54 protein-coding genes and 1 pseudogene (2 of these 55 only partly in view) are annotated in these 57,671 nt (G+C 38.1%); 29 read left to right on the top strand and 26 right to left on the bottom strand.

All coding sequences use genetic code 11. The features are described from left to right. The 5 genes from D9780_RS16875 to D9780_RS16855 all read right to left on the bottom strand — a co-directional run. Positions 1-1,028, bottom strand: the 5' portion of a protein-coding gene (locus D9780_RS16875; RefSeq protein ID WP_121640897.1) for a sodium/glutamate symporter. 328 nt of this gene lie to the left of the window's left edge; only the first 1,028 of its 1,356 coding nucleotides appear in the window; its start codon is at positions 1,026-1,028; its stop codon lies beyond the left edge, outside the window. A gap of 362 nt (positions 1,029-1,390) precedes the next feature. Continuing rightward, entirely contained in the window at positions 1,391-2,743 is a 1,353-nt protein-coding gene (locus D9780_RS16870) for a glycosyltransferase (RefSeq protein ID WP_121640896.1), read from the bottom strand. 324 nt (positions 2,744-3,067) lie between these two features. Then, positions 3,068-3,778, bottom strand: coding sequence for a GntR family transcriptional regulator (locus D9780_RS16865; RefSeq protein WP_121640895.1), 711 nt, complete (start codon positions 3,776-3,778; stop codon positions 3,068-3,070). A gap of 71 nt (positions 3,779-3,849) precedes the next feature. Then, positions 3,850-4,590: an SIS domain-containing protein gene (locus tag D9780_RS16860; protein WP_121640894.1), complete on the bottom strand. Its 741-nt coding sequence runs from the start codon at positions 4,588-4,590 to the stop codon at positions 3,850-3,852. Positions 4,591-4,920: 330 nt separating this feature from the next. After that, on the bottom strand, positions 4,921-5,691 hold the full coding sequence (locus tag D9780_RS16855; RefSeq protein ID WP_121640893.1) for a sporulation protein: 771 nt from the start codon (positions 5,689-5,691) through the stop codon (positions 4,921-4,923). Positions 5,692-5,848: 157 nt separating this feature from the next. Between D9780_RS16855 and D9780_RS16850 the strand changes: the two genes are divergently transcribed. Further along, positions 5,849-6,460: a glycosyltransferase gene (locus D9780_RS16850; RefSeq protein ID WP_121640892.1), complete on the top strand. Its 612-nt coding sequence runs from the start codon at positions 5,849-5,851 to the stop codon at positions 6,458-6,460. Between the two features lie 83 nt (positions 6,461-6,543). Here the strand turns inward: D9780_RS16850 and D9780_RS16845 are convergent, their stop codons facing one another. From D9780_RS16845 to D9780_RS16810, 8 genes are all read right to left on the bottom strand, one after another. Continuing rightward, positions 6,544-7,356 (bottom strand): PRD domain-containing protein, encoded by an 813-nt coding sequence (locus tag D9780_RS16845; protein ID WP_121641534.1) that lies wholly within the window; start codon positions 7,354-7,356, stop codon positions 6,544-6,546. Positions 7,357-7,476: 120 nt separating this feature from the next. After that, a complete protein-coding gene (locus D9780_RS16840; RefSeq protein WP_121640891.1) occupies positions 7,477-7,965 on the bottom strand; it encodes a PTS sugar transporter subunit IIA in 489 nt (162 codons plus the stop codon). 389 nt (positions 7,966-8,354) lie between these two features. Continuing rightward, positions 8,355-9,308 carry an ABC transporter permease gene (locus D9780_RS16835; RefSeq protein WP_121640890.1) on the bottom strand — a complete coding sequence of 318 codons (954 nt, stop codon included), beginning with the start codon at positions 9,306-9,308 and terminating at the stop codon, positions 8,355-8,357. Next, entirely contained in the window at positions 9,301-10,215 is a 915-nt protein-coding gene (locus D9780_RS16830) for an ABC transporter ATP-binding protein (RefSeq protein WP_121640889.1), read from the bottom strand. The genes D9780_RS16835 and D9780_RS16830 overlap by 8 nt, the downstream gene beginning before the upstream one ends. Before the next feature lie 545 nt (positions 10,216-10,760). Then, positions 10,761-11,705, bottom strand: a complete 945-nt coding sequence (locus tag D9780_RS16825) for an ABC transporter permease (protein ID WP_371413752.1) — start codon at positions 11,703-11,705, stop codon at positions 10,761-10,763. Position 11,706: 1 nt separating this feature from the next. Then, complete coding sequence (locus tag D9780_RS16820) at positions 11,707-12,621, bottom strand: ABC transporter ATP-binding protein (protein ID WP_121640887.1); 915 nt, start codon at positions 12,619-12,621, stop codon at positions 11,707-11,709. An 807-nt stretch (positions 12,622-13,428) separates the two neighbouring features. Then, positions 13,429-14,082, bottom strand: a complete 654-nt coding sequence (locus D9780_RS16815; protein ID WP_073007941.1) for a lysoplasmalogenase — start codon at positions 14,080-14,082, stop codon at positions 13,429-13,431. 383 nt (positions 14,083-14,465) lie between these two features. Further along, the gene (locus tag D9780_RS16810) at positions 14,466-14,858 is read right to left on the bottom strand and encodes a hypothetical protein (protein WP_073007939.1); all 393 of its coding nucleotides are present in this window, start codon (positions 14,856-14,858) and stop codon (positions 14,466-14,468) included. Positions 14,859-15,096: 238 nt separating this feature from the next. Between D9780_RS16810 and D9780_RS16805 the strand changes: the two genes are divergently transcribed. The 7 genes from D9780_RS16805 to D9780_RS16775 all read left to right on the top strand — a co-directional run bounded on the left by D9780_RS16805 (position 15,097) and on the right by D9780_RS16775 (position 21,419). Next, positions 15,097-16,116 (top strand): LacI family DNA-binding transcriptional regulator, encoded by a 1,020-nt coding sequence (locus D9780_RS16805; protein WP_116277896.1) that lies wholly within the window; start codon positions 15,097-15,099, stop codon positions 16,114-16,116. A 2-nt stretch (positions 16,117-16,118) separates the two neighbouring features. After that, positions 16,119-16,676, top strand: coding sequence for a 6-phospho-3-hexuloisomerase (hxlB, locus tag D9780_RS16800; RefSeq protein ID WP_121640886.1), 558 nt, complete (start codon positions 16,119-16,121; stop codon positions 16,674-16,676). An 18-nt stretch (positions 16,677-16,694) separates the two neighbouring features. Continuing rightward, on the top strand, positions 16,695-17,321 hold the full coding sequence (locus D9780_RS16795) for a bifunctional 4-hydroxy-2-oxoglutarate aldolase/2-dehydro-3-deoxy-phosphogluconate aldolase (protein ID WP_121640885.1): 627 nt from the start codon (positions 16,695-16,697) through the stop codon (positions 17,319-17,321). A 61-nt stretch (positions 17,322-17,382) separates the two neighbouring features. Next, positions 17,383-18,060, top strand: coding sequence for a ribose-5-phosphate isomerase RpiA (rpiA, locus tag D9780_RS16790; RefSeq protein WP_121640884.1), 678 nt, complete (start codon positions 17,383-17,385; stop codon positions 18,058-18,060). Between the two features lie 174 nt (positions 18,061-18,234). Beyond that, positions 18,235-19,185 (top strand): sugar kinase, encoded by a 951-nt coding sequence (locus D9780_RS16785; protein ID WP_121641533.1) that lies wholly within the window; start codon positions 18,235-18,237, stop codon positions 19,183-19,185. A gap of 358 nt (positions 19,186-19,543) precedes the next feature. Beyond that, the gene (locus D9780_RS16780) at positions 19,544-20,920 is read left to right on the top strand and encodes a DUF2254 domain-containing protein (protein ID WP_121640883.1); all 1,377 of its coding nucleotides are present in this window, start codon (positions 19,544-19,546) and stop codon (positions 20,918-20,920) included. A 73-nt stretch (positions 20,921-20,993) separates the two neighbouring features. Then, positions 20,994-21,419, top strand: coding sequence for a pyridoxamine 5'-phosphate oxidase family protein (locus D9780_RS16775; protein ID WP_077702224.1), 426 nt, complete (start codon positions 20,994-20,996; stop codon positions 21,417-21,419). 488 nt (positions 21,420-21,907) lie between these two features. Here D9780_RS16775 and D9780_RS16770 read toward each other — a convergent pair whose 3' ends face one another. Next, entirely contained in the window at positions 21,908-22,594 is a 687-nt protein-coding gene (locus tag D9780_RS16770) for an ABC transporter ATP-binding protein (protein ID WP_121640882.1), read from the bottom strand. Positions 22,595-22,597: 3 nt separating this feature from the next. After that, entirely contained in the window at positions 22,598-23,665 is a 1,068-nt protein-coding gene (locus D9780_RS16765) for an ABC transporter permease (protein ID WP_121640881.1), read from the bottom strand. A 249-nt stretch (positions 23,666-23,914) separates the two neighbouring features. On the opposite strand from D9780_RS16765, the gene D9780_RS16760 reads away from it, so the two are divergent. The 9 genes from D9780_RS16760 (at position 23,915) to D9780_RS21230 (ending at position 33,783) form a co-directional block, all read left to right on the top strand. Then, positions 23,915-24,613, top strand: a complete 699-nt coding sequence (locus D9780_RS16760; protein WP_121640880.1) for an HAD family hydrolase — start codon at positions 23,915-23,917, stop codon at positions 24,611-24,613. A 510-nt stretch (positions 24,614-25,123) separates the two neighbouring features. Then, on the top strand, positions 25,124-26,092 hold the full coding sequence (locus tag D9780_RS16755) for a ring-cleaving dioxygenase (RefSeq protein WP_121640879.1): 969 nt from the start codon (positions 25,124-25,126) through the stop codon (positions 26,090-26,092). Between the two features lie 374 nt (positions 26,093-26,466). Further along, positions 26,467-27,246 (top strand): MurR/RpiR family transcriptional regulator, encoded by a 780-nt coding sequence (locus tag D9780_RS16750; RefSeq protein WP_073007904.1) that lies wholly within the window; start codon positions 26,467-26,469, stop codon positions 27,244-27,246. A gap of 234 nt (positions 27,247-27,480) precedes the next feature. Further along, positions 27,481-28,398: a 1-phosphofructokinase gene (pfkB, locus tag D9780_RS16745; RefSeq protein ID WP_121640878.1), complete on the top strand. Its 918-nt coding sequence runs from the start codon at positions 27,481-27,483 to the stop codon at positions 28,396-28,398. Positions 28,399-28,405: 7 nt separating this feature from the next. Then, complete coding sequence (locus tag D9780_RS16740) at positions 28,406-29,809, top strand: PTS fructose transporter subunit IIC (RefSeq protein ID WP_121640877.1); 1,404 nt, start codon at positions 28,406-28,408, stop codon at positions 29,807-29,809. A gap of 20 nt (positions 29,810-29,829) precedes the next feature. After that, positions 29,830-30,294, top strand: coding sequence for a PTS sugar transporter subunit IIA (locus D9780_RS16735; protein ID WP_240458718.1), 465 nt, complete (start codon positions 29,830-29,832; stop codon positions 30,292-30,294). 1 nt (position 30,295) lies between these two features. Next, positions 30,296-31,168, top strand: a complete 873-nt coding sequence (locus tag D9780_RS16730) for a class II fructose-bisphosphate aldolase (RefSeq protein ID WP_116277907.1) — start codon at positions 30,296-30,298, stop codon at positions 31,166-31,168. A gap of 147 nt (positions 31,169-31,315) precedes the next feature. Continuing rightward, positions 31,316-32,173, top strand: a complete 858-nt coding sequence (locus D9780_RS16725) for a Cof-type HAD-IIB family hydrolase (RefSeq protein ID WP_121640876.1) — start codon at positions 31,316-31,318, stop codon at positions 32,171-32,173. A gap of 299 nt (positions 32,174-32,472) precedes the next feature. Then, complete coding sequence (locus D9780_RS21230; protein WP_162985913.1) at positions 32,473-33,783, top strand: hypothetical protein; 1,311 nt, start codon at positions 32,473-32,475, stop codon at positions 33,781-33,783. Here the strand turns inward: D9780_RS21230 and D9780_RS21705 are convergent. Next, on the bottom strand, positions 33,727-33,999 hold the full coding sequence (locus tag D9780_RS21705) for a YesK family protein (protein WP_121640874.1): 273 nt from the start codon (positions 33,997-33,999) through the stop codon (positions 33,727-33,729). The two genes, D9780_RS21230 and D9780_RS21705, sit on opposite strands and share 57 nt — an antisense overlap. A gap of 482 nt (positions 34,000-34,481) precedes the next feature. On the opposite strand from D9780_RS21705, the pseudogene D9780_RS21700 reads away from it, so the two are divergent. Next, positions 34,482-34,705 (top strand): annotated as a pseudogene (locus D9780_RS21700) (DUF3916 domain-containing protein). 32 nt (positions 34,706-34,737) lie between these two features. Here the strand turns inward: D9780_RS21700 and D9780_RS16700 are convergent. Beyond that, positions 34,738-36,231, bottom strand: coding sequence for a potassium/proton antiporter (locus D9780_RS16700; protein WP_121640872.1), 1,494 nt, complete (start codon positions 36,229-36,231; stop codon positions 34,738-34,740). 236 nt (positions 36,232-36,467) lie between these two features. Here D9780_RS16700 and D9780_RS21225 point away from each other — a divergent pair, with 236 nt between their 5' ends. The 3 genes from D9780_RS21225 (at position 36,468) to D9780_RS16690 (ending at position 40,280) form a co-directional block, all read left to right on the top strand. Further along, positions 36,468-36,605 (top strand): hypothetical protein, encoded by a 138-nt coding sequence (locus D9780_RS21225; protein WP_162985912.1) that lies wholly within the window; start codon positions 36,468-36,470, stop codon positions 36,603-36,605. 329 nt (positions 36,606-36,934) lie between these two features. Continuing rightward, positions 36,935-37,975: a zinc-dependent alcohol dehydrogenase family protein gene (locus D9780_RS16695; RefSeq protein WP_121640871.1), complete on the top strand. Its 1,041-nt coding sequence runs from the start codon at positions 36,935-36,937 to the stop codon at positions 37,973-37,975. Positions 37,976-38,561: 586 nt separating this feature from the next. After that, positions 38,562-40,280, top strand: coding sequence for a methyl-accepting chemotaxis protein (locus D9780_RS16690; RefSeq protein ID WP_121640870.1), 1,719 nt, complete (start codon positions 38,562-38,564; stop codon positions 40,278-40,280). 155 nt (positions 40,281-40,435) lie between these two features. On the opposite strand, the gene pstB is transcribed toward D9780_RS16690, so the two are convergent. From pstB to D9780_RS16670, 4 genes are all read right to left on the bottom strand, one after another. Next, on the bottom strand, positions 40,436-41,293 hold the full coding sequence (gene pstB, locus D9780_RS16685; protein WP_121640869.1) for a phosphate ABC transporter ATP-binding protein PstB: 858 nt from the start codon (positions 41,291-41,293) through the stop codon (positions 40,436-40,438). A 142-nt stretch (positions 41,294-41,435) separates the two neighbouring features. Further along, a complete protein-coding gene (gene pstA / locus D9780_RS16680; RefSeq protein ID WP_073006730.1) occupies positions 41,436-42,320 on the bottom strand; it encodes a phosphate ABC transporter permease PstA in 885 nt (294 codons plus the stop codon). Beyond that, a complete protein-coding gene (pstC, locus tag D9780_RS16675) occupies positions 42,321-43,226 on the bottom strand; it encodes a phosphate ABC transporter permease subunit PstC (protein WP_371413751.1) in 906 nt (301 codons plus the stop codon). It abuts the gene before it with no gap. A gap of 227 nt (positions 43,227-43,453) precedes the next feature. After that, entirely contained in the window at positions 43,454-44,449 is a 996-nt protein-coding gene (locus D9780_RS16670) for a PstS family phosphate ABC transporter substrate-binding protein (RefSeq protein ID WP_121640867.1), read from the bottom strand. A 313-nt stretch (positions 44,450-44,762) separates the two neighbouring features. On the opposite strand from D9780_RS16670, the gene D9780_RS16665 reads away from it, so the two are divergent. Then, complete coding sequence (locus tag D9780_RS16665) at positions 44,763-45,401, top strand: endonuclease III domain-containing protein (protein ID WP_073006735.1); 639 nt, start codon at positions 44,763-44,765, stop codon at positions 45,399-45,401. Between the two features lie 162 nt (positions 45,402-45,563). Here the strand turns inward: D9780_RS16665 and D9780_RS16660 are convergent, their stop codons facing one another. The 3 genes from D9780_RS16660 to D9780_RS16650 are packed head-to-tail and all read right to left on the bottom strand — an operon-like array spanning position 45,564 to position 47,708. Further along, complete coding sequence (locus D9780_RS16660) at positions 45,564-46,289, bottom strand: P-II family nitrogen regulator (RefSeq protein WP_240458717.1); 726 nt, start codon at positions 46,287-46,289, stop codon at positions 45,564-45,566. Continuing rightward, positions 46,249-47,019: a DUF1538 domain-containing protein gene (locus D9780_RS16655; RefSeq protein ID WP_073006738.1), complete on the bottom strand. Its 771-nt coding sequence runs from the start codon at positions 47,017-47,019 to the stop codon at positions 46,249-46,251. The genes D9780_RS16660 and D9780_RS16655 overlap by 41 nt, the downstream gene beginning before the upstream one ends. Further along, the gene (locus tag D9780_RS16650; protein WP_121640865.1) at positions 47,016-47,708 is read right to left on the bottom strand and encodes a DUF1538 domain-containing protein; all 693 of its coding nucleotides are present in this window, start codon (positions 47,706-47,708) and stop codon (positions 47,016-47,018) included. Before D9780_RS16650 ends, D9780_RS16655 begins: the two co-directional genes overlap by 4 nt. A 589-nt stretch (positions 47,709-48,297) precedes the next feature. On the opposite strand from D9780_RS16650, the gene D9780_RS16645 reads away from it, so the two are divergent. From D9780_RS16645 to D9780_RS16635, 3 genes are all read left to right on the top strand, one after another. Next, a complete protein-coding gene (locus D9780_RS16645; protein WP_073006742.1) occupies positions 48,298-49,563 on the top strand; it encodes an argininosuccinate synthase in 1,266 nt (421 codons plus the stop codon). Between the two features lie 534 nt (positions 49,564-50,097). Continuing rightward, on the top strand, positions 50,098-50,469 hold the full coding sequence (locus D9780_RS16640; protein WP_240458716.1) for a CidA/LrgA family protein: 372 nt from the start codon (positions 50,098-50,100) through the stop codon (positions 50,467-50,469). Then, on the top strand, positions 50,462-51,151 hold the full coding sequence (locus tag D9780_RS16635; protein WP_116277919.1) for an LrgB family protein: 690 nt from the start codon (positions 50,462-50,464) through the stop codon (positions 51,149-51,151). The genes D9780_RS16640 and D9780_RS16635 overlap by 8 nt, the downstream gene beginning before the upstream one ends. A gap of 490 nt (positions 51,152-51,641) precedes the next feature. Here the strand turns inward: D9780_RS16635 and D9780_RS16630 are convergent, their stop codons facing one another. Continuing rightward, on the bottom strand, positions 51,642-52,703 hold the full coding sequence (locus D9780_RS16630; protein WP_073006745.1) for an NAD(P)/FAD-dependent oxidoreductase: 1,062 nt from the start codon (positions 52,701-52,703) through the stop codon (positions 51,642-51,644). A gap of 247 nt (positions 52,704-52,950) precedes the next feature. Between D9780_RS16630 and D9780_RS16625 the strand changes: the two genes are divergently transcribed. The 4 genes from D9780_RS16625 to D9780_RS16610 all read left to right on the top strand — a co-directional run bounded on the left by D9780_RS16625 (position 52,951) and on the right by D9780_RS16610 (position 56,735). Beyond that, positions 52,951-53,418: a PaaI family thioesterase gene (locus D9780_RS16625; RefSeq protein WP_073006747.1), complete on the top strand. Its 468-nt coding sequence runs from the start codon at positions 52,951-52,953 to the stop codon at positions 53,416-53,418. Between the two features lie 154 nt (positions 53,419-53,572). Further along, complete coding sequence (locus D9780_RS16620) at positions 53,573-54,217, top strand: LytTR family DNA-binding domain-containing protein (protein WP_073006749.1); 645 nt, start codon at positions 53,573-53,575, stop codon at positions 54,215-54,217. 131 nt (positions 54,218-54,348) lie between these two features. Beyond that, positions 54,349-55,863 carry a succinyl-CoA:acetate CoA-transferase ScpC gene (locus D9780_RS16615; RefSeq protein WP_121640864.1) on the top strand — a complete coding sequence of 505 codons (1,515 nt, stop codon included), beginning with the start codon at positions 54,349-54,351 and terminating at the stop codon, positions 55,861-55,863. Positions 55,864-56,150: 287 nt separating this feature from the next. Further along, positions 56,151-56,735, top strand: coding sequence for a D-glycero-alpha-D-manno-heptose-1,7-bisphosphate 7-phosphatase (locus D9780_RS16610; protein WP_116277923.1), 585 nt, complete (start codon positions 56,151-56,153; stop codon positions 56,733-56,735). A gap of 137 nt (positions 56,736-56,872) precedes the next feature. Here D9780_RS16610 and htpX read toward each other — a convergent pair whose 3' ends face one another. Then, positions 56,873-57,671: the 3' portion of a protease HtpX gene (gene htpX, locus D9780_RS16605; RefSeq protein WP_121640863.1), read on the bottom strand. The gene runs 77 nt beyond the window's last position; the window shows 799 of its 876 coding nt (coding positions 78-876); the start codon falls outside the window, past its right edge; the stop codon is at positions 56,873-56,875.

Below are 57,671 nucleotides of genomic sequence, written 5' to 3'. Positions count from 1 at the left end.
AAATGGAATAATACATATGCCCAAATTGTTCCGAAGGCGAATAAGAAAAGTAGCGGTAAAGCGTAATCGATAACGACAGTGATGTTAATCGATGCAATACCGAAAGCGACGAGAAAATCTGTAGCTGTTCCGCCAATTCGTTCCATTACACGTTGATCAATATACTCATCTGATTTTATTCTCCGGCTAATCGCTTGAAACAATAAACCAAGAACAAAAGCAACACTGAATAGTGGCACGGAAACAGATGGTATTAAGTCTGACAGACTATTTGTAATCCAATAGGATACACCAATGACAAAGGCGATAATCGCCAAGTGTAGTACAAGGGGATCAATAGAACTGGATGATACAGTCTCTTGTCCCATGTAGAAACGTTTGGATTTAGGCATAAGCCCAGATTTTAACTCAGTAGGAAGGTCCTTAAAATTCGTAATAAATTTCGTTTTTCCTTTTTCAGTACTATGCTTAATAAGAAATAGTCCACCTAATACTGCAATGAGAATGCCTACGGTTGCAGAGGTCATCGCTAAATCCATTGCTTCTTTCCAACCAGCATGAGCTAACCCTTCGCCAATTGCTGCTGCTGTACCGTGTCCACCTAAAAACCCTGCACCTAAGACGAGACCGAACCCGCTAGGTAAGTCTGAGAAGATGGGATTTAAAATAAGCAATGCAAAAAGAACACCAATCCCCCACATGGATAGGGTAAGAATCATAGAATAAGAGAACATATTGCGAACGCGGTGAAACACTTCAGATAAGTGTACTTTTGCTGCGCCAATAGGAATAGCCGCAAAAATGACAGCAATAAGTAACCCAGGATAAGCGCTAAATTGATTGGAGAAAGGTAATATACCAAAGCCACTCGGGCCAAATGCAAGTCCGAGAAATCCTGCAATCATACTAGCAGGTAGAAATAAAGCTTGAATCCATTTTACTTTTGCTCGTAAAATCGTTCCGACCAAAAGTAATCCAGAAATAATGCTAAGATCAATCATTAAAGACCAAATTGTGAAATTTTCCAATAAAATTCCCCCTTATCAAAATTTTTGTAAAATAACAATTAGAGTTTGTTGCGAAATGTGTACAAAATTAATGATGACTTACTTATAATGCGAGGTTTTCAAGCGTGCAGGCAACTCATTATATCACAAAATGACATGTTATGGGCCTTTTCGATAAATGATGTAATGTTGTTAATAATAGGGGAAATTTGATAAAAGCATCGGTTTTTGTAAAATGCTGTATAAGGAGCACTTTCCTGTCGGTACATGAATCCTGGAGATAAGGTGCGGACTTCCATAAAATAATCGAGAGAATTTTACAAGCCGTTTAGGGGAAAGTGCCCTTAACGGCTTCTTGAAAATGCACTTGTTAATGGTGGATTCTACCAGCCGTATCTCTTTGCACCCCATCTACTTTCAATGGTTTCTTGTTTCTTTATGACTAAGGTTTCATGGGCGACATCGTTTTCTACATTAAGCCCAGGATATAAAGCGGAATTACTGCCAATTTTAACACCTGGAAAGAAAACGTTATTAATGCCTGTCCGCGTATAATCTCCTATAAAAATAGCATTTGAATGCTCCGGCGTGTAAGTCCGACCTGTCATGTTGTGCGGCTGTTTTGTATCATTAAATCTTAAAATCCCAGCTACGCACGCTGCTGCAATGTCGACATACCGTCCGATGACACCAAACATCTCGCTATAATGAACAGCAGAAACGCCTTTCATAGAAACCCCTTTAAACTCTGCATTGTGTCCAAATTTATTTTCTTTGCCGATGACAGTTGACCCTTCCACTTTTGCGTAGTCCTTCACATAGGAATGGTCGCCAATGAGTATGTTTCCATTTAAAATGGCTCCATTATCAATGACCACATGATCGCCTACGATGAGGTTTCCATTTACGACCACATTTTTTCCTACATACGAGTGATCGCCAATTTTTATAACGCCATGAATAGAAGCTGTTTTATCTATTTTTGCACTTGGGCTAATATCATTTTCTGTCAATTGCTTAACCAGTAAATCCAAATGATACACATTAGCATTTAAAATGTCCCAAGGAAACCTCAGTTGAAAAACTTTATTATCGGCAAGCTTACATTTTATTTGTGATCCATCATCCAAATACTGATTCAATCCGTTTTCAATGAAAAACGAATCTGGAATCATGGAACCTGAAATTCTTTTTTCGAAGCCATCTGAACTATGAATGATATATTGTAATGCCGCTTTACTTAAACAATACACTCCTGCTACTTGATGGGTAACATAATGATCCCTAGGATGTCCTAAAAAATATTGAATGGCATCATTTTCTACGTTGGCGCAGATGGCTTCTGTGCTTTCTTTCTTCTCTGTTAATAATACGGAATCTTCGGCATGATGATGTAATATTTTCTTGAGATCTTCGTTAACAAAGACATAGTCTGATTTTACGATGACCGTTTTTTCATCTAAGCTTGGATAAATTTCAGCTAAAAAGCTTCGGAAATCGTTAAAATTACCATGCAGTTGAATACTCGAATATTTCCACAATAGATGGGTGACTTGCTTTGGTTGATGCCCTAAAAAAACATGTATATCCTTAGGGTTTATGCCATTTTTTATAAAAAAATCAACCTGATGAATAATATTAGAAACATTTAAAACCTCTAAACAAGCGGGTTGCCATTCTTTATCGTAAGGGAATAGTTTTTCCTCATAATCGCTACATAACAGTATCACTTTCATATGGAACTCTCCTTTGGAATTAGGCTTGATACTCAAAATGCGTGATTCGCTTTCACTCACTAGGAAAATATAAAATAAGATGCTTGTGTATAACAACATAACGGAATAGCCACGTCCGGCTTCTAGCGCTCAGCAACTAGGCGATTTCATGAATAACTCTAAGCGAAGTTATCATAAGGTTCATGACTAAGAGGAAGGCTGACTAAAAACGGGCTTGCCGCCTGACGTACGCGTACCCCTGCCTTAGTGGCATAATTCCTAAATCTTTCGTTGATACTTCCACTCGCTATGTTACTAAGCGCGCGCTCCAAGCTTTTGCTTTTACTAGCGATACACGGTATGCATGAGATGGAATGAATTTGTTTGGTACAATGCGAAGCCAAGATTAAAAGGCTTTCCATTTTTTAAATACGCAATGTTTTTTATGTTAATAAGCGGTGAGCCAATCGGAACGTTTAAATGGTGCGCAGAGGCTTCATCAGGTAATAGAGCTGAAATCCTTTGGTCGACATATTCGTATTCGATCCCTTTTTCTTTTAAATGTTCATAAATGGATTGTTTACAAATGCCTTCGGTCAATTCTCCGACTAAGTGGTAATCAAAATACTCTAACTCGTAAGACACTGCTACATTATTCGCATAGCGAATCCGTTCGACAAGCCACAATGGATCACCTACATGGATTTGCATATCTGTAGCTTGATTTTCCTCCGCCGCTACTTTAGCAAGCCGCAACAAGTTAGTTGAAGGAGTTAGCCCTCTGTTTTTTGCTTCAGAAGTAAAGCCTATTCCTGGCTTAAAACCTAAATATTTAGGAAGAGGGTTTACAAATGTTCCAACTCCTTTTTTCTTCGACAACACTTTTTCACTCACTAATTCTTCCAATGCTTTTCTTACCGTTATTCTAGAAACGCCTAGCTTTTCTGTTAATTCTAATTCCGATTCAATTAATTGATGTGGCTGATAAATTCTTTTTTCAATTTGATCTAAAATATACTGTTTCACGATTTGGTATTTCGCTACATTCGATTTCATAGCATTGCATTCCTTTTCTATAATCTAATAGCTTCATTGTATCATGCGTAAGAAATGGATTATAAAATGTACTATTTCCAATATCCGTAGTAGGTATCAAAGATTTTGTCATTGTATTTATCGGCGCCATCTACGTTGGAGCTTTTAAAGACAGGTACTTCTAAACCAGCTTCTTTTAACTTGTGGATAACGCCTATAATGATTGCTTGGGCTATCCCGATACTTGTAAAATCAGATGTTGGTCCTAATCCCGTATCAACACCTTCCATCATGTACGCTGCATCCCCTTTAGGAGCGTGATTATCGATGGTTACATCTGCAATGTCGTACATTTTTTTATTGGAAGCATGTCTGGAGGATACATTGGTGGAATGATCCATGGATGTTAGCGCAACTACACTGGCGCCTAGTTTTTTTGCTTCCAAACACATTTCTACAGGAACATTATTTCTGCCAGAATTTGAGACGACCATTAACGTATCTTTGTCATCCACCTTGTATAAGTTCAACATACTTTTTGCATATCCATCTAGTCTTTCTAAATACGTACTTTTATTTGGCATCTCATGTAACATAAGTTCTGGGGGTAACATACCCTTTACATATGCTAATCCACCAGCTCGAATATATATTTCTTCAGCTACCATATGGGAATGACCTGAACCAAATACATAAAATCGACCACCTTGTTGACAGCTTTGAAAGATCAGGTCGGCTGCTTTCTCGATAGGCTCAACCTCATTTTCCACTACAGTTTTCCAAGTGTCTGTTAAATAATTTAGATAGCGAACGATTTCTTCTTTTGTTTGCATGCCTATTCCTCCTTTAATATTATGTGTACATGTTATAACATGTTGTTAATACATGTCAAGTTAATATGTGATTTTCTTAATATCACCGTGTCTAGCTTTAAGAAAGCAGTATTGTGTTTATCCCGCACATGCTGTACTGTAAGAATTGCCATTGATTGTAAAATTATGGGTCTAACCTAGAAGTTACAGGTGGTTATAGCAGCGGAGAAACAAAGCTAATTTAAAAAAGAGCTTTAAATCCTTTGTCCAAGAGGATTTAAAGCTCTCTAATACCTTTATTTAAGGTGTCCATTGTTTATTTCGATATAAGTTGCTGTAGAATTAGCATTACTAGAGGTTTTCCTCAATGAGAGTCTCTAGTTTCTCTGGCAAATCATCCACATCATCAAATCCATAGCGTAGTACAACGTTGCTTTCATCTAAATCAAAATTTTCTGCGAGCGGATAATCATCGTTTCTCATTTTCCGATCAACTTCGATAACAGCTACAACCTCTGATTCGTAGACAAAAAATAAAGCTTCTAGTTCATCAAGTTTCCGTTTATATTTCCCTTCCTCTGGCTTAAATTCAAATTCTTGAACTATCGGAAACTCCTTTCTTAATCCAAAGAAAAGGGGGGTGAACTCACATTCTACTTCTTTTAATTCCAAACCTAAGCTGTCTGCGGCATCAAGAAAAGCGTCAACTAATGGATGCGGATCAACGTGGATGTGGTCTTTATCTCTTGGATCAAGCGCTTTTTTAATATCCATGCCTGTTTCCAACCAAACCCTTGTTTTTCCTAAAGTTGCTGGTGTACGTACAGGTAGTTGGAAGCTAAAAGGGATCGACTTCTTTTCGCCTTCTTGAATAACAAATTCGTCTGTAAGCTTAAAGCGTCCTAATACATGCCGCACATTATCATCTTCATGATCCCCTATTTCTGACGTATAATTTGTTGCAACGGTTACATAAACTTGGTCAATTCGCTGTTCCGAATTGCCTCCTTCTATGTCTAAAACACCTTCCACCGTCCCCCCGGGTTTGAAGTCTTCTGTGTCTACTTTAGCGTCAACTTGTGCAGAGCCGATGCCAATAGAATGAAACAATTTTTTAAACATATGTATGCTCCTCTCTGTTCTTTTGTAGAATAAGACATATGGCTTGTCGCCATCAAGACTTGGCGATAAGTCGATATTATATTAAAAACACTGGATTTTTTATCCTTTCCTACAGTATAAATGAAAAAACGGTATATTTATAGGAAAGTTTACAAATTTGCGTTTTAAATTTATTTCCGTCAAGAAAAATGAGATGCTAATCATATCGACTGTTGCAAGAATTGATTACTTTAAGAATTTGGAGTTTTTAATTACGTCTTTGGTAAAATCTCTAGATAGTGGTATACCTCTTAAGGTTTTGATAGCTGGTGATCCAAAAGATAAGGGAGAGAGAAGAGTAGCATTAATAAATTTAATACCTGAACACTTAAAACAACATTTTCTTATCATTCAAACTTTGCCACAAAATGAATTGTACAGTTTGTTTAAATTAGTCCGTAATAAAGCAACTTTTTTGTGTACTTCTAGATATGAAACTCTAGGAATAACGCCATTAGAAGCTGCTATGATGGGTGTTTATACAATTACTCCTAATTCTAGCTTAGTAGAAGCCTCGATGTATTTTTCTGATGAGGATAAATTTGATTACACGCCAAGCCAATTAGAAAGTATTTTAAGAAGAATCTATAAGGAAAAACGATATGTCCGTCATTTACAAGCTGATTATCTGAAAAAGATATTTTCAAATGAAAATTTTGTGGAATCACTGCTAAGTTCATTCCAATTAATTGAACAAAGATTTACTACGAAGCAAGAACTGATCAATTAATAAATAAAGTATAAAAGTTTGATGGAAAATTCACATAGGTCAGAACGCAAAACCATAGAAGGTTCCCTAAAAGCAAAGTTTTCTTATTGGAATTTTTTCAACCGCTCGATGTGTAATGTAATGTAGCCAAGTTCTTCCTCGGGTAATTCAATTCCATAGTTTGCGGCTACTTTTTTCGCTACGTTCATCGCACTACGATAAGAGCGTTTGAATTTCTTTTTAATCATCGCGAGCATCTCTTCATCTAATGAGTGGGCTTCATAATGATGGACTCGATTTAAAGCAAAACGTAAATGCGTCATTAACCGTTCAAATGCGAGGCTGTTTTCGTTAAAGGTAATATTTAAGTTGTGTTGAATGCTATCAACCATATCTTTGACAATTGCCGTTTGTTTTACTGTTTCATGTAAATCACCTCCTTGAATCTTCATTGTGTGGACATGGAGTGCTATAAATGCGGCTTCATCCATTGGTAGCTCCATTTGCAACTTCTCTTTTACATGGTTAATGGCCCAAATTCCAATATTAAATTCTTCCCGATACATCATCTTGATTTCTTGCAATAGTTTATTTTGTAAGTATATTCCCTCTCTCGTACGTTCAATGGCAAAAGAAAGATGATCTGTTAAAGCTAACAAAATATGCTCATTTAGACTTGTTCCTAATTGTTGTTCAGCATAAGCGATAATTTCTTCAGAGATAAGTAGATGTTCTTCCGGTATACGCATAATTAATTCTTGTAATTTTTCATTTTCTTTAAGAACAAACAGTTTTTCAATCTTGGCTGGATTAACAATATCTTTCTTTTGTTTATTAAAAGCGACCCCAGCGCCAATTGCTATTTTCTCTTGATTGCCATCTGTTACTATTACAGCATTATTATTAAGTATTTTCATGATTTTCACCGGAAGACATCTCCTTTAAAAAACAAGTCATTTTTCTTACACTAATTTTCCCCATACAGGAACATAGAGAGCGAAAATAAACTGTAGAATCTAAGCGCTATGTTTTGTATGTTAGGAAGTAACCGTTATTAGAGCGGTTTCTTGTGCTATACTTTTCGTTTCATCTGTATAGCTAAGCTGTTTACTTCCATCCGTATTATTTGTAATGATAATAGGTGTCACTGTGCTGGATGCATGTTCTTTAATATAAGCTAAATCAATATCCATTAGCAGATCGCCTAGTTTTACTGTATCATCTGCTTGAACTTTAACATCAAATCCTTTTCCTTTCAGTGCTACAGTTTCTAAACCGACATGGATTAAAATTTCAGTACCATCGTCGGCAACAAGGCCAATGGCGTGCTTTGTATCTGGAATTTGTACCACTTTTCCATTTATTGGAGAGACAAGTTTGCCATCGCTTGGCATGATAGCGATACCTTCCCCCATCATTTTTTGACTAAAGACAGGATCGGGAACTTCTTCGAGTGGAAGAATATCACCATTTAATGGGGCATAAATAATTTGTTCTTTAGATTTTTTAAACAGTTTTTTTAACATAAGCTTAACTCCTCTTCTATAAGTTGTTATGGTGCAAGGTTGCATCTATAGTAAAAAGTATAAAACGTTTCGCAAAAAATTGGAAACAGGGTTCACGTATTATGTTAACTGAATCACAAAGCAAGTCATTTTCGAATGCACGATACGTTATATTATTCGTAAAAAAGACATGGCAGTATAAAGAGCCCTGAATGGTAGGTTACTCTATCATACCACCATGCCTAATCGTGTTAGTAACATGTGATCCGAATGTTTATTTGATAACGCAATCATATCACTAAATGCGATAAATATCAACTTTCTTTAGATATACTTTCAACTTCTTATAAAACCTTACATTCGAAAGAACAAATCTTCCTACGAATGTAAGGTTAGGTTATTGTGAGCTATTATTGTCCAGCTACATCGCGTTTTGTAAATATAATCCAGGACATTGCTAAGAAGACGACGTAATAAATAGCTAACATCGTAATGGAAAATTCTAAGGTCAGTCCTTTCACCATAGGTGTCCTACCGTCCGCAAATTGACTTAAATCGAGATTAGCAAACAGAATGTATTTGGCCCATTCTTTCTCTGCTAGGAAACCAATAAATGTGTTTCCACCCATCATTAAGAAAATGGAAATACCGATTGCTAGAGAGCTGTTACGAAATACAGCTGAAATCATAAACGCTAGAGTTGTCATCATGATAAGTGGCACTAATTGATACCCATATTGCGTGAAAGTCTCTTCTAATAGTGACACAGAAGTAAATCCATTTGCTGTTTGTTTAACAATTTCAGGGTTCATATCTCCAACACCAAAGAAGATAGCCCCAACAATCCAAGATGTAATAAATAAAAAGATGGTTGTATATAAGCCAAATAAGAGTGTTGCTAAATACTTGGATAATAATATTCCGCTTCTACTAATAGGGCGAATGAGTAGTAATTTAATTGAACCCCAGCGGAATTCATTGGCGATAATGCCACCTGCTACAATAATAGTTAATAAACTAACTAACATCATTAATCCTGCATTTTCCGTTACAAAATTCCATGCACCATAAGGAGCGGGCTGTATATCGTTTTCTAAATAATAATTGTTTTTGGCAATTGTTTCTGGGTTTATAGATGCTGCATATTCATCTTTTTCCATTTCTTTTTGCAGATCTTTGTTTTCTTCTTGAAGCACTTCACGCCAGTCGTCACCTTGGTAATCCTCATTTAAATCAGAGAATTTATCGGTTAAAAAAGCACCAGCAATGATAATTGCAAATAATATAATATACATAATCCAAGTTGATTTTCGAATATATATTTTTGCTTGTTCATTTTGGATTAATTTAAATAGTCTACTCAATGGTGTTCTCTCCAATCAGTTCAAAGAATTGGTCCTCTAAGGTTCCATTTACAACATTCGCCTCATAAATGGAGCAGTTGTTTTCTACTAAGCTTTTAATAACTGCTGGCATTTGCTCTTTTTTACAATGAAAAGATAGTATTCCATCTTGTTCTACTACTTGCAAAGCGAATTCTTCTTGAATGAATTGTTTTGCTTTCGTAATTGGTGTAACCGTTAATTGGTGAACGAGATTATCATTATCTTGAGCGCCTACTTGTTGTAAAGTAACCATTTCGCCATTTTTAATTACGCCAATGCGGTCACACATTTGTTCAATTTCGGAAAGTAAGTGACTAGATACAATAACAGCTACATTTTCTTCTTGGGCAAGATGGCGAATATGCGCACGCATTTCTCTAATTCCAGCAGGGTCTAAGCCATTTGTCGGTTCATCTAAAATTAAAATAGACGGCTTGTGTAAGAGAGCTTGCGCAATTCCAAGACGTTGGCGCATTCCCAAAGAATACTTACCAACCTTTTCTTTGATTGCTTTTTCCATGCCCATTAACTTAACTACTTCAAGCATACGTTCTTCCGTTACACCTGGCATCATACGTGCATAGTGTTTTAAATTTTGCCACCCTGTCATAAATGGATACATTTCTGGGTTTTCAACGATAGCACCGACTTCACGTACAGCTTGTTTAAAATCTTTTTTTATACTATGTCCTTGAATGAGTACATCGCCTTCAGATATATTAATCAACCCAACCATCATACGAATGGTCGTTGTTTTTCCAGCTCCGTTTGGTCCAATAAATCCAAATACTTCACCTCGATTTATTGAAAAAGATAGGCCCTTAATGATGTCTTTGTTGCCAATTGATTTTTTCAGATTGACTAACTCCATTGCTGCTACAGTCATTTCTTTTTAACCTCCGTTAATTCATGTATAATAGAAAAACTTAGCCTGTGTTACCAAGTCTTTATGGCGAAAGGAATTGTTTTTCCTATATTTTCAAACAAGTTATTGCTTTTTACTTGTTACGTTTGTCCATTTTTTAGCGATAAAAACAATCATCATAATTGCTAAACCTGCGAAAAATACAAAAGGGGTCATCATCAATTTCTTCATCTGCTTATCATCCTTTCAGAAGAATGTCGTATCAACTAGTGAGTAAGCTAATAGTACCATAAGTACCAGGGAATTTTTACATGTTTTTTCTTACATCTACCTTTCATTATTGTCATGTAAACGGTTCATTTGTTTGTGACCCGTAGATTTATCCAAAAAAAGAGGGATAGAACGGATAGTGTACACAATATCTACTTTTAAAAAATAAGGAAGGGGAAGCCCATGGGGCATCCCCGTCGTTTTACATGTACTATAGGAAAGCATAAAGTTGTCAGGTTTATAAGATAAAAAAACTACAACCTTCGCTATAAGATTGGCGACAAGCCAATAAAAAATTATTGACCTGCAACATCGCGTTTCTTAAATACGATCCATGAAGTTACTATGAAAATAACATAATAGACGATTAAAACGATAAGGGAAAAGCCCAGTGTCATACCTTCTGCAAAAGGGGTGTTTCCAGCAGTGTATTGTCTTAGATTTGTGTTGGCAAATAAAATGTATTTTACCCAATCTTTATCTGCAAACATCTGTACAAATGAAGAACCGCCCATCAATAAAAACAATGAAACCCCAATAGCTAATGAACTATTACGAAATACAGTTGAAATCATAAATGCTAACGTAGTCATCATAAGCAAATCAACTAGTGGAAAGCTATAATTCGTCAAAATATCCTTGAACAGTGGGACTGATCTAAACCCATCTGTCGCATCTTTAACGATAGTAGCGTCCACTTCACTAATTCCAAAAAAGATTGCTCCAGTGATCCAGGCCGTAATAAAGAGAAATAGAAGTGTATATATTGCAAATAACAGGACGGCTACATATTTAGAAAACAAAATCTTACTTCTTTCAATGGGGCGAATAAGTAGTAGTTTAATCGTTCCCCAGCGGAATTCGTTGGCAACGATGCCTCCAGCGACAATGATGGATAATAATCCGACAACTATGATTATCTCTGATGTTTCTCCTGTAAAGTTCCAAGCATCGTAAGCAGCTGGCTGAATATCATGTTCTAAATAATAATTGTTTTTTTCAATGATGTAAGAATGATACTCTGTTTTAAACTTATCTTTTTTCATTTCCTGTTCTAAGTTTTGATTTTCTTCTTGCAAGACTTGTTGCCAGTTGTCAACTTGGTATTCTTTGTTTGGAACACCATAATAATTTATACTAAATGCGAAAGTGAAAATTAACCCCGCTAAGATAAGATACATAAGCCAGGTTGATTTTTTTGTAAATATTTTTAGTTGTTCATTATGAATAAGTTTTAACATGCTACTCAATGGTATTCTCTCCAATCAGTTCAAAGAATTGATCCTCTAATGAATCATGTGCTGTTGTAAGTTCATAGATAGCGCAATGGTTTTCAACCAGCTTGCTAATGATGTTTGGAACGAATTCTTTTTGGCAATGAAATGATAGACGCCCATCCAATGCTGTCGCCTCTAATTGAAGATGTTCATGTAATATTTGTTTTGCTCGGTTCATAGGAGTTACTTGCAAATGATGGAGCGGATTATCATTTTCTGTTTCTCCAACTTGTTGAAGCGTTATAAGCTCTCCATTTTTAATAATTCCAATGCGATCACACATTTGTTCAATTTCGGAAAGTAAATGACTGGAAATAATAATTGCGACGTTTTGTTCTTTAGCTAAATGGCGAATATGGTCACGCATTTCGCGGATTCCAGCAGGGTCTAAACCGTTCGTAGGTTCATCCAGTATTAAAACGGATGGTTTATGTAAGAGAGCTTGAGCGATCCCTAAACGTTGGCGCATTCCTAATGAATACTTCCCTACTTTTTCGTGAATCGCTTTTTCAAGCCCCATTAATGCGACGACTTCTTGCATACGTTCTTTTGTTACTCCTGACATCATACGGGCATAATGCTTTACGTTTTGCCATCCACTCATGAATGGGTACATTTCTGGATTTTCCACAATAGCTCCAACTTCTTGAATCGCTTCTTTGAAACTTGTTTTGGAGCTTTTCTCTTGAATGAGTACGTCACCTTCTGTGATGCTAATTAAACCGACAATCATACGTATTGTTGTCGTTTTCCCAGCGCCATTTGGTCCAATGAAACCAAACACTTCTCCAGGTTCAATCGATAAGGAAAGATCTTTAATAATTTCCTTTTTGCCGATTGTTTTTTTCAAATGAACTAATTCTAATGCTGCGCTTGTCATTATGTTACCTCCATAGTTGTTAGGTTGTGCAAATAAGATTCTTATGTTGCCGTTTTTGTTTTGGAAATAGTGAGTACTATCGCCGATAAGCATGCTGCAACGATACCAGATGTAATAAGCGCTTTTTTCATAGTTTCACCTCCTTGGCTTACATATTTCTAGCGTAAGACTTTTTGACTGTCTACAGCGGTGGAAAAATTTACTAAGTTATTTAGCCACGTTCGGCTCCAGCGCCCAGCAACTAGGCGACTTCACTTCATTGACCTACGCGAAGTCATCATTGGTTCGTACTAAATAGGAAGGCCGACTAAAGACGGGCTTGCCGGAGGGCGCCAGCATACTCCTGTTGCAGGAGCATGATCCTAAAACTTTCGTTGGTTCGTTCCAGTCGTTACGTTGCTGAACGGGGGCCCCGAGCCTTTGTTCCTTCATCATTCACGACTAGGAGCTATAGTTATGATTGTATACTTGTTACACATAGGAAGTAACAGGCTAAAGAAATAATATGGAGTACGACTTCAGGCGTATTTATGCCTAAACAATTTGTTGTTTGTCTAAAATAAGGAATTAAAAAACTTGGCGACAAGCCAAGTTTTATGGCGAAAGCCTTTGTTTTTCTTCTACTATTGAAAAAGCTTGCAGGAAAACAAATCGTGTTTTCTGCAAGCTTGAACAAATTACGCTTGTTTATAAAGCGAATCGTCAATCAGTGGATTTTTTTCATTTCCCACTAATAGGTAGTACATATCTAAGGGGCAGCTTCAAAGGGGGGGTTAAATGATTGTGATGTATAAGGCAACCCTTTGTTTACCAGACAGTTCGTGAATGCTTTTTACCAAAGTTCCTCAGACTGTGAGCAATGAAAAATTGGGCGGTGTAATACGTAATCATAACGAATATATGTTCATTGTTAATTGGCGAAACAAACATGTTCCATGCCAAAATAGAGTCAGAAATAACGAATAGAATACTGCCAATACTAGCAAAAACATTTCCTGACATAATGGCAAACCATGCCATGCTAGCGATCGCCGTCATGTAAATGATTACAGGTATTACGAGGTAGGTGTCTTCTGAGCGAGCCACGGCCTGAACGAAGTCACTTCCAATAATCCAAGCATAAACCCCTATAGGAATAATAGAGGCAGCGCGCCAAATGGAAAATTTCCATTGATAGATAAAGCCAGATAGATAGAATAAGTGTCCAATCAAAAAGGATGTGAGACCAACGATGAACCAGTGTATGGTTCCGTCCCCAATAGAGCAAAAAAATAGACCAATAAGAATGAGCCAATGTGATTTGGTTTTCTGCTTAGGCAGGGAGTAAAAAGCATAAAAAATAATGAGTGCCATTGGGATTAACTTGAAAAACAGTTTGAAAACAAGAGGTTCCTCCGGGATGATAAAAATATATAAAACACCCATTACTAGAATAAGGATAGGTAAACGATTTATTTGCATCAAAATCACCTTCTTTCAAATTAAGATAGCTTTCAATGTAGATCGAGTATGATTCGTTTCATATGCAGGCTGATTAGCTTATTGTCTATGCAGTATAAGTTGTATGGGAAGCATCTAAACTTGCTTATGATTCTATCATACAACAGAATTTTAGTGGAGCAAATGAAATGAAAGGATATGTCATATATATTGCGTATAGACTGGTGTAAGGTTGCGATGCGATCAAAATTTATTAAAAAGCTTTCCTTTTGAGCGTAGGAATAAAAGAGGGAAATAACCACCTAAAGAGTTAACGTATAAACCAAGCTTTTCTAATGATAAAACAGTGAAACCACGGGCATTTTTCCGTTTGGTTTCACTGTTCATGTTATTGAAGCTCTCTTTTAACGAAGCTTTTTAACAGTGATAGCTTGGTTTACCTTTGTATGTTTACAATCTGCAAATGCTTCGCCATCTACTAATCCTAGTTTGATAGCAGCTTCTAGCTTATCGGTATCTGGTCGTTTTTCTATAATAATAAAATCAGCTAACTGCATATCCTCTAATTTACTTACGGTACAAACTCGTTCGTATTGTGTTGAAGTACGAATTTGCCGTTGCGCTAAATAGTCCCCTCGCTTCATTTCTCCCTTTTGATTTTCTCCAACAGAAGCATCAAGAGCTTGATGGAAATACTTTTTCAACTCTTTCATCTCATACTCTATTTCCTTTTTTTCCTGTTGAAGCACATAATAACGTCTGATTTCCTCTTCTGTAATTCCCATTGAATCTTGCATACCAACAGCTCCCTTATTAAAGAGTAATTTAAAATGGACATACGGTTTATGCTAAAACGAATAAGTTGAGCCTGTTCCCTCGCAGTAGGAGTTTATTACTTATATCTATGAGCTTGCTCGTGCAAATATGTATTTTTGCAGGTTCATCATAACGCCACTTGTAAACGATTTAAAATTCATATATAATGCAACTAAATCGGTTTAGTAAATCGATTTAGTTTAAAAGGAGAGGTGCTTTATGAAAAAAGTAACTATTACCGATGTAGCTACTTATGCAGGTGTTTCAAAAAGCACTGTGTCGCAATTCTTGAATCAACGTTTTGATTATATGAGTGTAGAAACGAAAGAGCGTGTAGACGCTGCCATTAAAGAATTAGGATATCAACCTAATATTATTGCTCGGAGTTTAAAGCAGAGATCTACGAAAACAATTGGTGTAATTGTTGCAAATATATTACATGATTTTTCTACGCGTGTTATTAGAGCGATTGAAGATTACTGTCATACAGAAGATTACCACGTCATTGTTTGTAATGCGGATGATAACTCAGAAAAAGAAAAGCGGTATATTGACATGCTTCGAGCTAAACAAGTGGACGGCATTATTTTATTTCCGACTAGTAAAAATAAGACGTTCTACCAAGATTTAATGAAAGATGAGTACCCGTTCGTATTTATAGATCGTCTCGTTCCAGGTGTTGAAGCAGATGCGGTTTTACTAAACAATCATCAGGCTGCTCAATTAGCTGTGGATCAATTTGTTGCTAATGGTTATCAAAAAATAGCTGTTCTGGCACCACCACTGTTTGATCCGATAACGCCTCGATTAGAGCGAATAGAAGGGTATCAACATAGCCTTGAAAAGAACCATATTCGTCCAAATCCTTTATATACAATTAACAGTGCATTGGAAAAAGTGGAAGAACAAATGAAAAAACTGCTCTTGTTGTCCGATCCGCCTGAAGCAATACTTGCTTTAAACGATCGCCTGCTGTATCAATTGTTGCAATATGTAAAAGATCAGCAAATTCAAGTGCCCCAGCAATTAGCCATTATTGGCATTGATGATGTCACATTTGCTTCGCTCTACACGCCCTCATTAACTACGGTTGCACAGCCAGCATTTGATATGGGAAAGAAGGCTGCGGAGTTACTATTTAAACAATTTGATCATGGAGCAAGCAAAAAACAGGTGTATCGCTTTGCTCCTGAAATCATAATCAGAGAATCTTGTGAGAGGAAGGGGAATGAAATATAGCAATGAGAAAAACACTAGATACGATTGTCATGGAGGTAAGTAAAGTAATACAAGCAGTTGATTCAGATGAGGTAGTTGCGTTAGCAGAACAATTGAAACGAGCAAATTCCATTTTTGTAGCCGGTACGGGTCGATCAGGGTTGATTGGCAAAGCCTTTGCCATTCGTATGATGCACAGTGGATATTCTGTTTATGTCGTTGGAGAAACAATTACACCAAACATGGAAGCGGATGATGTGTTGTTAATCATTTCTGGCTCAGGAAACACAGGAACATTAGCATACTTTGCAGAAAAAGCTACTGCCATTGGCGCTACTATAGCATTAGTAACAACAAATAAGCAATCTGTCATTGCCCAATACAGTAATTGTGTCGTAGAAATTCCTGCTGCCACCAAAAAGCGATTACAGAATGAGCCTGCTACAATCCAACCATTAGGAAGCCAATTTGATCAATCAGCACATGTAGTGTTAGATGCTGTTATTGCTCATGTGCTTCAACAAGAGCAATGGAATAAGTCAAACCAAGTGTTATCCCAGAAACACGCAAATTTAGAATGAGAATAGGAGTGTTCTTTCATGAAGCCGATAGATATTATTAAAGCGACAAAAGTAGTAGCCGTAATCAGAAAAGCGGATGAAGAAAATATGGTTCCTATATTAAAAGCGCTATCAGCAGGGGGTGTGAAGGCTGTTGAAATTACAGCGGAAACACCAAATGTTGCAAACATTATTGCGGTAGCAAAGGAAGCAATGGGTGAGGAAAGTTGTATTGGTGCTGGTACGGTTCTAGATTCAGAAACAGCTAGAGCAGTTATGCTAGCAGGAGCAGATTTTATCGTCTCTCCATCGTTGAGTATAGAAACGCTTAAGCTCACCAACCGTTACGGTATGCTATATATTCCAGGAGTGTTAACGCCTACCGAAATCGTAACTGCTTATGAGTATGGAGCAAGTATGGTGAAAATTTTCCCTGCATCAACAGTTGGGCCTTCCTATTTGAAAAATATGTTAGGGCCACTTCCATATGTGGAGGCAATGGTTACAGGAGGGATAACGTTAGAGAATATGAATGATTATATACAGCAAGGTGCGAAAGCTGTAGGTATTGGCAGTAACTTAGTGAATGTTACCAAGTTAAAAACAGATGCTGATTATGAGAAATTAGAGGAAGAAGCGAGATCGTATATTCGAGCCATAGTTTAAAGTTTTGTTTAAATAGATAAAGGTATGCAATAAAAACAATACTTTAAAGGAGTGTCTGCACATGACTCATCATAATAGAGATAAACAGGTAGTGGCACATGCAGCTCTTTCATATGTGCAATCTGGTATGGCGTTAGGGCTTGGAACGGGTTCAACGATTCATTACTTTTTAGAAGAACTAAAAAGATGTGTGCGTGAAGGGTTGCATATTCAGGGTATTCCGACATCCAAACAGACAGAAAAGCTAGCCGAAGCATATGGAATTCCATTAACTGATTTTTCAAAGGTGACAAAAATAGATGTAGCTATTGATGGTGCGGATGAAGTCGATCCTGACTTTCAATTAATGAAAGGTGGCGGAGGTTCTTTAGTTCGAGAAAAAATTGTCGCTGAAGCAGCGGATAAACGAATAATCATTGTTGACAATACAAAAAGTGTGGACAAATTAGGCAGATTCCCTCTACCTGTTGAAGTGGTGCCATTTGGTTGGCAAAAAACAGCGTCTTATTTAGAGCGTTTTGGTTGTACGCCTGTATTACGAAAAGTGAACCAACAGCCATTTGTATCTGATAATGGAAATTATATTCTAGATTGTGCTTTCGGCTCCATAGAGCACCCTAAGACATTACATGGACAATTAAAACAGTTGGTTGGGGTGGTGGAGACGGGTTTATTTATTGATATGACCGATATAGTTTTAACGGCTAATAACGGCGTCGTTGAAAGACAGATAAAGTGATAGCTGTTGTACAAACTTTTTTTTACACTAGTATAAGAAAAACTACAGCTTCCGCCATCTTGTTTTTCTAATGTCATTTCCATGTAACGCACTTTTTGTACAACTTCTAAAACGAACGAAAGATGTGGGAAACATGTTGAAAAAATAGGACAACTAGACATGGAGGGAAAAGATGTGCTCGATATTATTACATTAGGAGAAGCAATGATTGTTTTTAACCCGGGAAGTACAGGGCCATTACAATTTGTTCATACATTTGAAAAGAGAGTTGGCGGTGCAGAGTTGAACCTTGCTATTGGCTGCTCGCGATTGGGGATGAAGACTGGGTATATAAGCAGGCTAGGTAACGATGAATTCGGGCGTTACATACATCACTTTATTCGTGGAGAGGGGATAGATACATCCCAATTGAAGCTTGTTGATGGTTACCCTACGTCCTTAAATTTTAACGAGAGAATGGAAGACGGCAATGTACGTACATTTTACTATCGTAATCAATCACCAATGAAAACATTAACGGTGGCTGATTTAGATGAGAACTATTTTAAACATGCGAAAGTGCTTCACTTAACAGGTATTTACCCAGCTATTGAGGACAGTAATATTCCAGTAATGGAAAAAGCAATTGAACTGGCAAAAAAGCATGATGTAAAAGTATCGTTTGATCCCAACATTCGGCTTCGTATGTGGACAAAGGAAAAGGCACGCGTTGTTCTTGAGAAAATCTTGCCAAAAGTAGATATTTTACTAACTGGTGATGATGAAATGGAAATCATTATGGGAGAAAAAAACCCACAAAAAATTATACATCAAGCAAGAGAGTTAGGAATTTCATTTGTCGCGGTAAAGCTAGGCGAAAAAGGATCTGTTGGTTATTATCAAGGTAAAACCGTCGAAGCAGCACCTGTAAAAGCTTCGAAAGTTGTAGATACAGTTGGCGCCGGTGATGGTTTTAATGCCGGTGTACTTTACGGACTTTCGCAGAATTGGGATTTAAACAAAATGATGCAAGTGGCGAATACGGTCGGCTCCATGGTAGTTCGTGTTGTAGGTGACAATGAAGGGCTGCCATATTATGAACAAGTGCAGCAATGTCTTGGTGAAATAGAACGAATTGAAAGGTAAAAGGAAGGGAGACTTGTGGTACTTTTAGCGTAAAAGAATAAAGGTTTTTTCTCTCTGTTGTTTTATTGCTTGATGTAGAGGAAAAAATGTGAATAATAACAACATAAAGATAAGGCGCTTCATAAGCCCTTCCAAGGAGATACCCATAAAACTAACTCATGGGTGTCTTTTTTACATAATGAAAAGTTAGAATTTTTGAAGTTTATTTGAGTAAAGTGATGGCGTTTTAACGCCATCACAACTTGCGATAGCCAACTTTATTCTAATGATAGGAAACAGATATAAGTGTAATTGGTAAAAAAATGGGGTAGTAAAACGAATATACACTTTGAAATTTAATTCATAGGGGAGAAGTTGTATGTTAGTGAAATGGCTACCACCATCATTAAGTAAGTATTTAAAAATGTCGAAACAAGAAAGAAAATATGAACTTCGCCTAACTTTATGGCGAACACCGTTGTTGTATATTTTATGGACGTTTTTTCTAGTTGCTATCACTGTTTATATGGATGTAGGGATAGGCATAGCTAAATATACTTTTGACGGTTTTCAAGCTACTTTTGAAACGACGAGGGCATTAATAAGCGCATTAATTGGTGGCGTTCTAACACTTAGTGCGTTTACGCTAAACTCGTTACTCGTTGTACTCACCACATTTAGTGGTCAGTTTTCTCCAAGGATGTTGCAAAATTTTGTCAAAGATAAGCAGACGCAGCATATTCTAGGAATCTTTAATGGCAGTTTTGTTTACGTGTTAATCATGTTTCTAGCAATTAGTAGTAATCCCGTTGACTATTATGTAGCTGTACCGTTTGCTACTGTAGCAATTGCTTTTTTTGCAGCAGTAACATTTATATATTTTATAAATCATGCTACTACATGGATGCAAGTGCATAATATTACCGACACGATGAAGCAAGTTACAGTAGAAATGTTAGAAGGAGATTTTACGAAAGACTTACAGCAAATGCGAACGGAAAATCCTGGTGACTTATTGCAAGGGTGGCAAAAAGAAAAATGTAGTGTATTAGCGCCTATATCTGGCTATATACAGCTGATTCTCTTTAAAGACTTACTACAAAAAGCGAAACAAGACAATATTATTGTGAAAATGGAAGTAGGTATTGGAAACTATGCTTTACAAGGAAATCAGCTTTTTACTTATTGGGGGCCAGGCGCTCATCAAGTGAACGAGCAAGAATACTTAGATTTTATTCGTTTAGGCCATAAGGAAACAGAAATTCAAGACTTAAAATACGGTCTAAATAAGCTAGCAGAAATTGCGATTAAAGCAATGGGAAATGATGATCCTAAAACAGCTGCGAATACGATTTATCAAGTGGCCGACTTGCTGTTAGCTTTGGAGAATAAAGCTACCTTTTCCCCCTATTTAGTCGATGAAGAAGGTCAAGTGCGCTTCATATTAGGTGTGGATGATTTCGAATACCACCTCTATCAGGGGTTGGGATTAATTAGACATTATGCACAAAAGAACTATCCGATTATTACAAACATCATTGAAGCGTTAACGAGATTGGCTGGCGCGGTGGATCAAAAATATCATAAGGTGATTTGGAATTTTGCTACGAATACGATTGATCATATTTATACAGAGTTTATTTTTGATCTTGATCGTAAATTATTGCTACGCAATCTTCAAGAGCTTGCACGTATTACGGGCCATGCGTCTAACTATAACTACATCGAACGTCACTTAAAAGGCGATAAGCAATGATTTGCGATGTTTAAGAAGGCAATATAAAGGAATAATACGTATAAATCATGTTATAAGAAAGGAGCATGTTTACGTGAAGCAAGAACATGTACGAGCACAAGTTGAACAAATTTTGGAAAGTGATCTTGTTGGTCCGATGGCTACAGTAAAAGGGAAAATGCCGCACTCTAGGTATATGACGTTTTATCATGATAACTTAACATTGTATACACTAACTAGCAAGCAAACGGACAAAGTAGATGATATTGAACAAAACCCGTATACCCATATTATTCTTGGTTATGAAGGAGAAGGGTTTGGTGACGCTTATGTGGAGTATGAAGGCAAGGTAAATGTCAACGATTCTCCTGAACTAAAGAAGAAATTATGGAGTGACCATGCAAATATATATTTTGATGGACCAGATGACCCAAATTTAACGGTGCTGGAAATAAAGCCATTGCATATCCGTCTCATGAATAAAAAAGGGCAAGAAACGCCACAGGAATTAGAGATATAGGAGTAATCAAGCCAGCTGTATGGGAATAAGCAGCTGGCTTTTTATCAATCAGAGATAGTACAAGGAAAAGCTACAGTTTAGGCCACGTTTTTTTGGCATAGGCTGTAGCTTTTCTATGGTCTAGGATATTATAAAATTTTGCAGCTGTAGATAAACTTACTAAGTTATTTAGCCACGTCCGGCTCCAGCGCCCAGCAACTAGGCGACTTCACGTAATCGCCCTAAGCTAAGTCATCATCGGTTCGTTCTAAATAGGAAGGCCAACTAAAGACAGCCTTGCTGGAGGGCGACGGCATACTCCTGTTGCAGGAGCATGGATTCCTAAAACTTTCGTTGCTTCGTTCCACTCGCTACGTTGCTAACCGGGCGACCCGAGCCTTTGTTCTACTATAGGAATTTATAAAAGTTTAAAGGTTTATAGTATAAGAAAAACGATGCCATTCGCCATAAGACTTGGCGACAAGCCACGTTTTTCTAATAATGAAGTCCTATGATTGTGCTTGCTCGGTTTGTAAAGAAAGCCTTCCATCTGTAATTTGATACACTTTATCACAATAATCAATTAATCGTGTATCATGCGTAACAACGATAGTAGTTTTGTTGCTCTTCGTCGTTATTTCTTGTAGCATTTCCATCACTTCAAACGCTCGATCGGAGTCGAGGGAGGCGGTTGGCTCATCGGCTAAAATGATACTAGGGTCTGTGTAGAGTGCCTTGGCAATAGCGACACGTTGTTTTTCTCCTCCTGACAAGTCGGACGGAAAGCTATTTAATAACTTATGAATACCTAATGTTTGATATAGTTCCTGCAATTTTTCAGAAGGCAAGTTATGCTTCTTTACTTTATCTAATAAACGCATTTGTTGCTTCACATTCAAAAATGGAACTAAATTAGATGATTGCAGGACGAACCCAATTTCTTTCAAGCGAATGGCTGATCGCTGTTTCTCTTTTAATTTAGTAATATCTGTACCATTCATAAATACTTGACCACTGGTAGGGGTTTGTAGACCACCGGCTATTGTCAAAAAGGTACTTTTTCCCGATCCAGATGGTCCAATGACAGCAATTAATTCCCCCTGTTGAGAGGAGAAATCAGTTGGCTTTAGAGCTTCTACTTCTGTATGTCCCGAACCGAAAATTTTACGCACTTGTTTCATTTCAAGAACTGCCATGCTTTAACCTCCAATCGCTTTTAGTGGATCGATCTTTACAATCGTTTGAATAGAGAATAGCGCTCCTAATACAGATACAAAAACAAGTACAATACCATAGAGGAGTAAATCCAAATAATTAAAGGCGATAGGAACGATATCTGGTAAAAAGAACCCTGTAACCATCGTTAACAGAAATCCGAGAACCACACCTGCAGCTGCCAATAAAAAAGTTTGGGCAATAACCGAGTTTGCTAAGTATTTACTCGATATTCCTTGTGCTTTCATAACTCCGAATATACTTATCTTCTGAATGGTAAGTACATAGAGGAAAATAGCTAATACGACTGCAGAGATAACAAATAAGAAGTAAATCATAAAGTTTAAGGTTAATTTTTGTTCTGAATAACCAGGGAGATTTTCGATAAATGTTGTCGTATCTACAACTTCTAATGCTTCTTTAACATCTATATTGGATAAATTATCTGTTCGAATGACAAAGGCATTTATTTGTTCTTTGTACATTTCTGCTGCTTCTCCGTAGCGCACTTTGTGTACGGTTTGTAAGTCAGTGTAAAGTACCGGTGCAGCAATGAATTTTGCATTATCAGTAAAACCGACAATGGTTAACTTTTCCTCAGTGGAAGCCAATTGCAACTCATCACCGAGTTCAAATCCTTCTTCTTTTAAAGACGCATCAGCAACCACTTCATTATCATTTTGAAACGTCTCGCCCTCTGTTATGTCAGGCATAATGAACTCATCTGCATGAATGCCGAAGAGAGCTACATTCGATTTATTATCCCCTGAAGTAGCGATGGAGCTAATTTGGGCTAAACTAGCAAATTCATCTGCACCTTCCCCATCATAATCCTCCAGTGATAAGCTAGATTGAGGCAGGTTAACATCGGATTCTTCTGTCAAAATGACGCCTTGTGCTTCCCATTTATCAACCGCTGCTTTGTTCATGTCTTCCAACCCGTTTGCCAGCCCTGATAATAAGAAAACAAGGTAGGAAACGAGCAATAATACACCAACAATTAAAGTGAAGCGTAATTTGTTGTTCTTCATCTCATTCCAGGCTAAAAACATGGCTCTCCCTCCCAATCACATGCTAAAAAATTGTATACTCCATTATTGTATAGGAATGTTTTGACAAAACAAAACAGTTAGCTTAGGCTTAATTTGCTAAGAGAGCCAATTCATTATCATGATTGGTGAAATAAAGCGTAAAATAATAACATGCTATATTTCATAGAACATCATGGTTGTTATTCGGAAGCCTTAGATCAAACTCAATTAGTGAAATATAACACAATAAATGGTTAGGGAGAGAAAACATTGAGAACAATTGCTTTTGATTTAGACGATACATTATACGATCGAACCGAGCCATTAAAGCAGACCTTTGCCAGCTTTAGGCCTACAAAGGAGCTGCGCTTCAACGAAATTTTACCTATCTATCATAAATATAGTGATATCGCTTTTGAAAAGGTCACGAACCAGCAATGGACATTGGAAGAGTCCTATGTTTATCGTATACGCAAGACGCTTCAAGAACAAAATATCGGCATTAGTAAGCAAGATGCACTCGCTTTTCAAGCAATGTATACAAAAAATCAAGACCGTATTCAGTTAAGACCTCATATAGAAGAGATTATACAGTATTTGCAAAACAAGGAAATACAAACAATTATTATTACCAATGGACCATCGACGAATCAACGTAAAAAAGTACGCCAATTAGGGTTGGAAGCTTACTTTTCTGCGGGGGACATTATTGTTTCTGAAGAAGAAGCGGTCGCAAAACCGGACCCAAAAATCTTTCAAATTGCAGAAGAAAGATTCAGTTTGACTAAAAATGAAACGTGGTATATTGGCGATAATTTTTTAATTGATATTATCGGCGCTAGCCAAGTAGGCTGGAAAGCAATCTGGCTTAAGCCAAATCATCAGAAACCACAATGCAACCCAAACCTAGCCGAAAAGACTGTGCATTCTACGGAGGAGTTGAAAGACTATTTGTTACGACATGTTTGAGCAGATGAAACTTATGTAGCACGAGGGACATCATACGAAGATATAATTTTATGGGGGGCAGTCATAGGCTGTTCCTTTTTGCTGTCTAGGGAAATTATAAAATTTAGCAGATGTGAATAAACTTACTAAGTTATTTAGCCACGTCCGGCTCCAGTGCCCAGCAACTAGGCGACTTCACTCCATTGCCCTACGATAAGTCTAAATAGGAAGGCCGACTAATGTTTGCCGGAGGGCGCGGCATACTCCTGTTCCAGTCGCTACGTTGCTAACCGAGCGCCCAGAGCCTTTGTTCCTGTTTTAGGGGCTATGCAACGTTTTTTTAAAATAGAGCAACCTTTATTGATGAGAAGGGATTTCCATTGTGAAAAATGAATATCCATGATGGAAGGGAAGGAGAGATAGGGTTTGTATGGTAGCGGTACGCACATGAATAGACAGAGGATAGAACATATGGTACATTTATTATGAATTAAAAATACTTTAATTAAAAATAAATGGAGGGGTTGTTACATGGAAGGTCTAAAGGGAATTCATCATGTTACGGCGATTACGAGCAGTGCTGAGAAAAACTATGAATTTTTTACGTATGTCCTCGGCATGCGGTTAGTTAAAAAGACTGTAAATCAAGATGATATTCAAACATACCATTTGTTTTTTGCTGATGATAAGGGAAGTCCAGGGACAGATATGACCTTTTTTGATTTTCCTGGTATTCCAAAAGGTTCACATGGTACAAACGAAATTTATCAGACATCTTTTCGCGTTCCTTCCGATGAAGCACTTACGTATTGGGTTGATCGATTCGATCGTTTGGGCGTGAAGCACGCTGGAATTCAAGAGCAATTTAGCAAAAAGATAGTACCTTTCGTAGACTTTGATGATCAGCAATACCAATTAATTTCTGATGAAAATAATGTAGGAGTTGAAGCTGGTATACCTTGGCAAAAAGGCCCAATTCCGTTAGAGTATGCAATTACTGGCTTGGGCCCGATTCATATTCGAGTTGCTGACTTTACGTATTTTAAAGAAATGTTGGAGAAGGTATTGCAATTCACATATATACAAGAAGAAAATGAGCTTCATTTGTTTGAAGTAGGTCAAGGAGGAAGTGGGGCGCAGGTTATTGTAGAGCATAATAAAACGATGCCAAATGCGCGTCAAGGCTACGGAACGATTCATCATGTTGCATTCCGAGTAGAGGACCGATCGGTATTAGATGCATGGACAAACCGAATGGAAAGCTTTGGGTTTGCTACGTCAGGTAATGTAAATAGGTATTACTTCGAATCGTTATATTTTAGAATTACGAATCAAATCTTATTTGAACTAGCAACGGAGGAACCAGGATTTATGGTTGATGAACCTTATGAAACGTTAGGTGAAAAATTAGCTTTACCACCGTTTCTAGAGGAGAAGCGGGAACAAATTGAAAAAATGGTTCGACCAATAGATACGGTGAGAAGTACGATTCAATTTTAGTCTTATGGTGAAAGCCTATTTTAAACCTATAACAAAGAATTTGACCAGGTTTACATTATCGATGTGCTCCCTCCCTAAAAATTAGTGGGGGGAAAGAACCCCCGCTAATTAGAAATGCATGTATAGAATGCCCCCTTAACTAGCCCACCTTGACGATCGCCTCCTAAGGGAATACGATATAGCTAGTTACTTCATTTTTGTATAGCATATAAACAAAGCTCGACGTTTTCACTATAGATTCTTTTATGTTATGAAGGGTTAGTTTATGGTGTAAACTATATAAAGCTTTTCGTTATGCAGATACGGAGGAAATGCAAGTTTTTTTAACTGAAAAATAGATAAACTACTATTTAAGTTAAGGTGTGGAGGTTATTATGGATAAACCTTTATTTAATATTCCCCATCAGACGTATTCCATGCTTAGTCAAAGTGAACGCTATTTATTGGAGTTTATTCATGAGCATATGGATGAAATAGCTGACATGTCCATTGTTACGCTTAGTGAACAAGCTAATGTTTCCACCGCTACGATTGTAAGATTAATGAAAAAAATGGGCTATAATGGCTATACTTCATTTAAATATCGTTTAAAGCAAGATAAGCAAATGTTAGATACCAATGATTCTCTCGGTGATATTGACGATGATATTAAGCAGGTCATTAAGAAAAATGAAGAAGAAGTGTTGCGAACCATACAATTACAAAGCATTGGTCAAATGGAAGACGTCGTCCAAAAAATATACAATGCGAAGCGCATTTATATTTTTAGTCGTGGATTTTCTGAAATGATTGCTAAAGAAATGATGATTAAACTACAGGCTTTAGACAAAATTTGTGAAACCCATGAAGATCCGAATATTATTCGCGTAAAATCACGTAAAGTGACGAAGGATGATATTGCCATTTTTGTGTCGTTAAATGGAGAAACCGTTGAACTTGTTGAAGCTTGTCAAAACTTAAATATTCGACAAGTAACAACAATTACTCTAACGACAAAAATCGATTCCTCGTTAAGTCATTTATCAGATATGACATTATTAGGTTACAAGACGGAACATTCGCTGTTTCCTGAATATGAAGTCCGTTCTCGCCTGTCCCTCAATGTAATTGCCCGCATATTACTCGATTCCTATGTTATTCGAACAAGAAAATAAAAAGTAAATAGCCATTAAGAAAAGCTCCTTACCAAAAAAGGAAGCTTTTTTTGTTTGCACGATAGGCGTTCATTGTATCAGTAAAACGACGGTGTTCCCTGCCATAAAGGTTCGCTTTTTCTAAAAGAGATGAGACTACTAGAAGCCGCAATGTGGGTGTTTACATAAACTGAAAACATTTACATAGAAAACTGTGTAATACTTAAATTAACAACAAAGAAAGAAGGTGAGGCTGTGATCTATACATGCACAATGAATACAGCAATTGATTTATACGTTGCAATGGAAGCGCTAAATCCAAATGCTGTTAATCGAACATACGATGAAGATTACCAGCCGAATGGCAAAGGCGTTAATGTTTCTGTGATGTTGAATAAAATGGGGATACCTAATACCGCATTAGGGTTTATTGGTGGTTTTACGGGACATTTTATTAAAGAAGAGCTCGAAAAACTTGGTATTGCAACAGATTTTATTGAAGTCGCAGGTAATACGCGCATTAACGTTTTTATTAATGCGGATGAGGAGTACAAAATTGTTAATCAAGGTCCAATTATTCCGCAAGAAGCAATGCACCAACTATTGGATAAAATAGCGAACATCCCAACTGGAAGTACGCTCATTGTATCGGGTAGTCTTCCAAAAGGTGTTGATGACCAAGTATTAATTACAATTGCGCAAATATGCGATCGAAATCATGTGAAATTAGTTCTTGATTCTAGCTCCACGGTTGTGTTAGAGACACTTGCCTATGAGCCCTATTTATTGAAGCCTAATGAAGACGAGTTAGCCCATCTGTTTGGCGAACCATCTTTGTCAGAAGAACAGATCATTGCATATGGTAAGGAATTAATTGAACGAGGTGCAAGGCATGTCATTATTTCAAGGGGAGAAAAAGGTGCAGTCTATGTAGATGGGCAACAAGTTCTTAAGGCAAGCTCTCCAAAAGGAAAGGTTGTTAATACAGCATGTGCTGGGGATGCTTTACTTGCTTCGTATATTGCCAAAACGATTGAAAAAGAACCGATTGCAGAAGCACTGATATATGCAATAGCAACAGGAGCATCGACCGCATTTTCCAAGGGGTTAAGTGATTTATCAGATATTTTTGAATTAAAGCATCACGTCCATATTACAAATTTAAGGAGGTAAAAACAGCATGAAAAAGAAAATTGTTGCTGCCACAGGTTGTCCAACTGGAATTGCCCATACGTTTATGGCTGCAGAAGCTTTGCAAAAAGCTGCTGAAAAACTAGGTGTAGAAATAAAAGTGGAAACACATGGCCAAGTAGGAATTCAAAACGCATTGACAGCACAAGAAATTAAAGAAGCTGATGGTGTCATTATCGCTGCGGATAAGGATGTACAAGCAGACCGATTTCATGGCAAGCCGTTGATCGATGTCTCTGTTGCCAAAGGTATTAAAGAGCCTGAGCATCTAATTGAACAAATTTTGCAAGGAAAAGCGTCTGTTTATTATGCTGCCGATTATGATGGAGCAAAACAAGAAACAGATCAAGAAAGCACAGCGAAAGGAAATAATAGTAAATGGGTCCACACGGTTTATAAACATTTAATGAATGGTGTTTCTCACATGCTTCCATTTGTTGTTGGGGGCGGGGTGCTGATTGCAATATCGTTTTTATTTGGCATCTATTCTGCCGATCCAGATCATGAACAATATAACGAATTTGCAGCACTGCTGAAAGAAGTTGGTGGCTTAGGTTTTAGTCTAATGGTGCCAATTTTGGCAGCTTTTATTGCAGAATCGATTGCCAAGCGTCCTGGTATGGTAGTTGGGTTTATCGGTGGTTTATTAGCAAATCAAGGTGGAGCTGGGTTTTTAGGAGGAATTTTAGCAGGATTTATTGCAGGTTATATTATTATCCTTTTACAAAAACTATTAAAAGGTCTACCGCGCTCTTTAGATGGACTAAAATCAATCTTTTTGTATCCAGTACTTGGGATCTTTTTAATCGGTATTATTATGAAACCAATTATTATTCCAGTTACAGGTTTAAATGAAGGATTAATGGACTTTCTAGCATCTGTTCAATCAACAAATCCATTATTACTAGGTTTAATTGTAGGGGCTATGTGTGGATTTGATATGGGCGGGCCATTTAACAAGGCCGCATATGTAACAGGAACGATGCTACTTGCAGAAGGTAACTTATATTTCATGGCTGGTGTTTCAGCAGCTTGTATTGCACCACCATTAATTATCGCGTTTGCTACGGTTATCTTTCCAAAATACTTTACGAAAGAAGAACGAAATGCTGGGGCGGTTAACTTTATTTTAGGATCTACCCATATTACAGAAGGAGCGATCCCGTTTGCAGCTAAGAACCCGATTGTTGTTCTACCAATTATTATGCTAGGTTCTAGTATTGCTGCCATTCTAACGTATTTATTTAAAGTGCAAGTTCCTGCGCCACATGGCGGATTTCTCGTTTTACCTGTTGTAACAGGAGCCTTTCAGTGGGTTTTAGCCATTCTTATCGGCTCTTTAGTTGGTGCATTTATTTACGGTTTTTCACGTAAAAAAGCAGCCCAGAAATAAAAGAAGGAGGAAGAAGCTAGATGAAAAAAATGATTCAACCAGCATATATTCAGCTACAAGCAACAGCGACTTCACAGCAAGGTGTATTTCAAACGATTGCTGATATAGCAGTTGCCAATGGTATTGCAAGTTCGCAGGAAGCGATTGTAGAAGGCTTGAAGGCGCGTGAAAAGGAAAGTACAACTGGTTTTCAAGAAGGGTTTGCGATTCCGCATACGCAAGCTGAGGAAGTCAGTCAACCTGCAATTATTATTGTGCGGACAGAGACAGGGGTTAATTGGGAATCCTTTGATGGCAAGCCTGCCTTCTTCTTTCTTTCACTGCTTATTCCTAAGTCGGAAGCAGGTACAACACATTTACAAGCATTATCCGCCTTATCTAGAGCATTAATAAATGAAGATATTAGACAAGCTATGCTGCGTGCGACAACGTCAACAGAACTCGCTACGATTATTAGTCAAGCTATTTCAGGAGAGGACGATTAATATGCCACTTATATCAACGACACCGATGTTAGAACAAGCAAAACGTGAAAAATATGGAATTGTCGCTTTTAATGTTCATTCACTAGATAGTATTTATTGGGTTCTAGAAGCGGCTGCAGAAATGAAATCCCCCGTGATTTTACAAACAACGGTAGGAACGGTGAAATCATTAGGAGCAGAAAATATTGTGAAAGTCGCAACAGCAGCTGCCGATTTTTATCAAGTACCAACAGGTTTGCATTTAGATCATTGTACGGATTATGAAGTGATTAAAAAGGCAATTCGGGCGGGGTACACATCTGTTATGATCGATGCTTCCAAACACCCCTTCGCAGAAAATGTACAACAAACGAAGCAAGTGATGGATTTAGCAGCTAGCTTAGGTGTCAATGTAGAAGCGGAGTTAGGAAAAGTAGGAGGGGTGGAAGAAGAGATCGTTGTTTCAGAGAAAGACGCTCAAAAAGCAGTTCCTGAGGAATGTGAAGAATTTGTTGCTGTGACTGGTGTACCAACGCTTGCCCCAGCTATTGGAACAGCTCATGGAATTTATAAAGGGGAACCAAATATTGACTTTGATCGCATTGAAGAAATAAGTAAGCTTGTAGATATCCCACTTGTACTACACGGAGGATCAGCTGTACCAGAGGAGGATGTTCGTAAGTGTGTCGCTTTAGGCATGTCTAAGGTAAATGTTTCTACAGAGTTAAAAAATGCTTATTCTGTAGCTATTCGAGAGCATTTTGCTGCCCAGCCTAATAGCTTAGATCCACGTGCTTATTTACAAACAGCAAAAGAAGCTGCAAAGGAAATGGTCATCTCTAAAATTAAAATAGTAGGTAGTGAAGGAAGGATTTCTCCACTCACAATCAAGTAAGTGTTTACTAAATAATAGCTATTTTTTGAACGAAACTAAAATTTAAATGGTCTTTCTCAAGCATGGAGAAAGGCCTTTTGGTACAATAATAATAGTAGTAAGGTTCGAAAATGAATCTACTATTAATTATATAGAGGGGGGAACTCCATGAAATTAATTGCCATTGATTTGGACGGGACGTTACTGTCTGACGAGGGAACCATTAGTACGGCGAATCGTTCCGCTATTTTAGACGCCCAACAAAAAGGCCATATTGTATGTATCGCTTCTGGTCGTTCACTTCCAGATACAAAGGAAATTTTGCGTCTTGCTAAATTAGACTGTCCAATTATTGCAGGTAACGGTGCGACATCATTTCATTGTGGAGAACATGTGCATAAGTTATATTTGGATAAGGAAGTAGCTAAACGCATCATGCCGACTTTAAGAGATTTACATGTCTACTATGAAGTATATGTAGATGAAGGAGTTTTAGTTGAGACAGGAATGGAAGAAGTATTATGGTTAGAGATGGAACAAGCAGGCCTTAGCAATGAGTCACCTACTTCCGAATCATTGCAACGTACGATAGCTATTCAGCATAGCCAGCATGGGCTACAATTCATTGATAAATATGAAACCGTAGCACCAGACTATGTCGGGATTTACAAAATCTTTGTCTTATCTTTTCTTAAAGAGAAGCGTGACCAGTTAAAAAAGATGTTGGAATTAGAAGGGGATGTATCGATAACCTCGTCAGGGAGGGAAAAACTTGAAATTGCTCATCATCGAGCAAGTAAAGGTTATGCATTAGAACGAATGGCAAATCGTTTCGGTATACCGATGGAAAACACAGTGGCTATTGGAGATAATTTTAATGATATATCCATGTTTGAAAAAGCAGGGATAAGCATTAGCATGGGAAACGCAGAAGAAGAAGTGAAGCAAGTATCAACCTATACAACGTCCAATTATAATGAGGAAGGCGTAGCCAAAGCTATTCAACGCTATGTACTTAGTCTATAAAAGTTATTTCGTTTTTCTGATCATCCCTCTTTTGTTGGAAAAAAGTAACTGCTCGAAGTTCTTAAAGCAGTAGGTGATTACTTTTATATCCTTATGCGAGCTGCACCCTTGAAAGATAGTTGTACTAACCGTTTGGCCCATCACGTCAAGCGGTTTTTAATATGGTTTAAAATATGGAAATTAAAGAATTTAGCAGCTAAGGATAAAATTACTAAGTTATTTAGCCACGTCCGGATCCAGCACCCAGCAACTAGGCAACTCCACGAAATCGCTCACCGCACGGGAAAAAACGCTCACTAATGTACGGAAATCGCTCACCGAACGAGAAAAAACGCTCGCTCAAGTATGGAAATCGCTCATTGCACGGGAAAAAAAGCTCGCTCAAGTATGGAAATCGCTCACCGCACGAGAAAAAAAGCTCGCTCAAGTATGGAAATCGCTCACCGCACGAGAAAAAAAGCTCGCTCATGTACGGAAATCGCTCACCGCACGGGAAAAAAAGCTCGTTCATGTACGGAAATCGCTCATCGCACGGGAAAAAACGCTCTCTCAAGTACGGAAATCGCTCACCGCACGGGAAAAAACGCTCACTAATGTACGGAAATCGCTCACCGCACGAGAAAAAACGCTCGCTCAAGTATGGAAATCGCTCATTGCACGGGAAAAAAAGCTCGCTCAAGTATGGAAATCGCTCACCGCACGAGAAAAAAAGCTCGCTCAAGTATGGAAATCGCTCACCGCACGAGAAAAAAAGCTCGCTCATGTACGGAAATCGCTCACCGCACGGGAAAAAAAGCTCGTTCATGTACGGAAATCGCTCATTGCACGGGAAAAAAGCTCGCTCAAGTATGGAAATCGCTCACTGTACGGGAAAAAAAGCTCTCTCAAGTACGGAAATCGCTCACCGCACGGGAAAAACGCTCGCTCAAGTACGGAAATCGCTCACCGCACGGAAAAAAACGCTCACTCATGCATGGAAATCGCTCACTGCACGGAAAAATTCGCTCACTCATGCATGGAAATCGCTCACTGCACGAGAAAAAACGCTCGCTCAAGTATGGAAATCGCTCACTGCACGGGAAAAACGCTCGCTCAAGTATGGAAATCGCTCACTGCACGGAAAAATTCGCTCACTCAAGTATGGAAATCGCCCACTGCACGGGAAAAAAGCTCGCTCAAGTATGGAAATCGCCCACCGCACGAGAAAAAACGCTCGCTCAAGTATGGAAATCGCTCACCGCACGAGAAAAACGCTCGCTCAAGTACGGAAATCGCTCACCGCACGGGAAAAAAGCTCGCTCATGTACGGAAATCGCTCACCGCACGAGAAAATTCGCTCGCTCAAGTACGGAAATCGCTCACTGCACGGGAAAAACGCTCGCTCAAGTATGAAAATCGAAAAATTCGCTCTCTCATATATGGAAATCGCTCACTGCACGGGAAAAAACGCTCTCTCATATATGGAAATCGCTCACTGCGCCGGAAGAACCGTTCGTCAACTTACAAGGCAAAATCAGAAGCTGGCGACGAGTCCATACAGGCGTTCTGTTTTGTCATTGTTTTTGTTTCACGAAGAAACTGCATATAGCACCAACATTGGCACCAACTAATATAGAAATAGAGAACATGCCTATCCCTAGACCTTCCCATCTACCAACAGTAAATATATTGAACAAAAGCATAAGAAAACTAACGAAACATATTAAGGTTGTTAGTAAAAAGAGGACAGTGCGACGTATATAACGAGCTAAAACAATAATGATCGTTGCCGTTATAATACCAGCGAGGATAATAGGCCACCAAGCTTCCAGTATATTCCTGTACATAGCTGCATTCCTCCTATACTCAGCATGTATATTTCTGCTTGCCGAAGCATGTATACATTTGTTTAAATGGTGCTATTTATACATGTGCATGCATGATTACAAGTTGACATGGGGATCTCTGCTTGCAGATCTGATAGCAAAAACAAAAAGCCAGCGTACAAGGGATGGCTGACAGAACAAGGATATCTTGCTTCCCGCTCCAAGTAAAGTTGTAATATACACTGGAAATCATTAGCATGTATACCTGCTAAATTCAACCTGTCCTCCATAGGGATAATGTAACGATTTATTTGTTATAATTATAATTTTTAGTGCTTTGCATAATAGACCAGCATCAGTTTAGCTTATGAGCATGCCGAGCTGCATATGCATGGAGGGAAAAGTATGGAGAAGAAAAAAGTTCGCGGGAGGAAACGCAAATGCAACATGATGATTAGAAGAATGGAGGTACAGACATTAGTGTTTCCATTACAATTTCACAGATGAAATTGCCGGTTGCCGAAAATTTTATCAATGCTAGTAAACTCCCCAATAAAGTAAAAACAATGTGTATGCAAATGCTTTTGGGTAGAGAAAAACATCTTATGGAATTAAAGCCCAATAATAAAGAAAAATACGGGTAGTGGTGCTGGTCAATCTATCAAGTTTATGGGGTTCAGAAATCATTGTATTTAAAGGTAATACCTATTTTACTCCTTTATACTAGAGAAAATCAGGCAACGTAAAATCGTTACCTGATTAACCTTCTGCCTCTTTTTTTACTGCTTTTTTCGACATCGTTTTTTTATCGTGGTTACCAAGCAGTACATTTTTGGCTTTAATTCTATTTTTACGGTTGCTTAATACATATAAGGTATCATCTTCTAAAATGACGGTGTCACCGGTAGGCGTTATAATTTGCTTATCACGAATAATGCCAATAATCAATGTGTCATCAGGTAGTTCAATCTCATTTAATGTTTGATGGATAGCAGGTGACTTAGAGAAAATATGCACTTCCATAATCTCTGCTTCCGTATTACCCAAATGGATTAATTCCATGGTTGGTTTAGTTGGATCATTTTTTTCACCTGTAAATCCAAGCTTTGAAGCGAGCCAAGACAATGTGCTACCTTGTACGAGTGCGGATATAAGGACAACGAAAAAGACAGCATTAAAAATGAGATCGCTATTCTCCACCCTGGCAATAACTGGATACGTTGCTAATACGATAGGTACGGCACCTTTAAGACCAGCCCAAGAAATAAACAATCGCTCTTTCATATTATATTTCATAAAAAACATTGAAATAAAAACAGCAATAGGTCGAGCGATAAACATAAGAATAAGGGTTAACAGCACGCCTTGCCAAAATATGGCAGGTAATGCCTGTGGGAAAACGAGCAAACCGAGCAAAATAAACATAAGAATTTGCATCATCCAAGCAAAACCTTCACTGAATCGTAAAATGGAAAAACGATACATCAGGTCACTATTTCCGACAAATACAGCCATGACATATACTGCAAGTAACCCACTTCCCCCAAAGAAATCCGCGAAAAAATAAGTCGCGGTAGCCATCCCAATTGCAAGTGCCGGATATAGTCCAGAGGTATCCAGATTAATGTTATTAATGATAAGGACAGTAAGTTTTCCGAGTAACAGCCCAAGCAGGAGTCCTAAACCCATTTGTAAAAAGAAACTGCCGATCGTAGTCCAAATAGATGCGTCAGGAACCTGAATTAATTCAATAAACGCAACCGTTAGAAATACAGCCATCGGATCATTTGACCCTGATTCAGCTTCTAGTGTGGAAGTCAGCTTTGCTTTTATGTTTTTATTGCCAAGTACGGAAAAAACAGCAGCTGCATCTGTTGAGCCAACGATAGCCCCAAACAGCATGCCTTCTAGTACAGTAAGGTCGAGGATGTACATGGCAGCAAATCCGGTTACAACGGTTGTTAATAAAACACCTAACGTTGCAAGTGATCCGGCTGCACCGAGAACAGGTCGAATCTGCTCCCATTTTGTTTGCGTACCACCTTCGAATAAAATGATAATTAACGCCATAATCCCGATAAGTTGCATAAGTTGCGCATTTTCAAAGAAGATAAATTCATTTAGTCCCATCCCGATTACGAGGAAAAGAACGAGAGCGGGAAGTCCAAGTTTAGAGGAGAATTTCGTTGCCAAAACGCCGACAATGAGCATAGCAGAAAATAAAAAAATAAGCATTTGCAATGATAAGTCCATGTTGAACAATCCTTCCAAAAAGAACAATCTACGTCTATTATATCGTTTTTACCCTAGTTTGAACAAAAATGAGCGCTTGAAATAGAAATAAAAGTTATAGGGTAGAGGGGAGGATAAAAGAAAAAGTTACGAGTAAAGACGCATTTCGTATATAAAAGCCGTATGTATAATTTTAAGGAATAGACTAAAATTAAGACGGAACTACAACGTTTAGCTATTAAGAGGAGGGTTCTCAATTGGCAGATAAGCAACGACAATTTAAAGAAACGAAAAATCATGGTGAGCATCGCAATGGGCGAAAAAGTCCTTATAAAAATAGTCGTACACATGGTAGTGGGCAGCCAGATGAATATGTTACAGATAGAAAAAAATAATATAGTTTATGCAAGACAAATACACGTGTGTAGCTATCTATGATGTTAGCTAAAAGCATATAAGATGCTGTAAAAAGAAATCTAACAGAAACGAGCGTGTTTCTTTAGAGCGAAATGAGCTCCTTTTGTGCTTAAAATATGCACAGAAAGAAACTTCTTTCGTCCGTATTTAATATGGTACTAAAAGCCCTGACTTTCACCAACACAAAATTGAAGAGAGAGATGAAGTTCTCTTATTATATGAAGTATCGAAATATTATTGCAAATAACGACATAATGGCTTACAATTTAATTGTGAACAACTTCACCAAAAAGGAGGAAGGCATAAAATGAAAGCACTTACTTATTTTGGGCCAGGAAAGAAAGATTTTATCGACAAACCAAAGCCAAAGGTAGACAAAGCAACAGACGCATTAATTAGAGTGTCGAAAACAACGATTTGTGGTACAGATTTGCATATCTTAAAAGGTGATGTTCCAGCGGTAACAGAAGGTAGAATTTTGGGACATGAAGGTGTAGGTGTTGTTGAAGAAGTTGGCGAAGGTGTGAAAAACTTTAAAAAAGGGGATAAAGTTATTATCTCTTGTGTCACTTCTTGTGGGAAATGTGAAAATTGTAAGCGCGCGCTTTATGCGCATTGTGAAGATGGAGGCTGGATTTTAGGTCACCTCATTGATGGAACGCAAGCTGAATATGTACGTATTCCGCATGCAGATAATAGCTTATATCATATTCCTGATGGTGCAGATGAAGAAGCGTTAGTCATGTTAAGTGATATCCTTCCGACTGGATTTGAAATTGGTGTACTTTACGGGCAGGTACAGCCTGGACAAACTGTAGTAATTATCGGAGCTGGCCCAGTCGGTATGGCAGCTTTGCTTACTGCGCAATTTTATTCGCCAGCAGAAATTATTATGGTGGATTTAGACGATCATCGTCTGGAAGTTGCTAAGAAATTTGGCGCTACAAAAACGGTTAATAGCTCAGATGGAAAAGCAGTAGAAAAAATTATGGATTTAACAGATGGAAAAGGTGTAGATGTGGCAATGGAAGTTGTAGGTATACCCGCTACGTTTGAAATCTGCCAACAAATTATTAAACCTGGAGGTGCCATCCCAGTATTAGGAGTGCACGGTAAAGCTGTTGATTTCCATCTTGAAAAATTGTGGATTAAAAACATTCGTTTAACGACAGGTTTAGTAAGCACGAGCACTACGCCAATGCTGTTAAAAACGGTGCAATCAAATAAATTACAGCCAGCAAAACTGATAACACATCGTTTTACGTTTGACGAGATGTTAAAAGCATATGAAGTATTTGAGAATTCAGCGAAAACAGAAGCATTAAAATTAATTATTTCCAATGAATAAATGGATAGAAAAGGGTCAAGCGACTTGCTTGGCCTTTTTCAATAGATAATAAAGTATAAAATTTGATGGTGCTATGGCGTAACCAAATAACCAAATGAGCCCAATCCGGACCCAGCGCCAACAACTAGGCGATTGCACTCCATTGCTCTAAGCTTCATCATCGGTTCGTTCTAAATAGGAAGGCCGACTAAAAACGGGCTTCCGGACGGCGCCGGCATACTCCTGTTGCAGGAACATTTCCTACAACTTTCGTTGATTCGTTCCACTCGCTACGTTGGTAAGCGGGCGTCCCGAGCCTTTGTTCTTCAAATCATACTTACAAGAGTGGCATCTTTATAGGACTATATACCATTCGTTTACATGATTAAAAAGCCAAGTGGTGTTAAAAGGTTGTGTACAATAAATAAACGTATCTACAGAGAATTAGCTAATTTTCTGTATAATGTCTATTTCTTTATGAATGGAGTTATCTTTTAGGGAAGACAATAAGGCGACATTTTCCCCCAAATGTCACCAATTTTTTACATTCAATTAACATTTGGTTGCTATAATGAAGTAAAATAGGTATAAAGTAGGGGGATTTTCGTTGCGTATACAGAAACCAATTTGGTTCACGCGTTTTTTTTCATTTACAAAAAGTATGCAAACAAAATTTAGCTTGTGGAGTAGATTACTCATCCTGTTTATTGTGTTATTACTTCTTTCTGTCATGGCTGTAGGTGTTAGTTCATACATACAAGCAAAGAAAATGACCACATCAGCAATTGAAAATCGGCTAGAACGTGAAACCGAATTAATGGGTTACATTGCAGAGAATCTAAAATTTTTGTATGTCAGTGATGATACGTATTTTCATCAGCAATTGAATGCAAATGTTAGAGAGCAAAAAAATAAGCTAGCTAAAGAAGGGATACCGTCAGAATATTTTTACGTACAGTCTGGAGAAGTTGTTCCCCTTCAGGAAAGTGAGGGAGAGCTTCCGCCAATATCGAATGCATTGGTAAATGAATTAGTAGAACAAAAGGATGGTCTATTACATAAGACCATTGACGGAAAACAATATACGTTAACGTTTCAAGAAATGAAAGAGGTAAAAGGATTATATGTGTTGGTTGTCCCTACTTCTTCGTATATGGGGCCAGTAAAAGGAATGGCTATGGATACAATGATTATAAGTCTGATTAGTGCCGTTATTGCCAGTATTGTCATTGCCTTGTTTGTCCGTAGCTTAACAAAACCACTTAGTGTATTACGAGAAACGATGCGAGAGGTACGTTCGGGGGAAATGAAAGAACCGAAGCAGTTGCAAACGACGTTGCCAGAGTTCATTTCGCTACATAAGAGTTATACGACAATGATTCATTTTATGCGCAATTTGCTTAAAAATATGAAAGAAACAACGAATGATTTAAATGAGGCTGGATTAGAATTACAAGCGTCAGCTGCAGAAAGTTTAGATTCTGGTGAGCAATTAAAGCAAGCCATTCACGTCGTTAAGGATGGTGCTGATCAGACGGCGGCAAGCTCAGAAGAAAGTATGACGCGTTTCCATGATATGAAGGAAAATGTGGAACGGACAATAGCACAAATGGAACAATCGTATCAAAGCTCACAAGCGATGAACAAATCAGCAGAAACGGGCGAACAGCAGATTAAGAAGTTAATGGATACCATTATTTCCTACGAGGTCGATTTTACCCAATTGACAAACACGATACATCATGTTCGTAATAATTCTAAAGCAATTACAAAATTAGTAGATATCATTCAAAAGATTGCTGAGCAGACGAAATTATTGGCATTAAATGCAGGTATTGAAGCAGCTCGTGCAGGAGAATCTGGAAAAGGGTTCACTGTTGTTGCTAAAGAAGTTCGTAAGCTAGCAGAGCAGTCTTCTGAGGCGGCTGTGGAGATAACGACTACCATCAATCGTATGGAAGAGAATACTACATCTGCTGTGAAGGAATTTGATCATATGCTTACGAAAACGAATGCAACATTATCCATGTCAAAAGCGGCAAAAACATCATTTGATAACTTACTGTATGAAATTGAACAGGTTGGAAACCAATTTCATAGGATGAAAGAAGAAGTACAAGCAGTAGGGTCTGTATTACCGCAACTAGAGCAGGCAACGCTCAACTATGCTTCTGTAGCCCAAGAAAATCTGGCAAGTGCAGAGCAAATGCTTACTACGAGTGATGCGCAAATAACACAATTGAAAACAAACCAAGAAGTAGGGGAGCGTTTAACAGCTATAGCCGAAGACCTCTCACAACATACAAAGCAATTTCATATTGAATAAAACGTAAAAATCCTGATCCATTTCGGAACAGGATTTTTTCTTTTTGCACTATAGGGAAGTATAAAATGTTTAAAGGTTTATAGTATAAGAAAAACTATTATAATCGGTGAAGATGAAAGCCCCCCAATGATGGAAGAAGCCATTTTTCCTTCATTTTAACCAAAGCGACCGGAAATATAGTCTTCCGTTCTGTTGTCTGATGGGTTCGTAAAGATTTTATCTGTTTCATCATATTCCACCACTTCACCATTTAGGAAAAATGCTGTACGGTCGGAAATACGTGCAGCCTGCTGCATGTTATGAGTAACAATAACAATAGAATAATCTCTTTTCAACTCTTGAATGAGCTCTTCTACACGTAGCGTAGATTTTGGGTCAAGTGCTGAAGTCGGCTCATCCATTAAGATAACATCAGGTTCAATCGCTAAACAACGGGCAATACAAATCCGTTGTTGCTGCCCGCCAGAAAGACCATAGGCATTTTCTTTTAAACGGTCTTTTACTTCTTCCCAAATGGAAGCACCACGTAAGCTTTTTTCTACAATTTCATCAAGAATTTTTTTGTTGCGAATACCATGGATTTTTGGCCCATAGGCAATATTTTCATAGATGGATTTAGGAAAAGGATTTGGTTTTTGAAATACCATGCCAACTTTTGTACGTAAATCCTCTACTTTAAATGATTTATCTAAAATGCTCTTATCTTTATACGTAATGACACCAGAAGTTTTAACGCTTGGTACAAGTTCTACCATACGGTTTAACGTTTTTAAATACGTAGACTTTCCACACCCAGATGGACCAATAATTGCCGTTACTTCTTTCTCGTAGATAGACAAATTAATGTCTTTTAGTGCATGTGTATCGCCATACCATAAGTTTAAATCTTTCGTATCGTACACAACTTTTTTATGCACGTTCTGTTTCGTTGTCGCTGCTACTTCTGAAGTGGCTTCTTCCTCTGAAATTACCTGTCGCTTCACTTTGATATTGGGCTTCGTTAACGTAGCCATTTCATTCACTCCTTTTTACTACTAAAAAGTATAAAATTTTAGAATTCGTAAGCATCATGAAAACCGAGTTTTTTAACAAGATAGGAAAGTATAAGAAAAAGAAAGGCTTTTGCCATAAGACTTGGAGACAAGCCAAGTTTTTCTAAAAACGCTTTTGGAACTTATTGCGAATAAAAATTGCTGTTGCATTTAACAGAAACAGTAATACGAGCAAAATAATAATCGTTGCCGCAGCTAAGTTGGCATATTCTTCAACTAAAGAAGAGTCAATCGTCCAATAATAAATTTGCATTGGGAGTACCGTGAATTTATCCATAATTCCACCCGGGAAAGGGATAAGTAAAGCAGGTATACCGATAACAACAAGCGGTGCTGTTTCGCCAATTGCTCGAGATAAAGACAATATCGACCCTGTTAAAATACCGGGTAATGCTGCAGGGAGAATGATATTTTTAACCGTTTGCCATTTCGTAGCTCCCATGCCATAAGATGCTTCACTTAAGTGTTGCGGTACGGATCGAATGGATTCTTGTGAAGCGACGATGATAATCGGAAGGACAAGTAATGACATGGTTAGTCCACCAGCCAATACGACGTTTCCGAAATCAAGGGCACGGACAAAGATAGTCATTCCGAGAATTCCATAAACAATAGATGGAACACCGGCTAAATTAGCGATGTTTGTTTGAATAAAACCTTGAAAGCGTCCTTTTTTTGCATACAATTCCAAATAGATAGCTGTCCCAACGCCAAGTATTAGCGTAACTGGAATGACGACGAGCATGAGCCAAAATGTTCCTAAGATAGCCCCCATAATACCAGCGCGATCAGGGGAAGTAGATAACTTATTCGTTAAAAAATCCATATTAATCCAGCTGGCACCTTGCATGATGACACGAAAAATTAATACAGCTAAAACAATTAAGCCAAAAATTGTTGCGAGAAAAAATACAGATTTAAGGATATTGTTTTTAATCAGACGACTGTTCATGTTTTTTTGGACTTGATTCGTATCGACATATTTCATTTAATATTCCTCCCTGAACTTACGAGAGACATATCTTGCAAGTAGGTTCATAAGCAGTGTGAATACAAATAACGTCATAGCAACTGCGTATAAGCTGAAATAAATCGTTGATCCAGCTGGCGCTTCACCGCCAGAAACTTCGACAATATATGCAGTCATTGTTTGCATAGATTGTGTAATATCGAAGGTGAAGTTTTTCGAACTTCCGCTAGCTATGGTTACAATCATTGTTTCGCCAATCGCACGTGAAATACCAAGGACAAAGGATGCAATAATTCCAGAAAGCGCAGCAGGAATGACGACGCGAAAAGTAACTTCTAACTTTGTTGCTCCTAATGCGAGCGCACCTTCACGCATAGCGCTGGGAACAGATGTCATCGCATCTTCTGAGAGTGATGCAATCATAGGAATAATCATGACACCCATGACGAGTCCAGGGCTTAAAATATTTGTCGCTTCTACACTTGGAAAAACCTCACGAATAAGCGGTGTAACAAATGTAAAGGCAAAGAAACCATAAACGATGGTAGGAATTCCAGCAAGAATTTCTAACATTGGTTTTAATGTTCTTCTTACTCGTTCTGAGGCATATTCACTTAAGAAAACAGCTGTCATAATACCAATTGGTCCAGCAACGAGCATGGCAATAATAGAAGAAATGATGGTGCCGTTAATAAGTGGTAGTACACCAAATTCTGGGTTTTGACTTAAAGGTTTTAAGGCGGTTCCTGTAAAGAAATCCATAACGGGAACACGTTTAAAAAATTCAATCGTTTCTATTAATAATGTATAAACAATTCCAATGGTCGTGAAGATAGAAACTGCTGCAATCAAGAATAGGAGGATAGGAATGACCTTTTCTGTTATGCTTGTTAGGTTTTTCCCGTTTTTCTTCTTCGCAATCATGTCTTGAATACTTGGTTTGTCTTGATTGTCTATCTTGTTGTCCAGTGCCATTAGGGGGCCCCCTTTCTAGAGCAAAAACTCACAAGAAGATGAGAGCGTACATTGCCCTCATCTTCAGGTAGTCAAATAATGGTTTAATTGGATAGGTGTTTTTATTATGACAGTCTTGTGAGATTAAGAGCGAAACCATAAGGAGAAATGTTATCTCTCCTTATGGTTGTCGTGCATTATTTTAGTGCTTCTAATTCACTTACTAAAGTTTTTGCTTCTTCTTCAGGAATTGGCGCAAAGCCAGTTTCTCCAGCAAATTCATTTACGTTGTTCATAATATATAAAGCATAATCAAGTACTTGCGGCTTTTCTTTTGCATTATCAACGTTCAAGTAAGTAAATACTGGGCGAGTATAGCCAGCATAGTCACCATCTTCAGCAATCGTGTCTAGAGATGGCTCTACAGCACCATCACCAAAGTCAATGCTTACAGCTTGTACTTTATCTTTGTTGTTGTCATAGTATCCAAAACCGAAGAAACCAATGGCGTTTTTATCTTCAGCTACAAGTGTTACAAGTGTTGAGTAATCTTGTTGTAAGTTAATATCACTTACTAGATCTTGTTCTTCTAAAATATTTTCATAGAAAAACTCGTATGTTCCGTGGTTTTCGTTTGGTCCATAAGTTTGAATCTTTTCTTCTGGCCAATCAGGGTTTACATCTGACCAGTTTGTATATTCTCCAAGGAAAATCCCTTTGACTTGATCTTCCGTTAATTCTGTCGCCCAATCGTTGTCAGGGTGAGTAACAATTGTCAAACCGTCTAAAGCTACTTTTAATTCTTTGATTTCCATTCCAAGTTCTTCAGCTTTCGCTTTCTCTTCGTCTTTAATTACACGAGAAGCATCGTTAAAGTCTGTTCCATCTTCAGCTAGGAATTTTTCGAATCCTGCACTTGTACCAGCACGGCTAACTTCAACAGATACATCTGGTTTTTCTCCCATGTATTCTTCAGCAAGTTTAGCCATTAAAGGAAAAACCGTTCCAGATCCATCAATTACGACGCTGCCTTCTACTTTTTCAGATTCACTATCACCTTCTGAGCCAGTATTTTCAGATGATTCCTCTTCGTTATTGTCTTTGTTATCTCCTTCAGAATCCGATCCACATGCTGCAATTACTACTGCAAGAGCAGCGATTAGAAGGAACATAAGATACTTCTTGAACTTCATCAAAATTGCCTCCCCTATTTTGAGTAAATATAAAGTTGAGGTTTATCCCTCTCATTTGCTAGTATAGTAGGCAAGTGTTAAAAGAGTATGTTATGAATGTAAAGGTTTTGTAAATTTTTGTGGAATTCCTGTTTTTTTGAACGTAAAAAGAGATATAGAGGAATCTGTATAAAAACAGAGAAAGGTTAACGTAGCTTGATATATCAAGCTTTAAGTAGGAAAGAAGGTAAGGAATGCGCCATTGTAAAAAAACTATTTTCCTCTATATGAAAGATTTATTAACGAAATGTAAAAAAAAGTGGAGGGCTTAGTTATGGGGGCGACCCAGCAAATATATAATAAATTGTATCATTGTTACGGCTCGCAAGGATGGTGGCCTGCGGATACGGTGTTTGAAATGATGATAGGAGCAATTCTTGTTCAGCGAACAAATTGGAGTAATGTAGAGAAGGCGTTGTGTCAGCTCACCCCTTATTTATCACCAGAGCAATTAGAAGCGTTACCCATGGAAGAATTAGAGGTAGCAATTCGTTCAAGTGGTTTTTATAGACAAAAGGCAAAGCGAATAAAAGCTTTTCTTCATTGGTACAAAAAATATGATTATCAACTTGCTCATTTGCGACATGTAGAAACAGAAACGTTGCGAGCGGAGTTATTAAGTATACATGGTATTGGCGCTGAAACAGCTAATGTCTTATTACTTTACGCATTTCAACGTCCTGTTTTTGTTGTTGATGCTTATGCTCGTAGGATTTTTGCTCGATTTGGTTTGGACATGCCGGAAAAGGAGCAAGTGTTTCGGCTTCAGGTGGAGACGGAATGCGTATTAGATACAGAAGGCTTTAAGGAATTTCATGCTCTAATCGTGCAGCATGCGAAAGAGCATTGTAAAATGAAGCCGATTTGTTCAGGCTGTCCGTTGGTTGACGAATGTGAGCGAAGAGGTGTGTAGTTAGAAAGCCTTTTCACCCACTTGTTTATAGTATAAGCAAAACGACGGCGTTTTTCGTCTTAAAGATTTGGCGATAAGCCAAGTTTATCTACAGAGGCTTTTAGATAATGCTTTAGCGGTACTAACAATGAGTGGGGGAGACATAGATCCCCCGCTCATTTTTTATTTACCATACAATTTTTCGTTAACCATTTGATTCAACACATGATTAATACCAATTGTTTGGTCAACATCAATGACAAAAGCAATCCCTTTGCCGGCTGTATTTAATTCTGCTTCTTCTTCTATCGCTTTTAAAACAGCGTTTGTCTTATCTTTACTAATTAAAGTAAGGACGACCTCTTTCTCTGGTTCAATGAGAATATTAAACAGCTTTGCTTTTTCATGAATGCCAGTTCCTCGTCCGTTTAGAATGGTTCCACCTTCAGCGCCAGCTTTTTTAGAGGCGTCGACTACTTTTTCACTATTTCCTTTATTGACAATGGTAATAATTAGATCATACATGATTTTTTCTTCCATTTTTAGCTCCACATCTCCTTCGTGCGGTTCATTATCATTGTCTTCTAATCCCAATAGATGCTGTGTACCAGTAATTTTCTTTGTGTCAATGACAAATCCAATCCCTTGTCTTGGTTTGTTTAAATGGACGGAATCAATAATTTCCTGCATAACCTCGGGATAAATTTCTTCTTCAACGAGAGTTAGAATGATTTCCCTTTCTCGTTCAATGGGAATGCCGAGAAACCGTTCTTTCTCATTTGTTCGATAACCTCTTCCGAATAGAGTCGTTCCGCCGCGGGCCCCAGCTTCCTTGGAAGCACGTATGACCTTCTTCGCTTGTTCTTTTTTAACGATCGTAACGATGAGTTTTTGTTTCGGCTTCTTCATGGACATACTGCTCCTTCTCCTTTCTGCTATATAAGATACCTAATGTGAGAACAGATAAAATAGGAGCTAAAGCTACAAGTGCAACCATACCAAACCCATCAAGCAATGGATCTCGCCCCTCAGTAACGGAAGCAATCCCAACAAACATAGCTAGAATAAATGTTGCAGTCATTGGGCCTGTAGCAACCCCTCCGGAATCAAATGCAATCGATGTAAATGTTTTCGATGCGTATTTTACCATAACTAGCGCCAGAATATAACCAGGCAAGATAAAAAACCAAATCGAGAAACCAGCAAGAATACGAACCATGGACAAAGCAACAGATAAGCCAACCCCAATAGAAACCGTATAGAGTAGGACCTTCTCAGGTATGTATCCACTAGAAGCTTTTTCTACTTGTTGAATGAGTACACGTACTGCTGGCTCGGCATACGTGGCAAAAAAGCCGAGCACAAAGCCAATCGGGATCAAAATCCATGTATGATCAATGGAGCCGAGACTCTTTCCGAATTCTTCCCCAATCGGTAAAAATCCAATATGAACGCCTTGAAGGAAAAAAGAAAGTCCGAGAAATGTTAGTATAATCCCTAACGTAATATCTAGTAATTTACGCACGCCGAGTTTTAAGAAAAACAATTGAAAGATAGCAAATAATACAATTAACGGCAAAAGCGCGACGGCGACTTCACTCATTGTTTGTCCAAACCCTTGAAAGATTTTTATATTCATCCGTAAATCACTCCTAAAATTAACACCGAAAGAATAGGGCCAAGAGAAGCTAAAGCAATGAGACCAAAGCCGTCCTGAGATGCTGACCTTCCTCGTAAAACAGATGCGACCCCCACTCCGAGCGCCATAATAAACGGTACCGTTAATGGGCCAGTTGTAACGCCACCAGCGTCGAAGGAAATTGGTACAAAGCTAGAAGGGGTAAAAGCCGCTAAAATAAATATAAGTCCGTAACCGCCAGCAAGGATATATGTAATAGGTATGGAAAAAATAATCCGCATAAGTGATAAACCGACAAATATACCTACACCTAACGCTACTGCTAGGATAAGAACTGTTTTAGAAATTTCTCCGTTCGAAACTTGGTCCACCTGTGTAGATAAAACACGCACATCAGGCTCAGCAATCGTAACGACACTGCCTAATAAAACTCCAAAAAAGAGAATGAGCCATACCATTTTTGTTTTTGATAAGGCAGAGCCGATCATTTCACCAACAGGAAGCATGCCAATATTAACGCCTAATAGAAAAAGAATCAATCCTATTCCTACCATGAAAGCCCCAATTAAAAATTGTATGAATGTCTCTAGAGGCAACCATATGAGTGTGAACTGTAGAATGGTAATTACGATTGTAATCGGTAGAATGGACTGAACAACCTCAACAATCGTCTCTTTTATATTGTCCATTAACTTCCTCCTTCATGAGTGGATCTGTATTGGTGTGGACGTTTACATGTATGCTTTTTAACGACTAGTGATCTAGGTGATACAGGTGATTTGAATACAAAAGTATACTAACTATGTACGTGATTCGTATTGAATGTCTAATCCTTAAGGAAAGAAATGTTGTCCGGAGGGTTTTTATATGAAAGCCCGATTGATGGTGCTGTAAGACTTCGCTTAAATACTAGTTGAAATCGGTAGATAACCGTCCAACATCCCTTTGTTCCACTATGGGAATGAATAGAATTTATCGTATGCGAAAAAAATAGATTTTACCATAAAGACTTAGCAGTAAGCCAATCTTTGCTAAGGTTATTCGTGGGAATAAAAGCGTTTATTTTACATTAATAGGAAGTGAAAAATGTAAGGTTTATAGCTTTCGTCTATTAAGATTTTTCTATTATATATAAATTATACCATCATCATGAACTAGGAAAAATAAGAATGCATCGTAATTGTAAAAGTATTTCATAATAAACGCAAATCGCTATTGAATATTTATTCGTTATAGTGCATAATATTACAATAATAGATTATAAAAGGAGTGACCGTTTTGGGGAAAGAGAAGATTGTTTTAGCTTATTCTGGAGGGTTAGATACATCTGTAGCTGTCCGCTGGCTACAGGATAAATACAATTATGATGTAATAGCTGTTGCCCTTGATGTCGGGGAAGGGAAAGACCTTGAGTTTATTAAAAATAAAGCGTTACAAGTAGGCGCTGTGAAATCATATGTCATTGATGCTAAAGCTTTGTTTGCAAATGAATTTGTCCTTCCAGCACTGCAGTCGAATTTATTATATGAAGGAAAATATCCGTTAATTTCTGCTTTGTCACGCCCGCTTATTGCTAAGATCTTAGTTCATATTGCAAAAGAAGAAGGCGCTGTTGCAGTTGCGCATGGATGTACAGGAAAAGGAAATGATCAAGTACGGTTTGACGTTGCCTTTACGGCGTTAGATCCTAGTTTAGACATTGTCGCACCTGTAAGGGAATGGGCAATGTCAAGAGAAGAAGAAATTGCTTATGCGAAAGAACATCAAATCCCCGTACCCATTGATTTAGATAATCCGTTTAGTATTGACCAAAATCTTTGGGGGCGAAGTAATGAATGCGGTATTTTAGAAGACCCATGGGCGGAAGCGCCGAAAGAAGCGTATGATTTAACAACAGATCCAGAAGAAGCACCTGATAAGCCGCAGATTGTGGAAATTGCTTTTGAACAAGGAAAACCTGTCGCTATTGACGGAGAAAAATTATCATTAGAAGCACTTATTTTACAATTAAATCAAGTTGCAGGAAAGCATGGAGTTGGTAGAATTGATCATGTAGAGAACCGCCTTGTTGGTATTAAATCACGCGAGATATACGAAGCGCCAGCAGCAGTTACGTTAATTGCTGCACATCAAGAGTTGGAGGCGTTGACGCTAACGAGAGAGGTAGCTCAATTTAAACCGCTCATGGAGCAAAAACTAGCACAAGTGGTATATGATGGTCTTTGGTATTCACCTTTGACGAAAGCTTTAATAGCATTTATTACAGAAACACAGAAGGATGTTTCAGGCATCGTAAAGGTGAAGCTGTATAAGGGGCAGGCACAAGTAGTAGGTAGAAAATCGAAACAATCATTATACGATTTTGATTTGGCAACATATAATGCCGAAGATTCGTTTGATCATGAAGCAGCACTAGGGTTTATTAAATTATGGGGGCTTCCGACAAAAGTTCATGCAACCGTTAATCAAACGCATCGTTCTGTAGAAGAATCCGTTAAAGAAGCAATTTTAGACGTGAAAGAAAAAGAAAATTTACTGCTATAAAAGACGTTCAACAAAAATTCTAATCTCTAACTAAAAATGAAATAGGATGCATTGCCAAGGCAGAAAATGTTGCCTTGGCAATTTTGTTTCCGGTCTAGGAAATTACAAAATTTTGCAGCTGTGGATAAACTTATTAAGTTATTTAACCACGTCGGCTCCAGTGCCCAGCAACTAGGCGACTTCACTCCATTGCCCTAAGCTAAGTCATCATCGGTTCGTTCCTCACCGTCACTCCTTTATCTCAGTTAACACGCTCCACTCGCTACGTTGCTAACCGGGTGCTTGCGCCTTTGTTTCAGAGGTGTTGTAAGTCTTCCATTTCAAAAGTTGGAGATGTGAGCTAACAAGTTTAAGCAGGAGAAAAAGAAAAACGCTACTGTTTGAAGATGAACTGCAAAGATTTCATTAAATTTTACTTTTTACAGCGCTTACCGTAAATTTTTTGCGTTATAGAAGGCTATTCACTTACCAACGATAAAAAAATACTGCTATAATATAGGGTATTCGTTTTAAAATCGCAAGGAGGAAGGAAACGTGGAAAAAGTAGGAAAAATGATCGTGCATATTGTTTTACTGTATATCATTTTTCAATTTGGTAACTGGATACAACGCACGTTACATTTATTTATCCCAGGAAGTGTGATTGGGATGATGGTATTGTTTATATTATTAAGTACGAAACTGATTCGAGTCTCGTGGATTGAAGAAGGTGCCAATTACATTGTTGCTAATTTAGCCTTTTTTTTTATTCCTGTTACAGTAGGAATTATAGATTACTATGATTTGTTTTTAGGAAAAGGTGCTTTATTAATCTTGATTGTCTTAGTGAGCACCATGTTAGTAATGGGCGGTTCAGGCTTTTTTAGTCAGTGGCTAATGCGTAGAAAGGGATGGGAACATGAGTGAGTTTGTAATTGCTATCTCAGCTATTATTGGAACGTTTTTCATTTATCATCTTGCTCTAAGGATACACAGAACTTGGAGGTATTCTTTAACTGCCCCTGTTTTGGTAGCCACTATTCTCATCATCAGTGTTCTAATCATTTTTCGTATCCCTTATGAGACGTATATGGTTGGAGGAAAATGGATTAATGAATTACTCGGACCTGCAGTAGTTGCGCTTGCTTATCCATTATATAAATATAAAGATACATTAAAGCAGGTAGCTGCTCCTATATTAGCAGGTACGCTACTAGGCGGAGTTGTTGGAATAACTACAGGTCTATTGCTTGCCCAGTGGGCAGGTTTTGAGTCCGCGATCGTATATTCGTTAACGCCAAAATCAGTAACAACACCTGTGGCTATGGCTGTAACGGATACGATTGGTGGAGTAATGCCACTTGCTGCTATATTTGTTATGATTGCTGGTATTGGAGGTGTACTTATGCACCATTATGTATTTCGCTTATTTCAAGTCAACCATTATTTAGGAAGAGGTGTAGGCATGGGGAGTGCTTCTCATGCCATTGGTACAGCTACTTCTATGGAAGTAAGCCAATTAGAAGGAGCAGTCAGTACCATCTCTATGGTGATTAGTGCTGTAGTAGTGTCTATTATCACACCAAGTCTCGTACAGCTCATGATGTAACAATGAAATTGGACTTTGTGTAAGGTTAATTGATCAACGGGGAGGGCTCTCTCCCCGTTTTTTTATGGTATGGGAAATTATTGGAAATTAAAAAAATTGTAGCTGTGGATAAACTTACTAAGTTATTTAGCCACGCCCGGCGCAAGTGCCCAGCAAGTAGGCGACTTCACGAATTGCCCTACGATAAGATATCATCGGTTTGTACTAAATAGGAAGGTCGACTAAAGACGGGCTTGCTGGAAGGCGCCGGCATACTCCTGTTGCAGTGGCAAGATTCCTAAAACTGTAGTTGCATTCCACTCGCTACGTTGCTAAACCGGGCGCTTGCTCCTTTGTTCTACTATCGGAAAGTAAAAAGCTTAAAAGGTTTATCGTATAGAAAAACTACAGCTCTCACCATAGACTTGGCTAAAAGTTAAGTTCTTCTAATACTCCTTAGTTGCCACATCTATAAACTAAAAAACTCATTGTAGTTCTATCATCTAGTAAATTAGTGCCGCTTACTTAACCAAAGTACACCTGATTTTGCAATACGCGGTAATAGACCAGTCAATGGTTTCTGCATCATATTGCCAAAGCCATCTGATTTTCCAAGTGATCCTAAGGTTCCTTTTAATCTAATTTCTTTTGGTTTCTTCGGTTGTTTTCCTTGCAATACAGCTAATAACACTTCCGCTACGCGTTCGCCTTGTTGACCAGCAAGCTGACCGCTCGGTGAAAAGTCGGAAGAAGCGCAGTCACCTACTACGTAAATATTTGTATTCTCTGGAACTTGGAAATACTCATTGACAATAATTTTTTCTTGCTCATCTTTAGCAAATGGAAGCTCGCGTACTAAATAATTTGGTCTCACGCCGGCTGTCCAAATAGTAACGTCATTTACATAGCAAACACCATTATTGCAAACGCCATCTTTTTCGACATACTCTACATTTGCATGATGTAGTACGTCAACATCATTTGCAACAAACCATTCCGCTACATATTGTTGAATTTTAGGATCGAATGCTTTTAACACCGTTGCACCACGATCAAGTAAACGAATATTTAAGTCCGGTCTGCTCTCTCTAATTTCTGAGGCTACTTCGATACCACTTAATCCAGCACCTACAATAGACACCTTCCCATATGCTTTTAAATCACAAACAGCAACCCCTGTTTTTCTTGCATTAGAAAATGTCTGTACACTATGCGTGAACTGTTTGGCGCCTTCAATACCATGATAATTATCTTCGCAACCTAATCCGATGATAAGGTAATTATAATCGATAACCTCACTTTTATTGGAGAAAGTAATTGTTGCATTGGATGTATCCACTTTTTCTATTTCTCCATACACATAACGAACACGTTCATCGTCAGGAAAATGGAGGCGCACGTCTTTATCTGCAGACGTCCCAGCTGCAATTGTATAAAATTCTGTTTTCACAGAATGATAAGGATTCCTGTCGACAAGGGTAATTTCTACATCTTCTGGCAGCTGATGGTCAAGTAAACCTAATAGCGCTTTCAGACCGCCATATCCCCCGCCTAATATGACTAGTTTTTTCATGCCACAAAACCCCATCTCTACATTTTCTTTTGAATGATTATGAAACATAGCTCCAACTTATTATTTTAACGAAGGAAATTTATTTCAACAACCCCTTCTATGCTTATTCTAGCGAACATTATAACCAATGTCATCACTAGAAAACTTATAAGTTTATGTTTTAAAATTAGTAATTTTTCAAAAAATAATCTAAATTTCTAGTTACTATATGAAGCTGTGATATACTAGGCAGAAAGGAGGGGATGAAATGGAGGAACAGGCAATTCAAGATATTTATCCCGAAGATTATGCTTGGTGCTATGGGTGCGGAAGACTTAATGAATATGGGCTACAATTAAAAACAGTTTGGGATGGCGAACAAACGGTAACTACATATACTCCCCGTAAAGAACATACGGCGATTCCGGGGTTTGTATATGGGGGCTTACTTGCTTCATTAATTGACTGTCACGGTACTGGATCTGCTTCCATGGCGTTGCATAAAAAAAATGGGCATGTCATTGGGGATGGGGCAGAGCCACCTCGTTTTGTTACTGCTTCGTTGCATGTAGATTTTTTGAAACCAACGCCACATGGTACGCCACTGAAAGCAATTGGTATAGTAGAGGAAATCCATCCGAAAAAGTTTAAAGTTATGACAGAAGTTTATGCGGATAAAATTTGTTGTGCCAAGGCGGAAGTAGTCACAGTAGTTATGCCAGAAACATTTACATGATAAAAACCGTCACGAAGCATAGGTGGGAACCATTTCTTTATTTCTACGCAGCGTTTGATAGACAAAAGCTTTCATAATATAAAATAACTTTTGCCATAAACCAGCTGTAACGAATTGAAACAATGAATGACTTCGCAAAGGGGTATCTAGAAAAATGCAACGACTTACAACGAGTTCTTTATTGGATGTAATTGGGGAGTTGTTTTCTGATGAAGTTTCTATCGCTGTTACTTCGACGACAGAGTACATCTACTATCGTCCAAGCTTACGAGTTGATTTGAAAATTCGTCCCGGTGATCCAATTAAGGAAGGAACGCTAGCAGATAAAGCAATTGTCTCCGAACAAAAGGTATCCGAGTTTATTGATCGGCAAATATACGGTGTTCCTTACCATGGAATGGCTGTGCCATTTCACTATAATAATGAACTAGAAGGTTGTGTAATGGCGATTTACCCAGCCCTAACAGAAGGTAAGTCCGTTATTACAGTGAAGACATCAGATGGTTGGAAGCCGCTTTCGTTTCATGATGTCCTTTATTTGGAAGTAAAGGAAAGGAAGACATGGGTGGTTACGAAACAATTTACAGGTATACATCGAAAAGCACTTCAGGAATTTGAATATATGTTACCGAGGGAATATTTTATCCGGTGTCATCGGTCATTTATTGTGAACGTAAACCATATTACACATATCTATCCTGATACACATTCTACTTTTTTGTTAGCTATGGATAACGGGGATCAACTTCCTGTTAGTCAATCGTATTCCAGTTATTTCCGAAAATTATTAGGCTTTTAGGTCTGTGTTTTAAACCATATATATGCTGCTTTAATCCGAATCTATCTATTTCTGTCATAGATCCACAAATAAGAAAGCGCTTCATATAAAATAGATTGTATATTCTTAATAAAATGGAAAGGGGTCTAGGGATGGGGAGAAAATTGGATAGAATCGGCGATGCTCGTTTACATGATCGAGTAGTGACTGCGGAAGAAGCAGCATCTTGGATTCAAGATGGTATGACGCTAGGCTTAAGCGGCTTTACCCGGGCAGGGGATGTAAAAGCTGTGCCGACAGCGCTTATTCAACGAGTGGAAGCGGGTGAAAAACTGAAAGTCAATGTGTTTACAGGCGCCTCTTTAGGCTCTGATATTGACAAAATGATGGCAGATGCAGGTATTATTCATAAACGCTTGCCATTTCAGGCTGATCCGACGATGCGAAAAAAAATAAATGCCGGGGAACATTTGTTCGTTGACCATCATCTTTCACATACAGCGGAAATGGTAAGGGCAAATGTGTTAGAAAAGGTGGATTACGCCATTTTGGAAGCGATTTCTATAACGGATGACGGGCAGGTCATACCAACTACTTCGATTGGAAATTCGCTTGTCTTTGCGGAACATGCAAAGTCAATAATCATAGAAATCAATACGTCACAATCACCATTATTGGAAGGCGTGCATGATTTATATAGTCCGAATCAACAGGGGGAACGAGAGCCTATACCGCTCCAAAAAGTTGCAGATCGGATTGGAACAATTGGTATTCCGATTGATATAGAGAAGGTTCGAGGAATTGTATTTACAAACCAGCCAGATTCTCCATCAACGATTGTACAGCCAGATCATGAAACAGAAATAATGGCTAGTCATTTACTGGATTTTTTACGAAAAGAAATTGCCGAGGGGCGTTTAACAGAACAATTGGCACCTTTACAATCAGGAATTGGTTCCGTTGCAAATGCGGTGCTTCACGGTATGCTCCAGTCGGAATTTGAAGATTTAGAAGTGTATTCAGAAGTGTTGCAGGATGCTGTATTTGATTTAATAGATGCTGGAAAAGTAAGCGTTGCTTCTTGTTGCTCCATAACATTATCAGAGCAAAAAATGCAGGATGTTTTTAGCAGGTTTGATGCCTACCGTGATAAAATCATTATGCGTCCGCAAGAAATTTCCAATCATCCGGAAATTATTCGTCGTCTAGGTATTATTGCAATTAATACGGCTTTGGAAGCTGATATATACGGAAATGTAAATTCAACACATGTATGTGGAACGAAGATGATGAACGGAATTGGTGGCTCTGGTGATTTTGCTAGAAATGCAAGGTTAGCCATTTTTGTAACGAAATCCATTGCAAAAGCAGGCGATATTTCTAGTGTTGTGCCTTTTGTATCGCATGTAGATCATACAGAGCATGATGTGGATGTACTTGTTACGGAGCAAGGTTATGCAGATTTAAGAGGTTTAGCTCCGCGAGAGAGGGTTCCATTAATTATTGAACATTGCGCACATCCAATGTATAAAGAACAATTATGGGAATACTACAGGGATGCTTTACAAGGTGGGGGGCAGACACCGCATAATTTGGAAAAAGCGTTTAGTTGGCATATTAATTTTGCGAAAAATGGGACGATGCGTGAACTCATTGAACAAAAATAATTTTTCAATAAGCGCATGAAAACAAAGGGGTTTGAAATAATATAATTACAAGCTTCATTTCTTTATGAGAGAGATGAAGCTTTTTATTTGCGTTTAATTAAGAAGGTATGGAATATTAATTTTTAAACTTTTGCATATAGATTTGACTAAGCGGGTGAAGTGCAGCCATTTGCGTTTTGTAAAGCACAGTTAAGTGATGGAAGTAGTTCTTAAAATTTAGGTCCTATCGTTGTCATAGGAAATATAAGTCGTCTATGATGGAAGCTTTACTACATGGAGGTGAAAATATGCAATCATCAGCAGTGTTTCTTGACCGTGACGGTGTTATTAATGACGTGTTGTCAGATCGTGTTACGTTTGTTAATCAGCCAAAAGATTTTTTCCTGTTGCCTGGTGTTGGAGAAGCAATAAAACAGTTTAACATGCTCGATTATGCTGTATTTGTTGTAACCAATCAGGGTGGTATTGGCTTAGGTTATATGACGGAGGAGGACTTAACGAACGTTCATCAAAGAATGACAGAAGAATTGGCAATTCACGGTGCTGTAATTGACGCTGTTGCGTATTGTCCGCATAAGCCACATGCGGGATGTGCTTGCAGAAAGCCACATCCGACGATGATTGAACGATTAGCTAAGAAGTATCAGATTGATTTACCTACGAGTTATATGATTGGCGACCGCCATGTTGATATGGAAACAGGTAAAAAAGCTGGTGTAACTTCCATACTTGTCGGGGGAAGAGAAGAGGATATGCGAGATGCGGATATGGTTTTTCCCGATTTATCCTATGTTGCTACTTATTTAACTGGATTTCAGGTCAGATATAAAGGAAAAAAGGCAAGTTCTGCACGGAATGAATTGAAAAAGTAAAACACATCAAACCTTTTTAAGCATGTATAAAAAGAGGCAACCTCATTTATCAGGGATCGAGGTTGCCTTGCGTTTTCGTTTAACACATTTCAATACAAGAATCGCATGATTGGTGCGAGTTCTCAGACGCACTTAGTTTAAGATAAACGAGAAATTCGTTCATCTAAGCTTGGGTGTGTGGAAAATATAGACGCTTTCTTATTACCGTTAATTTTTAATGTAGCAATTGCTTGTTCTTCCTGACGTACACGGTTGGAATATAGCTTTAATGCTTCTAATGAATGGCGCATTTTATCTTTTCCTGCTAAATCAGCTCCGCCTTTATCAGCATGAAATTCTCTGTGTCTGGAATAAGCAAATACAAGGAGACTACCCAGTGCAGAAAAGATGATCTGGAAGAAGATAATCGCTAGAAAATGTACAATAGGCGCTATTTCTTCTTTTACAAAACGAGTCACAATGAAAGCTGCGATGCGCGCAAGGAAGACGACAAAAGTATTTACAACCCCTTGCAGTAATGTCATTGTTACCATATCGCCATTGGCAATGTGTGCAACTTCATGGGCAATAACCCCTTCAATAGCGTCTTCATCCATTTCCTGTAATAAACCACTCGATACAGCAACAAGTGACCGTTTCTTAGTAGGCCCTGTAGCAAACGCATTTACTTCTTTTGCTTGATAAATCCCTACTTCAGGCATGTGCATTAATCCGGCAGCACGCGATAGACGATGTACTTTATCCACAATTTGTCCCTCTTGCGTGTTCAAATTGCCATTAGGATCTAGTACCTGTACACCCATCATTTTTTTGGCCATCCAACGAGACAACCCTAATGAGATAAAAGATCCTGTGAAACCAATAATGGCACTGAAAATGAGTAATGTACCGAGTTGTAATTGCCCATTCTCACCAATATAATTCCATGTTCCAGGT

The sequence above is a fragment of the Virgibacillus sp. Bac330 genome (assembly GCF_003667845.1).
GTDB lineage: Bacteria > Bacillota > Bacilli > Bacillales > Amphibacillaceae > Virgibacillus > Virgibacillus chiguensis.
Note: the sequence above shows the minus strand (reverse complement) of the source record. Positions and strands in the feature narration are given on the sequence as shown.

Coding starts and splice junctions, on each gene's coding strand:
- D9780_RS16870 (WP_121640896.1), bottom strand. CDS start 2,743: ATGAAAGTGATACTGTTATGTAGCGATTATGAGGAAAAACTATTCCCT.
- D9780_RS16865 (WP_121640895.1), bottom strand. CDS start 3,778: ATGAAATCGAATGTAGCGAAATACCAAATCGTGAAACAGTATATTTTA.
- D9780_RS16860 (WP_121640894.1), bottom strand. CDS start 4,590: ATGCAAACAAAAGAAGAAATCGTTCGCTATCTAAATTATTTAACAGAC.
- D9780_RS16855 (WP_121640893.1), bottom strand. CDS start 5,691: ATGTTTAAAAAATTGTTTCATTCTATTGGCATCGGCTCTGCACAAGTT.
- D9780_RS16845 (WP_121641534.1), bottom strand. CDS start 7,356: ATGAAAATACTTAATAATAATGCTGTAATAGTAACAGATGGCAATCAA.
- D9780_RS16840 (WP_121640891.1), bottom strand. CDS start 7,965: ATGTTAAAAAAACTGTTTAAAAAATCTAAAGAACAAATTATTTATGCC.
- D9780_RS16830 (WP_121640889.1), bottom strand. CDS start 10,215: ATGACTGTAGCAGCAATGGAGTTAGTCAATCTGAAAAAATCAATTGGC.
- D9780_RS16825 (WP_371413752.1), bottom strand. CDS start 11,705: ATGTTAAAACTTATTCATAATGAACAACTAAAAATATTTACAAAAAAA.
- D9780_RS16820 (WP_121640887.1), bottom strand. CDS start 12,621: ATGACAAGCGCAGCATTAGAATTAGTTCATTTGAAAAAAACAATCGGC.
- D9780_RS16815 (WP_073007941.1), bottom strand. CDS start 14,082: ATGCAAATAAATCGTTTACCTATCCTTATTCTAGTAATGGGTGTTTTA.
- D9780_RS16810 (WP_073007939.1), bottom strand. CDS start 14,858: ATGCAAGATTCAATGGGAATTACAGAAGAGGAAATCAGACGTTATTAT.
- D9780_RS16805 (WP_116277896.1), top strand. CDS start 15,097: ATGAAAAAAGTAACTATTACCGATGTAGCTACTTATGCAGGTGTTTCA.
- hxlB (WP_121640886.1), top strand. CDS start 16,119: ATGAGAAAAACACTAGATACGATTGTCATGGAGGTAAGTAAAGTAATA.
- D9780_RS16795 (WP_121640885.1), top strand. CDS start 16,695: ATGAAGCCGATAGATATTATTAAAGCGACAAAAGTAGTAGCCGTAATC.
- rpiA (WP_121640884.1), top strand. CDS start 17,383: ATGACTCATCATAATAGAGATAAACAGGTAGTGGCACATGCAGCTCTT.
- D9780_RS16780 (WP_121640883.1), top strand. CDS start 19,544: ATGTTAGTGAAATGGCTACCACCATCATTAAGTAAGTATTTAAAAATG.
- D9780_RS16770 (WP_121640882.1), bottom strand. CDS start 22,594: ATGGCAGTTCTTGAAATGAAACAAGTGCGTAAAATTTTCGGTTCGGGA.
- D9780_RS16765 (WP_121640881.1), bottom strand. CDS start 23,665: ATGTTTTTAGCCTGGAATGAGATGAAGAACAACAAATTACGCTTCACT.
- D9780_RS16755 (WP_121640879.1), top strand. CDS start 25,124: ATGGAAGGTCTAAAGGGAATTCATCATGTTACGGCGATTACGAGCAGT.
- D9780_RS16750 (WP_073007904.1), top strand. CDS start 26,467: ATGGATAAACCTTTATTTAATATTCCCCATCAGACGTATTCCATGCTT.
- D9780_RS16740 (WP_121640877.1), top strand. CDS start 28,406: ATGAAAAAGAAAATTGTTGCTGCCACAGGTTGTCCAACTGGAATTGCC.
- D9780_RS16735 (WP_240458718.1), top strand. CDS start 29,830: ATGAAAAAAATGATTCAACCAGCATATATTCAGCTACAAGCAACAGCG.
- D9780_RS16730 (WP_116277907.1), top strand. CDS start 30,296: ATGCCACTTATATCAACGACACCGATGTTAGAACAAGCAAAACGTGAA.
- D9780_RS16725 (WP_121640876.1), top strand. CDS start 31,316: ATGAAATTAATTGCCATTGATTTGGACGGGACGTTACTGTCTGACGAG.
- D9780_RS21230 (WP_162985913.1), top strand. CDS start 32,473: ATGTACGGAAATCGCTCACCGAACGAGAAAAAACGCTCGCTCAAGTAT.
- D9780_RS21705 (WP_121640874.1), bottom strand. CDS start 33,999: ATGTACAGGAATATACTGGAAGCTTGGTGGCCTATTATCCTCGCTGGT.
- D9780_RS16700 (WP_121640872.1), bottom strand. CDS start 36,231: ATGGACTTATCATTGCAAATGCTTATTTTTTTATTTTCTGCTATGCTC.
- D9780_RS16695 (WP_121640871.1), top strand. CDS start 36,935: ATGAAAGCACTTACTTATTTTGGGCCAGGAAAGAAAGATTTTATCGAC.
- pstB (WP_121640869.1), bottom strand. CDS start 41,293: ATGGCTACGTTAACGAAGCCCAATATCAAAGTGAAGCGACAGGTAATT.
- pstA (WP_073006730.1), bottom strand. CDS start 42,320: ATGAAATATGTCGATACGAATCAAGTCCAAAAAAACATGAACAGTCGT.
- pstC (WP_371413751.1), bottom strand. CDS start 43,226: ATGATTGCGAAGAAGAAAAACGGGAAAAACCTAACAAGCATAACAGAA.
- D9780_RS16670 (WP_121640867.1), bottom strand. CDS start 44,449: ATGAAGTTCAAGAAGTATCTTATGTTCCTTCTAATCGCTGCTCTTGCA.
- D9780_RS16665 (WP_073006735.1), top strand. CDS start 44,763: ATGGGGGCGACCCAGCAAATATATAATAAATTGTATCATTGTTACGGC.
- D9780_RS16660 (WP_240458717.1), bottom strand. CDS start 46,289: ATGAAGAAGCCGAAACAAAAACTCATCGTTACGATCGTTAAAAAAGAA.
- D9780_RS16655 (WP_073006738.1), bottom strand. CDS start 47,019: ATGAATATAAAAATCTTTCAAGGGTTTGGACAAACAATGAGTGAAGTC.
- D9780_RS16650 (WP_121640865.1), bottom strand. CDS start 47,708: ATGGACAATATAAAAGAGACGATTGTTGAGGTTGTTCAGTCCATTCTA.
- D9780_RS16635 (WP_116277919.1), top strand. CDS start 50,462: ATGAGTGAGTTTGTAATTGCTATCTCAGCTATTATTGGAACGTTTTTC.
- D9780_RS16630 (WP_073006745.1), bottom strand. CDS start 52,703: ATGAAAAAACTAGTCATATTAGGCGGGGGATATGGCGGTCTGAAAGCG.
- D9780_RS16625 (WP_073006747.1), top strand. CDS start 52,951: ATGGAGGAACAGGCAATTCAAGATATTTATCCCGAAGATTATGCTTGG.
- D9780_RS16620 (WP_073006749.1), top strand. CDS start 53,573: ATGCAACGACTTACAACGAGTTCTTTATTGGATGTAATTGGGGAGTTG.
- D9780_RS16615 (WP_121640864.1), top strand. CDS start 54,349: ATGGGGAGAAAATTGGATAGAATCGGCGATGCTCGTTTACATGATCGA.
- D9780_RS16610 (WP_116277923.1), top strand. CDS start 56,151: ATGCAATCATCAGCAGTGTTTCTTGACCGTGACGGTGTTATTAATGAC.